This window comes from Dryocola boscaweniae, assembly GCF_025215095.1.
In the GTDB taxonomy this organism is placed as follows: Bacteria; Pseudomonadota; Gammaproteobacteria; order Enterobacterales; family Enterobacteriaceae; genus Dryocola; species Dryocola boscaweniae.
In genome coordinates this window covers 56,896-112,489 of sequence record NZ_JALHAP010000071.1, presented here as the reverse complement: position 1 = coordinate 112,489, position 55,594 = coordinate 56,896, and the positions used below count along the sequence as shown (strand labels likewise).

The following is a 55,594-nucleotide window of genomic DNA, read 5'->3' as shown; positions in this document are numbered from 1 at the left end:
CGGCAGAATTTCACTGACCGGAACCACACCGATGGTGAGAATGGCTAATGCTGGTTTCATTTTCTTTTCGCCTCTATCCGTATCAGCCCCGTTTGCTGCGCTGACACTATTCTCACTCGTTGATGCTGGCCGCAGGGTCGCTTAATAATTAATCATAAAGCCTGGCAGCTTATCGCAAGAGCAGCGCTGAATCTCTAACAAAACCTCAACGATACTGTCACACAACATTATCGTAATGATTTTTTAACTTAGGAGAGGATAAAAAATGTGATAACACGGTCAGCATGGGATATTTGAGAAAAGTCTTGGCGGGTTTTCGGCATCCTTGCCTGCCTGGATCAAGTTTTATCCGGGTCTTCATAACGCCGTTTTGCATCCAGCGCTTCGGACTCGGACTCATGTTCGCTGATAAGCGTATCCGGGTGGGGATGGTCAGCCCTGAGTTGATACCAGGTAACAGTTTGGGTTTGCGAACCTTTCTGGACTTCGACTATTCGTGCAACTCGCGGGTAAGGAGGTTTGGTCGCCATCACTCTTCCTTCAGTCGTGGATGAGCGTTAAGTATAGACAAAATTCAGCTCGCCCGAGCCATATGCAAAGCGGCAAGCACCGCGTCGACAACCGCATCCGGCGCGTGGGAAGCATCAATAACGTGATGGGCGGCCTGACGATACAAAGCTTCCCGGGCGGCCAGTACTTCAACGATTTCATCGGTGATGGGCTTGCCGGTTAAAGTTGGGCGCTGTCCCTCTTCCGGAAAAGCTTCCAGCCGGTCCGCCAGAATCTGGGCTGGCGCGCGCAGATAGATGACCACGCCCTGCTCACGCATAAACTGACGATTACCTTCTGCCAGCACCATGCCGCCGCCGGTAGCAACGACCACGTCCGGCGCGGTCACGCTTTTCAACGCTTGCGTTTCGCGAGCGCGAAAACCATCCCACCCTTCCTGCGCCACAATATCCGCTACGCTCATGTTGGTGCGGGTCAGCAGATAATTATCGGTATCGACAAAGCCGCGATCCAGAGCCTGCGCTAATGCTACGCCTACAGTGGTTTTACCGCAGCCGCGCGCGCCGACCAGAAATATGGGTTGAGTCATCAGGGGCTAATCCTCAGCAGTAAGCCTGGGTGGTAACAAACAAATACATCAAAAACGCGTCTATCATACCAGCTAGCTAGTACGCAGAACAGGCGTAAAGAAATCGTTACGTTAAAACATTTTCGCTACATGATAGTTACACCAAAGCGTGCAGTTACAGGCCTGCGCGATGTAAAGGAAATCTACCAGCGAATCTGAGCGCCACCTTACTTGAAAGCCTCAGTGAAAAACAACCCCAAAGAACCTGGGATTCAGTAACACAATTGCGCACAGCTTTACCCTCGCGCCATTTTACATGCTGCCATTCTGATCCAGACTGAATAGTGAGAACCCATGATGACAGAGGTATGAACCATGCAATCTGAAGAGCAACGTCTGATTGACGGGCTTTTTGGCCGCCTGAAAAAGGCTGAAGAAAACAGTACTCCACGCGATGCCGCCGCAGAGCAGCTTATTGAGCGACATCTGGCGCAGCTTCCGGGCGCAGCCTACTACATGGCGCAAACGATCCTGATTCAGGAAGCCGCCCTGAAACAGCTCAATAGCCGTATTCAGGGGCTGGAAGGCCAGGTGGCGCAGCTACAGCATGCTTCCCGCCAGCAACAAAGCAGCGGCGGATTTCTTGCTGGCCTGTTCGGTTCCGGTTCTTCACCTGCCGCAGGTACGCAACCTTATCAGAGCGTGGCGCCGGGCGGTTACAACGCGCCGCAAACGGCGCCGGGCTACACTACGCCGCGCGGCGGCAATGGCTTTATGGCCGGCGCGCTACAGACGGCTGCGGGCGTAGCCGGAGGCGTAATTATGGCGGATATGCTGACCAGCATGTTCCATCATACGCAGCCTGAAGAACTGGTGAACATCATCAACGAACCCGCACAGCCGACCGATAACGCCGCAATCAACGCGGTTGACGACTATAACCAGGCGGAAGACAGCCAGTTCCTGAATCAGGATGCGGGCCTGCCGCAGGACGACACAAATGACTATGGCGATATCGGCAATGACGATTTGGGTAACGACGATGACAATCTGATTTAAGCTTTTTTGGCCCGCGCCGCTACCAGCAGCCATTTTTCCAGCTCGTTGGCAAACTGCTGGCGGTCGCGCTGATTCAGGCTGTCCGGCCCGCCCGTCTGTACGCCGCTTGCACGCAGGGTATCCATAAAATCACGCATGGTTAATCGCTCGCGAATCGTTGCCGGCGTATAGCGTTCGCCGCGTGGATTTAACGCCACGGCGCCTTTCTCAATAACATCGGCGGCCAGCGGAATATCAGCGGTAATCACCAGATCGCCGCTTTCGCAACGGCGCACAATTTCGTTATCCGCAACGTCGAACCCTGTCGCAACCTGCAGGCTGCGAATAAAGCGCGAAGGGGGTATTTTCAGGCCCTGATTGGCAACCAATGTCACCATAATCTGCGCGCGCTCCGCGGCGCGAAACAACACTTCCTTGATAACTTTTGGACACGCGTCGGCATCCACCCAGATTTGCATTACGACTCCTGATCTTCTGCGGGAATGATGGCGATCTTGCCGTTCTTTTCCAGAATGGCAAACTTTATCTGATCCATACGTTCCAGCCCCTGGGTTATGCGCGCGGACGAAAGTATATCGTCGGCGCTAATCCCCGCCTTGCTCATCCGCTTTTCCAGAGGACGGCCATACTCCACGAGGATCAGCGGCGATCCGTCGATAAACAGCTCCACTTTTGGAAAGCGGCCTTTAATTTTGCTGAATATAATATCGAGCGCAATCAGCGTAATAATGGTAATCGCCGCGCCGGTAAATGAAAAATCATTGCCCAACAGCGCCTGTTGCGTCGCCTCACTGATGATAAGCAGCAGGATAAAATCGAACGAGGTCATTTCCAGCAGCGTGCGTCGCCCGGCGATTTTCAGCACGATCATCAGCAGAACGTACATCCCGGCCGCGCGCAGTACGTTATCCATAACTTCTCCTTAAGGTAATACCCACTGGCTTAAGGTCACCGGTTCAGCGCCTTTAAGCCTGATGGTAGAGGTAAAATGTCCGGCAGACTGCGGCTGAACCGTCAGCCAAAGCGCCTGTTCTTTTCCCGAATTTGCAGGCCAGGTCAGCACCATTTCATGCAGGCTTGTATGGGTAATGAACGGCTGAGGATGAAGGTTTTGAATCTCAAAGTTGTCCATAAAATCTTGTCCCAGCGTCAGCACGGTAGGCTGGCCCGTGTCGAGTTTAACGCGCAGGGTAAAATTCTCGTCGCTCATAGCGCGCATTATTCGCTGATGCTCCACGCTTAGCGTTCCATCCGGGTTAGCTGTCGTGGTCTGGCTAAGCCAGCCGTCCGAAAACGCCCCCATTAATGCAAGCGCCACCAGCGCCATCAGGCAGCGAGCGCCCCATTTCTCCAGACTCCACTCTTTGAGCTGCCAGCGCATATCCTCTTCCACCGGATAAGTGCGGCCAGCGTATTCGTCGGGTACACGTTTTGCCATCGGCTCCTCCCACTGTTTTGCTTAAGCGTAGCCGATTCGCCTGAAAGCGCGTTAAGCTATAGTCCATCAAACCTCACAGACAGCGGAGTGACACAATGGACAAGAAAATTGGTTTTGTTGGCTGCGGCAATATGGGTAAAGCGATCCTCGGAGGCTTAATCTCCAGCGGGCAGGTGCAGCCCGGCAATATCTGGGTTTACACGCCGTCACCGGACAAAGTGGAAGCGCTGCGTCAGGAATATGGCATCAATCCTGCGCAAAGCGCCCAGGAAGTCGCGCAGATTGCTGATATCGTTTTTGGGGCGGTAAAGCCTAATGTGATGTTAAAAGTACTGGGTGAAATCACTTCCAGCCTCAATAAAGAGACGGTGATTATCTCCATTGCCGCAGGCGTTACCCTCGACTCGCTGGCAACGGCGCTGGGCCACGACCGTAAAATCATCCGCGCCATGCCCAATACGCCAGCGCTGGTGAATGCCGGTATGACCTCCATCACGCCAAACGCGCTGGTCAGTCCGGAAGATATCGCCGACGCGGTAAATATTTTCCGCAGCTTTGGCCGGGCCGAAGTCGTCAGCGAAGCGATGATCCACCCCGTGGTGGGCGTCAGCGGTTCTTCCCCGGCCTATGTATTTATGTTTATCGAAGCGATGGCGGACGCCGCGGTGCTGGGCGGAATGCCGCGTAAACAGGCCTATCAGTTTGCAGCGCAGGCCGTGATGGGCTCCGCGAAGATGGTGCTGGAAACCGGTATGCACCCGGGCGAGCTGAAAGACATGGTTTGTTCGCCAGGCGGCACCACCATTGAAGCGGTAAAAGTGCTGGAAGAGAAAGGCTTCCGCGCAGCGGTGATGGAAGCGATGGTGAAGTGTATGGCTAAGTCTGAACAATTGGGTAAGTCATAATCTTTTCGAGGGCGGGTAAGCGCACTCGCCGTCAACGGTGGATAACGCTTGCGCTTATCCGCCCCACGTTGTTTCAGCGTCCTCCTTTACAAAGCAAACTCCGTCAGGCTGCGGCTTCGATGCGTCCGCGCCCGGCGTTTTTTGCTTTATAAAGCGCGACGTCTGCGGCTTTTAGCCATTCTCGATAGCTGGTCATCTGATGATCAAACTCAGCCACGCCTACGCTGACCTGCAGATTGACCTGCGGCGCGCACGGCAGCCGAAAAGTATCAAGGTGTTCGCAAACACGTATCATCGCCTGGATCGCGCTTTCCTGCGGCGTGCCGGACATGATCACGCCGAACTCATCTCCGCCGAACCGCCCCACCACGTCCGTAACACGCAAAGTAAGCTGTAAATGCTCGGTGATCGCAAGGATCGCTTCGTCGCCCACGTCGTGCCCAAAAGTATCGTTGATGGATTTAAAGTGATCGATATCGATAAGTAATAAAGTGGCATTGCGCTGATAACGCTGGCAGTTTTCATACTCCCCGTGCAGCAAATGCTCCCAGTGGCGACGGTTGTATACGCCCGTCATGCCATCCCGCGTGCTTAGCTGCATCAAACGCCGCTTGTGCTCGGCGAGTTTTATTGCCGTCCGGTAGCTGACCAGGCCGTAATAAATGGGATAGATAATCAGCAGCGGCATGCAAATCCAGACCTGCGAAGGCATGGTTTCCAGATTTAGCGGGATATGCATCAGGCCAAGCGTTACCACGCATGCGCCGCTCAGCACCGCCAGGCCGCATACAAACAGCTTTACGCCGCCGCAGCCGATATTATTCATGCCCATCATGGCCACAATCAGCGCTGAAGGCAGCGCATTGATGCCCATCGCCGCGATCCACACGCCGCCCATAAAAGAGTCCACCATCAGGTTGCGAATTTCAGCACGGACGGGATCGGATGACCGGTCAGCCACCTGCCAGGCAAAGTGGGGCCAGATAAAACCATTCGCCACCAGCAGTAGCCACCACCAGCCGGACAGAGGCTGCATGACAAGCACGGAGGCGACGCAGAAGAAACCTGTCGCAAGGCCGATAACTCTGGGTAAATAGACTCGTCGGGCAAATCGCCGCGCTGAGCGATGCCTGTCTTCATTGAGGTGTGTCGGGCAATCCTTAGACCTGCCGTAAAACCATCTGCTGAAACCGTGATCATCACTCATAATTATTAGGAACATTCTGAAACATTTGCGCTAATTATAGAGAGGGGTGAACGGAGGGAAGTATGATTTTTCGGGTGAGCCAACGGGCTGGCTCACCCATTGGAACTAACGCACCTGTCTTTTCAGGCAGTTACTCATGAATGTTTTTCTCGCCTCGCCGGTCAGCGTTTGCTTGCCCGCCTCAGCGTTACAGGCTTTCATTTTTTGCTGTTGCGGCGTGAGACTTTTTTCGCCAGGAGCGGACTGGCTGTTCTTCAGGCAGTTGCTCATATAGGCCTTACGCTCGTCCCCTTTCAGGGTCTGCGATGTGGCCTGTTGATTACACGAAGTCATGCGCTGTTGCTGGGGAGTCATGGCTCTGTCTGCCGCAGCAGCATGGCCCACAACGCCTGCCAGTAACACCATTATTAAGGCAATTTTCATAGCACCATCCTTCTTATTATGTGGCGCTTTAAGCCTGGCTCGCGCAGAGAAAAAAGGCTACAAATCGCGCTTAGAATTCACGATTTGTAGCCCTGAGCGCATTATTGCAGTTCCATCGCCGCTTTCATGGTGTAGAACAGATCGGTTTGATCCGTCAGCCCGACGACGTTCGCCGCATACGGCCCGTAAGCCGCGACACGCAGTTGCGTACCGGTATGCTCCTGCGACTCCCCTTCCGAGTTACCGTAGCTCATTACCATTACCGAACCGTCTTTGGTGTTCAGCGCCTGCGTCAGCCCTGGCGCTTTGGTGTCCGGAGCAACTATTTGGCTTGAGTGTGCGTGGTCAGCCGTCACAATCACCAGCGTATTACCGTCCTGACGGGCAAACTCCAGCGCTTTTTGTACCGCTTCGTCCAGATCGACCGTTTCGCCAATCTGCCCGCAGGGGTTGGCGGCGTGATCCTGTTTATCAATCGATGCGCCTTCTACCTGCAGGAAGAAACCTTTTTCGTTGCCTTTAAGCAGCTCGATGGCTTTATCCGTCATCTGGGCAAGGGAAGGCACGCTGGCGTCACGTTGCGGGTTTGGCGTACAGGTGACGGCCGGTTTGTCGATATTGCCATGATAGCTGGCCTTCGGCCCTTCCCAACGCACGGGCATGTTGCCCGGTGCGAACATGCCAATCAGGGGTTTTTGCTGATTGGCTTCGGTGATGGCCGCAAGGCTGCTGGCATCATCTGCCCATTGATAACCGCGAATGTCAGCCTGTTCGCGCAGCGTTTTACCGTTCCATTCACCCGCTTTTGCGGTTTCAGAGAAGGTTTTCGCCCCGCCGCCTAAAGTGACGTCGGCCCGCGCATTCAGAAGCTGCTCGGTAATAGAGCCTTTACCGCCGTTTTCCAGCGCGTTTGCAGCGCACTGTTCGCTGGTCGCCGTCGGACCATAGCATTTACGGGAAGTGACGTGCGAAATTAACGCAGCCGGCGTCGCATCCTGAATTTCTGCCGTGGAGACGTTGCCGGTGGCTTTACCTGCGGCTTTAGCCAGCTCCAGAATGGTGGTGTGAGCTTTCCCGTTTACATCCACGCCCAGCGCGCCATTGTAGGTTTTTACCCCCGTGCTCCAGGCCGTTGCCGAGGCGGCGGAATCCGTGACGTAATCGGGTTTATGAGATTTTTTATCAAGCGAATAATGCGTGTACTGGCCGGTAAGCGGCAGCGCATCAATCCCTTTAAAGTAGCCGCCCGCGCCTTCAGCATAGTTACGCGCGGCGGTGATTTCAGAATCGCCCATTCCGTCGCCAATCAACAAAATGACGTTTTTGGCAGGCTTATTGATTAACGAAGCGCGTAGCGCTTCCGTCCGGTCGTTATTAATACGACGAGCGCCGCCAGGCTGGGTGATATCTCCCTGTGCTGCGCGAGAATCTAAAGACGAAGGTATATTTTCCGCATAGACTGCCGGTCCGCTTAGTAACAAAGGGAATAAGGTTATAATAATTGTGCTCTGTTTCACTTTATTTTCTCCGTGTAAAAACTACAGGCTTAAATAAAAACAGAGCAACCATATAAATATTCCATGACAGTAAAATGACAGTTTAAAGGATTCAGCTACGCGGATGAGTTAGCAGTTTCTCTAAATATTGCTGTAACAATTGTGTGTCATGAGTAGACACTTCCCCCTTTGGGCGGGCGTCATGCAAAGCCGCCTCAATACTGGTATACAGCGCCTGTTGTTCGCTTTGTTCCATGCGGCGAAGCAAAGCGGTAACGACTATTTCCAGTGCTTCGATCTGTGCAACGAACTCTTTTGACTCTTCTTCCTTTTCGGCGAGTTTAAGCAGTAACTCAGCAATAAGATTTTTCATAACACATGTCCCTGAGGGTTTGAAACATGACGGTAGCATTACGTTTCATGCTTTCCTAGAGGGCAAAGGTACTATTTTTATATGACAACTTAATATTGTGTCTGAACGCAAAAAATACAGTCCTGATAGCCTTCCATAAACACCAAACCTGCTCGTGTTATTCCATTTTTCCTTTGACAGGAATAATAAAAGCGCCCTTTTTTTATTCCCTACAAAACAGCAGCATTAAAAACCGTATGAAATTAAATGCGCCACGGGGTTATTTAACTACGCAGGTTTCGTTGCTCATCTTTTTGGCGCTTGCGGCGCAGAGCAAGCCCCAGTTGCCAGACGTTAATCAGCACTACCAGCGCGGTGGCGATAAACACCCAGCGGAAACCCGCCATGGCTGACACGCCAGCGCCCATCAGGGGACCCACGACATTGCCCAGGTACATAAACGACTGGTTGTAACCAAATATCCGCCCGGTGACCTGATCGCTTGAATATTTCACCAGCAGCGTTTGCACAGCGGGCAGCATGGCGCCATCGGCAAAGCCCAGCAGGAAGCGCAGCACCGCAAGCTGCATTGGCGATGTGACCCAGGACATGGCAAAAAACAGCACCACGGAAAAGATAAGCGTCGCCATTAGCACCCGCGCGGTGCCGATTCTGTCGCCAAGCTTGCCCAGTTTAGGCGCTGAAAATAGCGCTGAAATGCCCGGCACGGCGGCGATAAAGCCGCTCATAAACGCGATATTTGAGCTGTCCGGAGAAAGATGTTTGATAAACAGCGCAAGAATAGGGCCAATCGAACCATTGCAAAGCTGGATAACAAGCGTTGTGACAAACAGGCTAAGCATCAGCCAGGGATAAGGCAACGTGGCGAAAACGGCTTTGCCAGACAGCCGCTCGGCCTTGCTGACACGAGGACGCCCGCCTTCTTTTATCAACAGCAAAGTCACCGTAAAGCTCACCATCAACAGGGCCGCGGTAACAAAAAATACCACCCGCAATCCGAGATGGTCAGCCATGTAGCCGCCCAGCAACGGACCGACGATAACCCCGCTGATTTGCGCGGTAGACAATGTGCTGAGCGCCCAGCCGCTGCGCTCTCGCGGCACCTGCGAGGCGACCAGAGCCATAGCGTTAGGAATATAACCGGAGGTCAGCCCCATAACGGCGCGCAGAATAAAGAGCTGCCAAATGTTGGTGGCGAAAGCCTGCAAAAGAATCGCCACCGCCATGCCCAGCGAGGCACGCAGCAGCATCAGTTTGCGCCCTTTGCGATCGGCAAGGCTGCCCCACATCGGTGAAACAATGGCTGAAACGAGGAAAGTCACGCTGAACGTCAGCCCGGACCACATCGACAGCGCCTCGTGCGAGGTCACGCCTAACTGCTCCACATAAAGCGGCAGGAAAGGAAGAATTTGGCTGATGGCAAGGCCGGTAAAGAAGCAACCGAACCAGACCGAGATAATATTGACCTTCCAGGATTCCATACGGTGCGCGCTTATTCTAAAGAGGTGAAAACAAAAAGAAGCGGAATGGCGCCGAGTTTATCATACAAATTTAGCTCATCGACACAGCCCGTAGCCGCGCATGCCCAGATGAAAATGGTTGGCGTGCGCGGCGTTGTAGTCAGGTCCCAGAGCGTTGCCAAAAAATGGACAGCCATTTTCAAAGACGGATCGCAGGTATTCCCCGCTCTGCCCGTCTGAATCCCAGCCTTTCAATACGGTGATTTGCTGCTTATTGGCAAAGCCAAAACCGCTGATATCCAACGCGTCGGCCGTTGCATGTTCGCTGAGGCGGGCATCCTGGCGATTATAAATATTGCGGCAGGCGTAGCTGCCCAGGTGATTAACACGGGTTAATTTGCTGCCAAAAGTGGCTAACGCCTGCGGCACCGCGCGTTGGTGAATAAACATCGTGCTGCTCAGCGCCAACGGACAACTGGCAAGAAAGCTGCTGCTGAGTTTTACATCACCAAAACTCTGCACTCTGACCACATCGTTCAAAGGACATTTCCCCCCGACATCCGCAACGCTTCGGAAGCTCAATTGCTCGCGCTTTTGCGCCTGGTTTAACAACGCCAGGCAAGCCTCAGGATGGTTTGCCATCTGGCGGAGTTTGTAACGCGTAACAAGCGTCGGCGGATCGTCAATGGACAAAGGCGCAAAGGGGTTGTACTGCGGGGGAAGGCGCTCATAAATCCAGAACGCCGCCACCGCCGTTACGGTTAAGACAATCACGGTCTTTACTCCTTTCGCCATTCCGCGGCCCTTATTTGTTTACGGAATAATCAGTATAGAAGTTGAGACGTTTTAAGGGCCACGAAGCACATGAATCCGCATTATGAGCGTGGTATGTTGTCCGCCTTCGTAATGATTAAGGATGGGTTCGGGCATGGCAAAACTGCGGGTTGGTATCGTGTTTGGTGGAAAATCGGCAGAACACGAAGTGTCGCTGCAGTCGGCAAAGAATATCGTCGACGCCATTGATAAGTCGAAGTTCGATGTAGTGCTGCTGGGCATTGATAAGCAGGGCCAGTGGCATATTAACGACGCCTCCAGCTATCTGCTGCACGCAGAAAACCCGGCGCTTATCGCCCTGAACCGTTCCGAGAAAAATGTCGCCCTGGTGCCGGGCCAGAATCAGCATCAGTTAATCGACTCAAACTCTGCACAACAGCTTTCCCAGGTAGACGTTATTTTCCCTATCGTTCACGGCACGCTTGGGGAAGACGGCTCGCTTCAGGGCATGCTGCGCGTGGCGAACCTGCCGTTTGTTGGCTCCGGCGTGCTTGGCTCAGCGGTAAGCATGGACAAAGACGTGGCCAAACGCCTGCTGCGCGATGCCGGGCTGAACGTCGCGCCGTTTATTACCCTCACCCGCGCCAGCCGCGACAAAATCAATTTTGCCGAAGTGGAAAAACAACTCGGCCTGCCGCTGTTTATCAAACCGGCAAATCAGGGCTCGTCCGTGGGCGTAAGCAAGGTGAATAACGATCGGCAGTACGAAACCGCCGTCGCGCTCGCCTTCGAGTTCGATAACAAAGTTGTGGTGGAAACGGGCATTAAAGGCCGCGAAATTGAATGCGCCGTGCTGGGCAATGACGACCCGCAGGCCAGCACCTGCGGTGAAGTGGTGGTGAACAGCGACTTCTACTCTTACGACACTAAATACATTGATGATAAAGGCGCGCAGATTGTCGTTCCGGCCAATATTTCCGCCGGGATCAACGATAAGATCCGCGAGATCGCCGTGCGCGCATACCAGGCGCTTGAGTGCAGCGGCATGGCGCGCGTAGATGTGTTCCTGACGGAAGATGACGAAGTGATTATCAATGAAATCAATACGCTGCCTGGATTTACCAATATCAGCATGTATCCAAAACTCTGGCAGGCGAGCGGCCTGGATTACCAGACGCTTATCACCCGCCTGATTGAACTGGCGCTGGAGCGCCATCAGCAAGACTGCGCCCTTAAGAGCTCAATTACCGCCTAAGCTATTCTTTTGCCGAGCCCGGTTCAACAGGTTCCGGGCGACGGCGAATCACAAGCCCCGCAAGCCAGAAACAGATAACCCAGGTCACCAGCCCTACCGCATAGCTTTGCCAGCCTTCCGTTTTAAAGCCCAGCAGGCCGATTACACCGTTGAGGATGAAAATCAGGCCAATCGCCACGGCATAGTAGTGCCAGTCGCGACGCATTTTTAAGCTCAGGGTTTTCGCAGTCATGATGCCGTCCGTCAGGAAAAAAAGTTGCCGCATTGTCGCACAGCCCGCGGCGAGAAACTGCACGTTAATAGACGTCAATCGGGATAATGTTACAAAAATTTCATTTAAGTTACAGAATTGTGATTTAACGCAAAAAATGCAAATCCAGGAGGATTCCTGCGCTGAAATTACCAACAATCTGATATTGACAAACCTTATGACCTGCCAAACTTGCTGCAATTATCGGGCGGAAACCTGATTGGCGTTTCGGTTTTATGGGAGGTCATAATGACTGATATCACTTTGTCGAAACATGTTGTCCCCGCAACGATTACCGTTTCCACCACCAAAACAGGTGGCGCGACGCTGAGCAATATCGCTTACGCGGTCTTTATTCTGTTTTGTTTTTGGGTCGGCAGCCAGATACTGAATTTACTGGTTCATGCCCCCGGCGTGCTGGAACATCTGGCGCAGGGCAACGACGCAACCCGCCCACGCATCGAAATGGGGCTTGCGGTCAGCACCGTATTCGGCCTGGTGCCGTTCCTGCTGGGCTGCATGTTCCTTGGCGTGATTGGCCTCGCGGTTAAATATCGTCACCGCCACTATTATTAAGCCCTCACGCGAGGGCTTTACTTTTAGCGCTTCATACAGGCCGCACGTCTTTCATCGACCCGTTTAGCAAACCACGCCGTTGTCAGATTACGCGTGATTTTTGGGCTTTCAAGCGTAATGCCCGGCAGCATTTCTCTCGGCAATTTCTTGCCCGCTTTCTTATCCGCTATCGCATAAACCTGCTCGTACAAATCGGTTTTCTCAAAGTCGATGCTGTCGCCTTTTTGCAGCGCGCGATGAATTTGGCTGTCGCTCATATCCAGTCTGCTCGCAAGCTTTCTTACCGCATGCTCCGTGCTGCCCGGCTTGTCGGTGTTATAGAGGATCAGATCGCCATCCAGCATTAGTTTTACGCCCGTCGCTTTACTTACCGCGTTCTGGAAAGCGGCGTTACGGCTGGCGTACCACCCGGCATTGAAGTCGGCAAAACGGTAAATCGGCCGGGTATAATTTGCCGGATAGTTCAGCAGGTGGTAAGTGCCGAACCACAGCCCGCCACGCCGCGTGAACACTTCCTGGCGCACCGTACCTTCCATCTTCCACGGATAGCCGCCGGTATGCTGCTCGGCAAAGGCAATGCTGACCTGCATCGGGCCGCCGGTGTGTACCGGGTTAAGGTTACCGAACAGCTTCTGCCCCATCGGCACCATATCGATAAAATCATCAAAAATGGCGCTTAGCTGGCCTTCGGTTTTGACGTTATCCAGCCGCTCGCTGTAGCTCTTGCCGTTGGGAGATTTAATCAGCAGCGCGGTGCGCACCAGAAACGGTGGGATATGGAGCTTTTCGGCACGACGGTCAATTTCTTGCCAGGCGATTTTGCTCAGGTTTGGCACCGCCGGATCGGCGACCAGATTGGATTCCTGCTGGGCGACCGCCAGCACTGAGCAGATATTTTCTTCGCTTGGCGCGATATCCTGGCTCTTAAAGGTTGTAGCCAGATCCTTCGCCCAGGCGTTGCGGTCTTTCACGCCTGCAGGGATCTTCTGCTTCGCAACCGTTTCGACATCGACCGGCTTTGCGGTTTCAGAAACCGGCGCGGTGGTTTTGGTGGTACAACCTGCGAGGGCCAGCAGTGCTCCCAGGCTAAGCGCGAAAAGTCCATGTTGTCGTTTTAGCATTGCAGTGGTCATAACGTTCCGTTGTGATTGTTTTGTAAGGCAAGTTGTATATAAGCGAACACGGCGCCCTGGGTTTCATCCCGGCGGCTCAACAATAGCAGTTCTGCGACAAAGCTTTTATCGGAGATTGGCTGATAAACCAGGTGAGGAATGGCGACGCGGGTAAACGAATCCGGCAGCAATACTACGCCGGGGCCGGAGGCGGCTATTGCGAGGGCGCCGAGCGTGCTGCTCGCATATTGCATTTCCGCGCCCTCGTTATCCCATTGCCGATGCATCCGCCTGAGCGCGTCGTCTCCGACGCCTTCAGCAAACACTACTAGCGGAAATTTTGCCAGCATCGCCAGCGTAACCGACTTTATGTCGGCCAGGGGATGGTCCTGCGAGATGGCAAACATCATCGGCCACTCGCCGATTTTAACGGCGTCGATCTGCGGCGGGAGTTCTCCTTCAGGCGGCGAATAGGCAATATCAATTTGCCCCAGACCAAGCGCCTCCAGCAGCGCCTTTGGAGACAGTTCCTGGAGCTGGATTTCCACATCCGGCGCCCGCAGACGAAACGCGCGCACATGCTCCATCAGCTTGCCGCTCAGCACGGCATTACCGGCAAAGCCGATTCTTACGCACCCCGTCTCGCCACGCAAAGCGCGCTGTACTATGTTTTTACTGTGTCCGGCCTGTTCAAGCGTGCGTTTTGCCTCCGGGAGCAATAGCCTGCCCGCCTCGGTAAGCTCAACTTTTCGACTTGTGCGGGTAAACAGCAGCCCGCCCAACTCCTCTTCCAGCGCACGAATCTGCATACTCAGCGCGGGCTGTACGATGTTGAGCAGCTTTGCCGCCTGGCCGAAATGACCGCACTCGGCAACAGCGACAAAATAGCGTAAATGCCGTAGTTCCATAGCCTTAACCATCAGTAATAGTGATTGATCTATCATATCAATATATTTGAAGCATGGCTGTTTCACGACCAGAATATGCGCACACCCACCGCTGGAGAAGAATATGAACACGCAATATCTTGAAGACCGCCTCGCCATTAGCGACCTGCTAAACGGCTGGATGCACCGGGATCTGTCCCACTGGGACGAGCTGGGCAAGCTGTTTCACCCGGAAGGCACCATCGAAGTGACCTGGTTTGAAGGCTTGGCCAGCGAGTTCATCAAAGGATCGATGCGTATGGGCGAATCTGACATCGGCACCAAACACGTGATGGGCAACCCGATGGTCACCTTTAACGCCGCGCAAAACAAAGCGATTGCAGAAACCAACGCGATGATTATCGGCCAGAACAGCAAGCTGGCGCTGGGCGCGACCTGCCATAATCGCTTTTACGACATGATGGAAAAACGCAACGGAGAGTGGAAAATTCTGCGTCGCCAGGTGGTTTACGATTTCGGCTCTTTTGATTTCCCGCTTGGCATGGTGGACATTGATGCGGAAGTCGTTAAGCGCTACCCAATAGCCTATGCGCCGCTCGCCTATATGCTGGAAAAATCAGGTTTTCCCGTGCAGCGCGTGTTTGCAACCAAAGGTTCTGAACTCGAAGCCGCAATGAAAAATGAAGCTGAAAGCTGGCTTGCCGCCTGACAAAAAGTGCGCTTTTCTTGACATAACGTTGACAGTTAGATGCCTGGTCAGTAATTTCATTTGTAATTACTGACCAGGCAAATACCATGACAAACAATCCGGGCATTATCGACAACAAATTTCATCTCGGTTTGCTAATCCATCTGGCAAATCAGTTTAAAGACCAGCTTATCAGCCAGTATTTTTCAGATACCGATATCACCGCAGCGCAATTCAAGGTGCTGATTCATATCTATAAAGGTGTAACCAGCCCGGTTGAAATCAGCAAAAACCTGGTGATGGATGCAGGCGCAATGAGCCGCATGGTCGATCGTATGGTCAAGCGCGCGCTTATCGTGCGAAACCCAAATCCTCAGGATAAACGCCAGGTGATTCTGGCGCTGACAGACAAAGGCCAGGACATTTGCGATCGCTTTCAGAACGAGGCGCTCGCCTCGATAATTGGCGATCTCACAGCAAAACTCACCCCCGATGAATCCCGTTTACTGGCAGAGCTAATGACAAAAATGCTGCCGGACGAGATCGTCGCTCCTCATCGCGAACGTCTTCATAAAGGTTATCAATAAGATGGAAACCACACCTGCAGAACAAATACAGCGCGGCAGCAAGCGCAAACGCAACTTTATAATTTTGCTGCTTATTCTGGTGCTTGCCGCAGCGGGATGCCTCGCCTGGTATCTGCTGTATGCGCGCTATTACGAAACCACTGACGATGCCTACGTCAACGGCAACCAGGTTATCCTCACGCCGCAAATCGGCGGCACGGTGACCCAGGTGAGCGTGGACGAAGGGGATTTCGTTCAGAAAGGGCAACCGCTGGTGCTGCTCGATCCGAGCGATACTGAAATTGCCCTGCAACAGGCAGAAGCCAATCTCGCTAACACGGTTCGCCAGGTGCGCGGCCTGTACAGCACGGCGGACAACTACCGGGCACAGGTCGCGGCTAAAAAAGTCGCCCTGCAAACGGCGCAAAATGATTATGCTCGCCGCCAAAAGATTTTCTCCACCGGCGCTATTGCCGCTGAAGATCTTTCCCATTACCGCGATGCGGTGACCAGCGCGCAGAGCGATTTGGCCGCGGCTCAAGAGGCATTACGCACCAATACCGCGATGGTGGACGACACGGTTATCGACAGCCATCCGGAAATCAAAAGCGCCGTCGCCACGCTGCGTAGCCGCTATCTGGAAAACTCCCGTAGCACCATAGTTGCCCCGGTTAGCGGCTACGTTGCGAAGCGCGCGGTGCAGCTCGGCATGCGCGTCGATTCAGGCACGACTTTGCTGGCTATCGTGCCGCTAAGCGAAGTGTGGGTGGACGCCAACTTCAAAGAGAGCCAGATGCAAACCATGCGCCTGGGGCAAAAAGTGACCCTCAGCGCGGATCTCTACGGCGACGATGTGGAATATCACGGCACCATTGAAAGCCTGGGCATCGGCACCGGCAGCGCTTTCTCTCTGCTGCCTGCGCAAAACGCCAGCGGCAACTGGATAAAAATCGTTCAGCGCCTGCCGGTACGTATCACGCTCGACCCGCATGACATGCAAAAGCATCCGCTGCGTATCGGTCTGTCGATGAACGCTCGCGTGGATATTCGCAATGTCGACGGTCATCTTCTGCCGCAGCAAACGGTTAGCGCCCCTCGTTTCACTACGGATGTGTATAAAAACCCGCTGGAAGAAGCGGACAAACTGGTGGCTAAAATCCTTCATGACAACAGCAAAACGGTAGCCGCAGGCGCCCGTTAAGAGAGACGTTATGCAAGATAAGGCCGCGTTTACGCCGCCCAATATGTGGCTGGCGGTGCTCGCGCTGTCGCTGGCGACTTTTATGCAGGTGCTGGACTCCACCATCGCAAACGTCGCCCTGCCGACGATCGCCGGTAATCTCGGGGTAAGTGCGGATCAGGGCACGTGGGTTATCACCTCATTTGCGGTGTGTAACGCCATCGCCCTGCCGCTTACCGGCTGGTTTACACGGCGTTTTGGGCAGCTAAAACTGTTTATCGGTTCGGTGGCGATGTTTACCCTCACCTCGTTTTTGTGCGGCTTTGCCCATAGCATGACGGAACTGATTATCTTCCGCGCCATGCAGGGCTTCTTTGCCGGACCGATGTTTCCTATGTGTCAGACGCTGCTGCTGGTTATTTTCCCCTCCAGCAAACGCAGTATGGCGCTCGCCCTGCTGTCGATGGTCACCGTGGTTGCCCCTATCGTCGGGCCGATTACCGGCGGCTGGATAACCGACAACTACTCCTGGCCGTGGATTTTCTATATCAACGTGCCAATCGGCATCTTCGCGGCGATCGTTGTCTGGACCCAGATGCGCGAACGTGAAGAGACAACCACCCATGCGCCAATCGACTATATCGGTATCGCCCTGCTGGTACTTGGCGTCGGACTGCTGCAGGTGGTGCTGGATAAAGGCAACGATCTCGACTGGTTCGCCTCGTCGCACATCATCATCATGTCGGTGATTTCAGCGATTTCGCTGGTGTCGTTTGTTATCTGGGAGCTCGGCGAACGCCACCCGATTGTGAATCTGCGCCTGTTCAAAGACCGCAACTTCGCTATCGGCACACTTTCGCTGACGCTGGGATACGCGGCCTTCTTCGCCATCAACATCATTCTGCCGCAGTGGCTGCAAACGCAAATGGGTTATACGGCCATTTGGGCCGGGCTTGCCGCAGCGCCAATGGGCATACTGCCGCTGATGATGACGCCGATTATCGGGCGTTACGCCAACAAGTTCGATCTGCGAATTCTGGCCTCGCTGTCGTTTCTTACTATGGGGGCGTCCTGCCTGATCCGTGCGCAGTTCAATACGGACGTGGATTTCCGCACCATTGCCGAAGTACAGCTTTTTATGGGGATTGGCGTAGCATTCTTCTTTATGCCGATCACCACGATCGTGCTGTCGAATCTGAACGGTGCGCAAGTAGCGGAAGGTTCGGGTCTGGCGACGTTTTTCCGCGTGCTGGGCGGTTCTTTCGCCTCATCGCTCACCACCTGGATTTGGTCGCGCCGCGAAGTGTTCCACCATGCAAATCTGACGGAGAGCGTATCTACTTACAACCCGGCGGCGGTGGATTATTTGCATAAAATAGGCGGAGCCACGCAGCAACATATGGCGGCAATAGACAGAACCATTGAGCAGCAGGCCTATATGATGTCGACCATCGACTACTTCTGGATTCTGGGCTGGGGGTTTATGGCGCTGATAGTGGTTATCTGGTTTGCCCGGCCGCCGTTTAGCCGCTCAGGGCCGCCGGGCGCGCCTGCCGCGGGGCATTAAATGAAAAAGCTGCCCCGCAGGGCAGCTTTTTTTACAGCGCTTCGCCAGCGGCTGGCACCGGAATATCCTGCAGCGTGCGCTCAAAACTACGCAGACGCTTATAGATAGACATCAGTTCAACCAGCGTGGTCCATGAGCTAATCAGGTACTGGAACGAACCACGAACCTGACCAAACGCATTGGTGATTTGCTGCATCAGACCAAGCGTAATCACCCCGGCTGCAATCGACGGGAAAAGCAGGAACAGGCCAAAGACGTTATCCACCTGCAGATAAAGAATGCGCACGATGTTGAAGTAGGTGTAATGGAAATACAGCCGGAAATAGTTATGGCGTACGTCGCCGAATAAGGCTTTAACCGTAGGCGGCGTGGCGCGCGTCGGATCGTCTTCGCCATACACCAGTTCCTTGCGGTAGGCTGCCTCCACTTTTTGATTATTAAACTGCAGGCCCGGCAGTTTAATTCCCACCGCCGCTAACAGCCCGGTTCCCATTAATGACCAGACAATCGCCGCAATCACCAGACCGTAAGGCACTTCGCCGACAATGGGCAGCTCCTTCACGTGAGGAGAAAGCGCGACCAGGATAGGCAGGAAAGCGATAAGAGTCATGATCGATTGCAGCAGGCTGACGCCCATATCCTCAAGCGTTGAGGCAAAACGCATGGTGTCTTCCTGCACACGCTGCGCGGCGCCCTCGATATGACGCAGCATCTGCCAGTGTTCCATGTAGTAGTCGTTCATTGCGGTACGCCAGCGGAACACATAGTGACTGATGAAGAAGCTGTTCAGCACCCCTACGGTCACGTAAATCAGCGCGATGCCAAGGAAAACCCCAGTCTCGCTATAGAATTTATTCAAAGGGACTTTATGAGGAGAGCCCAGCGCGGTTTGGATCAGATCAAAGAACGGCGCATACCAGGCGTTGATCGCCACGCCAAGCTCCACCATAAACCACGTCACAAACACGATCAGCGCTGAACCGAGAATCGACCAGTACTGCCAGCGATGTGGGCTGTACACAAACCAGAACAGCGCAAACAAACCAACGCATACCGCGTAATAAGCGTAAAAGACCAGCGCTTTTAACGTCCAGAATCGGGTCGCGTTAATCGGTATTTGATCGCCTGCGTCGACAAGTTGCTCCAGCCAGCGGCCCCCGCCGGCCTGCCAGAAAATCACCGCCAACATTGCCCAAATAAAAGCCGACAGGAAAAACGCTGCCGGGCGCGGGAAAAACGACTTAAACATTACAACGCTCCTGAACACAGATTCTTGTTGTTATGGGATTAGTTATACGATTACTCGAACCGGTAGTTATAACGATCCCGGCACAATAAGGCTTGCGGAATGTTGTATCAAGTGATGTTGCCGCCCGGAAAAAAACTTTACCAGGCGGCGAGAATGTCAGCCGTACTTTTTACCTGTAATGTATTGCCCGGAATCGTAAAATTCCGCCAGACGTCGTTGTAGTGGGCAATCAGAACGTCGGCGAGCGCCGCCGGACGGTTCGCCGTGGTGTGCGCGTCTTGCGCCACCGTCATCGCATAGCCCCGACTCGCGCCATTTTTTATCGTCGAATCCACGCAGTAATCGGTGGCGCAGCCGCAGACCACAAACTCTTTGATGTCGTTCTCACGCAATATTTCTTCCAGAACCGTGCGATAAAACGCATCGCAGGCGGTTTTGGTGACATACAGCGCGTCGGCAGGCTGAATCAGTTCTGGCAGCAGAGCAAACCCTTCACTACCCGGTTCAAGCCCCTCTTCAGCGTGCTGAATGAAAATGACTTTATCGGCGGCCTGAATAAGTTGATTGATGCGGGAGGTGCAGATTTCGCGGTTGATACGGGGATTTTCAAATACCCCGTTTTGCATATCAACAACCATCAAAACACGTGACGCGGGCATGGCTCATCTCCAGGTTAGAAAATCACCCGAAATGCTAGCATACCCGTGAAAGGATTAAGCGGTGTAAAGCTTATCCTGGCCGAAAGGACGCGTTTTGAAACGGCGATGGAGCCACAGATACTGCTCCGGCGCGCGCATGATCTCGTGTTCGATTTTACGGTTCATGTAAGCGGCGGCGGCCTGTTCATCGTCCACCGGGTAATCTGCCAGTTCTGGTTCGATAACCAACTGATAGCCTGAGCCGTCTGCCTTACGAATCAACACGGTAGTGAGAATAACGGGTTTTGCCAGACGGGCAATGGTGTAGGTGCCATTGGTGGTTGCGGCCTGTTGTACCGCAAAGAACGGCGCGAACGAGCTGCCTTTCGGGCCGTAATCCTGATCCGGGGCAAACCAGACGGCTTCTCCGGCCTTCAGCGCTTTCACCATTCCCTTCAGATTACGTCTGTCGATCATGGCTTTATTAGAGCGCGAACGGCCGATGGTCTGAACAAATTCCATTACTTTATTGTTGTGCGGACGATACATAGCCATCATTGGGCGGCAAAGGCCCATGACACGGCCGCCCAGCTCCAGCGACATAAAGTGCACGCCGATAACCATCACGCCGCGGCCTTTCTCGCAGGCGGCGTTAAGATTCTCCAGCCCTCGCACGTCAAACCATTTACGTACGCGTTCATCAGACCAGAACCACGCCATGCCGGTTTCAATCAGCCCCATGCCAAGCGAGGCGAAGTTTTGCTTCACGATTGAGTTAATGTGCGCATCGGAGTAATGAGGGAAGCAGAGTTTGAGGTTCTGACGCGCGATAGAAACACGGCGCTTTAAAAAGCGCATCGAAAATTCGCCGATCAGACGGCCCATTTTCAGGAGTACGGGATAAGGTAGCTGTACCCAAAGCCACAAAATGGCCAGGCCAAACCAGGTTAACCAATAACGAGGATGGAGCAGGGATTTGCAAAACAGCGGTTTAGTAGACATATATCAGCTTCTTGATGCGTGAATAGTGTGTATCGCATAAAGAACTGAATCATTAGCGGTACAGCAGAGCGCTGTTACTTAGACGCCGTCAGGCGCGGATAGTTGCAGCACAGTAAAAATTTACCAGTAAAAACTTACCGTGATGATACGCATTTTCCGATAAGTCTATGCATAAGACATGTCAGTTTTTTTACGTATTTCGCTTCATTGCGTCAACGGCGCTAGTTATACAGGGTTGAACGTTTAAAAAACAGACAATAAATTTCTGTTCCTGGATTTTTTGCACTCATACTTAGAGAGCTTTCCCTACACATAACAGGAGCTCTAAAAGATGAAAAAACTTACCCAGGCTTTGCTCTCAAGTACCCTTCTGTTGGCCAGCGCAGGCGCTCTGGCACAGAATCCGGCCAACAGCACTTCGACGCTGCAGGCTGAGAAGGAGCAACTTAATAACCCGGGTCATATTATCGATGACTGTCGTGCCCCTGGAAATGAGGACAAAAAAGGCTGCGAATCAGGCCATGAAATGCGCAAAGAGCATAAAGGCAATGAAAAAATGATTGAAAAAGGCGGCACCACGGACGATGTGATGCAAAAAGACGTCCAGAAAAGTAACTAGATTTAAACGCACCGTAGCCGCCGGTTGCGGTGCGTTTTCGCCCGAAAAGCACGCTGAAATGCCGCGTTACGCTTTTTCTTCTCACAATTTTCATTTTCCGCGTTTGCGCAGCGCCCGGGCGTAGTATAAATACGGTGAATATCGCCCCACTTCGTTAAATGGATTACTCGCGTTGAAAATTCGTCTCCCGCGCATCGCCGCGCTAGCCATTGCTGCGCTCCCTGTTTTAGGTTTTGCACAAACCTCGCCCGATCCTGTTTTCGCCTCTGAAATAGCCGAACGCTACGCCAATCATATTTACTATGGCAGCGGCGCAACCGGCATGGCTATGGTGGTGATTGACGGCAATCAACGCGTTTTCCACAGCTTCGGTGAAACCCGGCCGGGGAATAATGTTCGTCCCCAACTGGACTCGGTTATTCGTATTGCCTCGCTGACCAAGCTTATGACCAGCGAAATGCTGGTGAAAATGCTGGATCAGGGCAAAGTTAAATTGAACGATCCCCTGAGCAAATATGCCCCAGCGGGCGCTCGCGTTCCCACGTTTAACGGGCAACCTATAACTCTCGTCAATCTGGCAACGCATACCAGCGCCCTGCCGCGCGAGCAGCCTGGCGGCGCGGCGCATCGTACCGTGTTTACCTGGCCTACGCGCGAACAACGCTGGAGCTGGTTAGCCAACGCGACGCTGAAATATGCGCCCGGCGCCAACGCATCCTATTCGAATCTGGCTTTTGATCTGCTGGCGGACGCGCTGGGCCGCGCGGCAGGAAAGCCCTATGCCACATTGTTCGATGAGCAAATCGCTCGTCCTTTGGGCATGAAGGACACAACCTTCACCCCCTCTCCCGATCAGTGCAAGCGCCTGATGGTTGCAGAAAAAGGCGCCAGTCCCTGTGACAATACCCTTGCGGCGGTTGGCAGCGGCGGTATTTATTCCACGCCGGATGACATGATGCGCTGGATGCAGCAGTTCCTGAGCTCTGATTTCCACCAGCGCAACAGCCAGGCCGATCGGATGCAAACGCTGATTTATCAACGTAAACAACTGCACAAAGTGATCGGCATGGACGTGCCCGGCAAAGCCGATGCGTTAGGGTTAGGCTGGGTCTACTTAGCGCCGAAAAACGGCCGACCGGGCATCGTGCAAAAAACGGGCGGCGGCGGCGGATTTATTACCTATATGGCGATGGTGCCGCAAACTAACGTCGGCGTTTTTGTCGTGATAACCCGTTCGCCGTTAACGCGCTTTGTTAACATGAGCGATGGCGTAAACGATCTGGTTTCCGAGCTGAGCGGATTCGCGCCACGGGTAACGCCCGCTTCGTAATATCAATAAGCAGGTCGAGCAGCGGCCTGCTTACTGATTGAACGCGCTGACAGTGAACCAGCTTCTGACCGGCAGCGCCAAATTATTCATTATTTCCTGCTGCGAATATCCGGAATGATCAGATCGCCGCGCAGCACATACGACCCCAGCACGCTTTTAGTTTTCTCATTTAGCCACGAGACAATTCTTGCCGCCATCGCATCCATTGAATATTCAATGGCCGGAATAGTCGTCACGCCGGGTAAATGGAGCGACCCCGCAAGGCTGAACACCATAATGTCTTCCGGCACCGATTTATTAAACGCCTGGAGCTGCGTAATCACACGCTGCGCCTCTTGCTCATCGGCCACCAGCAGCGCGTTAAAATTAAGCGTTGTGCTGTTATTAAGCAGCACCTGAAGCGCTACGGAAGAAGAGGTGGAATCCATAAAAATCAGGTTGCGGTTAAACGGCAGGAAATTATTTTCCAGCGCGCGTTTATACCCCAGCAGCACCCGATCCACCGCCCCGCTGGTATCCGGCACGATTAAAGCAATCTGCCTTCTGCCCTGTTTTATCAGATAATTACAAGCCGTTTCCGCCGCAAAAGCATGATCGAACTGAATACAGTTAGTGGTATCGGCATCCATGCAATCGACAAGAACGACATTTTCATGCGTGAGATTCAGCGGAAAGCGGGCGCCAATGATCAGCACGTCATCACACAGGCCGCAGGTTAACTCTTCAAGGGCATGCATGACTTCCGCCTTGTTATTGGCAAAGCGAAGCAGCAGATGTTTTTGATGCTGGCTAAGGTGTTTTTCAAGCGCAAACAGATAACCGGTGGTCTGGTTAATATTCTCCTGGGCGCAGATAACGCCAATGCAGCCGGTGGACTGGCTCAATAAAGATTGTGCAATCACATTTGGACGGTAATTTAACTCTTCCACCGCCTTAAGTACGGCAACACGGCTGGCTTCCTTCACGCCGCGCGAACCGCTCAACACCCGAGAGACCGTGGCTTTTGAAACCCCGGCCAAACGCGATACATCGTTGATTGTAGACATCTTTCCTCTCCTGCAGGCATCAACCCTTGCCTGTTAATCCTTAGTACGACCGCGGCTTATAATATCGCCTCCGGCAGTATAGTCTTTTCCCTTTTTCATGGAAACCGGTTTTCCATTTGCACGCCAAACCCTCTTTCATCCATAGAATTTTGTGATATTCATCCAGGAAGGAAACCCTGCATGACTTTGTTAGCAGACCCGTATCACACTTCCGTTCCCTGCCGATGGAAAACGGTTTCCATAAAGTATCAAATCGCATCCGCAATAACTTTTTACACTTTGAGGAAAATTGTCGATGTTCAAGATTATGTTGTGCTGCTCCGCCGGAATGTCCACCAGCATGCTGGTACGCAAAATGCTGGCAGTGGCAGAAGAACGAGGCACGCCGGTTGAAATTGAAGCTTACGGCGTATCCGAATTTGATATTCAGTTTCCGCGCTATCAGGTAGTGCTGCTCGGGCCGCAGGTGAAGTACATGCTCAATACGCTGTCAGAAAAAGCGGCCGCCAAAGGCATTCCCGTCAAAGCCATCGACACGATGGATTACGGCATGCAGCGCGGCGATAAGGTGCTGGATTACGCTCTGTCGCTCATCGAAGCGGCTCACTAAAAGGGGATGCATATGAGTTCGCTATATCAGTCGATGGTTGCCGTCATTGAAGAAACCATCACTCCGCTTGCCGGGCGGCTTGGGCAGCAGAAATACGTCATCGCCATTCGTGACGGCTTTACCGCCGCTCTGCCTTTTATGATCATCGGCTCGTTTATGCTGGTGTTTATCTTCCCGCCTTTTTCCGCCGATACTACGCTTGGTTTTGCGCGTGCCTGGCTTGATTTCTCAGAGACTTACCGTGAACAGCTTATGCTGCCGTTCAACCTCAGCATGGGCGTGATGACGTTCTTTATTTCCGTGGGCATTGGCGCGAGTCTCGGGCGGCAGTTTAATCTCGATCCGGTGATGTCCGGCCTGCTGGCGTTTATGGCGTTTCTGCTGGTCGCCGCACCCTATGCCGACGGAAAAATCTCCACCCAGTATCTGTCCGGGCAAGGGATCTTCACGGCGTTGATAACGTCCATGTATTCCACCCGCATGTACGCGTGGCTCAAGCAAAACAACATTACTATTCGTCTGCCGAAAGAGGTGCCGACCGGCGTTGCGCGCTCGTTTGAAATCCTTATTCCGGTGCTGGTGGTAATTGGCACGCTGCATCCGCTGAACCTGTTTATCGAAGCGCAAACCGGCATGATCCTGCCGCAGGCGATTATGCATCTGCTGGAACCGCTGGTTTCCGCGTCGGATTCCCTGCCCGCAATCCTGCTTTCCGTATTGCTGTGCCAAATCTTCTGGTTTGCAGGCATTCACGGCTCGCTGATTGTGACCGGCATAATGAACCCGTTCTGGATGGCCAACCTGTCGGCAAACCAGGCCGCACTGGCCGCGGGCGCCGCACTGCCTCACGTCTATCTGCAGGGATTCTGGGATCACTATTTGCTGATTGGCGGCGTGGGCTCCACCTTACCGCTGGCCTTCCTGCTGCTGCGCAGCCGTGCCGCGCACCTGCGCACCATCGGCAAAATGGGCATAGTGCCGAGCTTCTTTAACATCAACGAGCCGATTCTGTTCGGCGCGCCAATTATCATGAACCCGATGCTGTTTATTCCGTTCGTCTTTGTGCCGTTGATTAACGCCTGTCTTGCTTATAGCGCCACAAAACTTGGCTGGCTTGCGCAGGTTGTTTCCCTCACGCCGTGGACCACGCCTGCGCCAATCGGCGCCTCGTGGGCGGCTAACTGGGCGCTAAGCCCGGTAGTGATGTGCGTAATCTGTATGGTGATGTCGGCCCTGATGTATCTGCCGTTCCTGCGCGCTTACGAACGTTCTTTGCTGAAAACCGAAGAAGAAAAAATGCAAAACCTGACGGCTTCACCGCAGGCCGCCAACGGATAACAGCGAAAGCCTTTTTTGATTAACGCTGGAAAGCATGATGCTTGAGCAGGATGCCGGAGAAGCCAGACAGCCGATGACGTTAATTATGGTCCACGCCCAGGATCATTTAATGACATCCATGCTGGTTCGCGAATTATCAGAAGAAATCATCCATCTTTATCAGCGTTAATTCACGGTAATTCTATTTTTGAAAGGGAGAATTTATTACGTAGATATTTTTAATTAAGCAGCCTCCGATTACAGCATAAAAATAAACCTGTTTGGCCCCAGCGTATAAATACGTCCAGCCTGAACGGGATAGTCATTGTCTGAAAATATAACTAACTAAAGTTGAGATGATTATGAAAATATTTAAGCAACTGCCATTAACCCTGGCGGTTATCGCTACCCTTTGCCCAATTTCTGCCTTTGCTCAGGAATTTACTCAGGAACAAATCGATCAAATCGTGGCAAAAGCGGTGGATAAAGCGCTGGCGGATCGCGAAGCAAAAATGGATGCCGCACGACAGGCGAAAAACGATCCGCTCGTGACGCCACAGGCTCCCGCTCCGGATACGCCGGATCTGGCTATTCCCTACGGCGTGAAATTTACCGGCTACGCCCGTTACGGCGCGCATTTTCAGGCGGGCGACCAAAAATATATCGGCGTTGACGGCTCCTATAACGGTTCATCAGCCATCGGCCGTCTGGGCAACGAAGGCAACGGCGGCGAATTCCAGTTGACCAAAGCCTTTAAAAGCGAGTCCGGCGCTATCTGGGATGTGGGCGTGATGTTCGACCACTGGGGCGATGAAGTTAACCTCAAGAAGGCCTATGCCGGGGTAACAAATCTTTTTGAATCGCAGCCAAACGCTTATTTCTGGGCCGGCCGCGACTTCCACCAGCGTCCGCAGCAGGGCATCAACGACTACTTCTTTATGAACCACGACGGCCAGGGCGCCGGGGTGAAAAACTTCGATCTTGGCTTTGCACAGGTAGACCTGGCCGCTGTCGCCTCGGTGGAGTCCTGTAATCCGGAACTGGTTGAAGACGGTGATAACCCGTCGCGCATCTCCTGTACCGGCAGCTCAGGCACGGGCGACAAAGGCAACTACGCGGCAACTTCAAAGCTCCACGGCATTAAAATGGGGCCGATTGATTTTGAGCTGTACGCCAACTACGGCTTTGATTCCAAAGCTATCGATAGCGATGAAAGATCCAAAGCCTGGCAGGCCGCGGTGGTGTTCAGTCACACGGGCGTTAACAGCCTGAATAAAATCATCGCCCGCTATTCTGACCATTCGGACAACAGCGTTTATAACAAAACCAACGGGCTGCATACGGTTTATGCCAGCTTCGAAGGCAGCTATAAATTTACGCCGCAGGCTCAGGTTGAATACCTGCTGGCCTTCCACGATTACGATAATGATGAACAAACCCAGGACAGCCGCCGCAACTACGGCGCGATCGTTCGTCCGATGTACTTCTGGAACGACGTGCATTCAACCTGGCTTGAAGCGGGCTATCAGCGCGTGGATTATGATTCTGACGGCGATAATAAAGGCTGGAAGCTGACGCTTTCCCAGAACATCTCCATCGCAATGGGGCCGGCATTCCGTCCGATGCTGCGCTTCTATGTTACCGGCGGCCAGGTTGAAAATAATCATACCGCGCGTGTTGCGGGCGAAGAGAGTACGCAACTCGATTCCTTTAACATAGGCGGAATGTGGGAAGCCTGGTTCTGATAATTTAAATGCTGTATTCAGGGATGGGTAAAAGCTTATTTCCCATCCCTGACGGATAATCTGTATTAACGTTCCTGAGACCTGAAGTCGCGTACGGATATTAACCTTATTTTATTAGCGACGCGGATTTGCCAATTGCCGGGCAGTTATACCCTCACCTCTTTTCAGGCAAATCCGTTTTCTTCGGGCGCATAATTGTCGGGCGCTTAGTGCATAACCGTAAAAATTAATGCTACCGGTTCCGTCTGGGCGGTTCTATGCTTAGGCGATGGATAAAATAACTGAATTAAAACGAACCAAGCGCCTCGCGCTTTCTTTGCTGCTGATTGCTGCGGCAATTTTTGTCACCACCCTTTTTTTACCGCCGAACTTCTGGGTGAGCGGGCTGAAAGCCATTGCCGAAGCGGCGATGGTCGGCGCGCTTGCCGACTGGTTCGCCGTGGTGGCGCTATTCCGTCGCGTACCTATTCCATTTATCGCGCCTCATACCGCCATCATTCCCCGCAATAAAGATCGTATCGGTGAGAATCTCGGCTATTTTGTGCAGGAGAAATTCCTTGATACCCAGTCGCTTATCACGTTAATCCAGCGCCACGAACCGGCGAAGATGATCGGCGTCTGGTTCAGCAAGCCGGATAACGCCCAGCGGGTCGGGCAGCATCTTATGCAGGTGATGGGCGGTTTTCTGGATATGACGGACGATTCGCGCATTCAGGGATTACTGCGCCGGGCGGTGCATAAAGCGATTGATAAGGTCGATCTCAGCTACTCCAGCGGCCTGCTGCTGGAGAGCATGACGAAGAATAATCGTCACCAGATTTTGCTGGATTCGATGATTGCCCAGCTTTTAACGCTACTCAACCGGGAAAGCACGCGCGAATTTATCGCCCGCCAGATAGTGCACTGGCTGGAAACGGAACATCCGCGTAAATCCAGAGTGCTGCCGACGGAATGGCTGGGCGAGCACAGCGCCGACCTGGTCGCCAGCGCGGTGAATTCCATGCTTGATGATATCAGCGAAGATCGGGGCCACCAGTTGCGCCTGGCGTTTGACCGCGCCACCTTCAAACTCATCGATAAGCTAAAAAGCGACCCGGAGATGGCGGAAAAAGCGGAAAACATCAAAAGCTATCTGAAAGAAGATGAGGCCTTTAACCGCTATCTGGGCGAGCTGTGGAGCGATTTACGCCGCTGGCTAAAAGAGGACATGAACAGCGAAGATTCGCGCATCAGGCAGCGCGTTGCCGAAGCCGGTCAGTGGTTTGGGGAAACGCTGGTGGGAGATAGCGCGCTGCGCGCCTCGCTGAATGAACACCTTGAGCAAGCAGCCAGAAAGGTTGCGCCAGAATTTGCGGCGTTTCTTACCCGACACATCAGCGATACGGTGAAAAGCTGGGACGCGCGGGATATGTCGCAGCAGATAGAGCTGAACATCGGCAAAGATTTACAGTTTATCCGCATTAACGGCACGCTGGTGGGCGGCTCGATTGGGCTGGCGCTCTATTTACTGACCCAAATTCCCGCGCTACTGAATTTATAGGGCGAATGAGCAAATCTCTCACACGCCCTGATTTAATTACAGTTGAGACAACTGCGCTAAAGGCACGCGCACGATACTGTCCGGGCCTTTGGTTGAATGGTCTTTGTTAAAGCCCTGCTTCACCGTGAGATACAGCGTTTGCCCGTCCGCAGACAGCAGCAGGCTATTCGGATGCGGTGGCAGGCTCAGCTCTTTTTTCACCGCGTAGGTATTCGAATCAAGGATTAACAGCTTGCCGGATTCACGCTGGGTAAGGTAAATCTCGTGACGTTTAGCGTTAAACTTCACCGCTAGCGTATCGCCCGTTTCCAGGTTCTTCAGCACTTTGCCGGTGTTGATATCCAGTACCAGCGTGGTTTTCGCTTTGGAGTTGTCGGTCACGAACAGGCGGCCCGTTGCCGGGTCTTCAGCAAGATTAAGCAGCAGAGCTTCTTTCTCGCCAAGCGGTTTCCAGCGTTTTTCGATGCGGTTTGTTTTCGGGTTGATCACCAGAATTTCACCGCCGCCGTTGGCCGCATAAATGCGCTGCGTCTGCTCAGAATAGAGCAGGCCGGTTACCCATTTACCCGCGTTATTGATTCGTTTTTTCAGCTTCAGCGTTTTCGCATCAACCACCCAGATCACCGCCGGATCGGCCACGCCGCCGATATACAGCAGGCCGTCATGCAGAATGATTTCACGCGCGCCGTAAGGGAAGCCTTTCTCGTTACGTTCGCTGAACATCAGACGGTTAAGAACTTTGCCGTCTTCAACATTCATTGCGCTGATGCCGCCGTCGAGCGAGTTGGTGACATACAAGGTTTTACCTTGCGGGTCCATCACCGCGCCAAAGTTCTTCAGGTCGGTATGCGCCTGGCCGATGGTTTTCAGTGAAACCGGGTCCAGCTTGTAAACCACGCCGCCCTGCACGTCTTTAAAGCCCTGCGCGGTGGCAACATAAAGCGCGCCGTTCTGCTGGCTGAGCGCCATTTCATACACGCCTTCAGACAACTCGCGCTGCTCAACCGGGCTCTTCTGCTCGGCCGCCGCAACCGGCGTTGGTTTCGCCGTGGTGGCCTGATGAGCGCTACAGCCCGTCAGCGCCAGCGCGATTAGCGCAGCCAGCGCCGTTGTTCTTTTAGTCATTTTTTGATCCTTTCCCGTCTGAATGAAGAAGTTGCGCATCGCGGTAGGCCGGACAGGGCTCCGCAAGAAAACACCCTCAAATGCAAATGAGAAACATAATCATTTATTATCGGAATGTAAAATGCTATCGCTGACTAATCTGACTCTATCGTTACTCCGCCTCTGTCCACCCGGGCAACCAGCCCAATCTCGCCATTAAAGGCAGCCAGCGTCCAGCCATGTGCGGAACAAATCTCCTGACAGATAGCCAAACCCAGCCCGGCGCCAACGTCCCGACGATGCGCGCCGCGCCAGAACCGTTCAAACAGGTGCGGTATATGTTCCTCTGCGACGCCAGCGCCTCGATCGTGCACGCTCAGGCTGCCGGAGCGGATATCAACGCTGACCGTGGCGCCCGCCGGAGAATGCTGGACGGCATTCTCAATCAGGTTTTTTAGCAGAGTGAAGAACGCGCCGCGATCTGCCCGCCATTTGCTTATTTCTTCCGCTGCGTTGATTGTGAGCTTAACGCTGGCGTCATCCGCTATTTTTTGCAGATAGTTCACCGTATCACAGGTAATCTGATAGACGTCCACATCGGTGAACTGATAGCTGAGCGGCTCGCTCGCTTCCGCCAGCAGCAGCAGTTGCTGCACCTGACGCGAAAGATGGGCAACCTGTGCTAACAACGTTTCACGAGCTTCGGTATTGTCCTCCATCAACTCTACTTCCGTGCGCAACAGCGTCAGCGGCGTTTTTAACTCATGCGCGGCTCTGGCAAGAAAATCCTGCTGGGTGCGAAAGCCGTTCTCCAGCCGATCGAGCGCCTGGTTGAAGCTTGTAATAAGCGGGATAAGTTCAGCGGGAACCTGTTCTGTGCGCAGACGTTCGCTAAGCGCCTGCGGGGAGATTTGCATGGCGGCCTGCGAAACGTTGCGCAGCGGTCGTAACGAATATTTCAGGCTGACGCAGGCGCAAACGGTAAAAATCAGCAGCAGCAACAGGCTAAAAGTGACAATGCCGAGCTGGATAAAAGGCAGCGCAAATCCCTGATGCAAAAAATCGACGATTCGCGAGCTGACGACTAACTGCAAAAACCACGTTCGCCCATTATTTTCAACGGTTCCGGTCGCTCCCTCGTAGAGCACGCCTTCCCGGTTGAACGTAAAACGTCGGAAGGGCAATTCTGTAATATCTTTACGGGCCGGCCAGAATTTTTTATCCGCCGAGACAAGCACGACATTACCCTTCTCATCCAGCAGCCTCCATGCGGTTTCCTGGCGCAGGCTGTTATAAATCCACAGAGGATGCTCTTTGCTGTCGATTAATCCTGTCGGCTTGCCCTTCGTATCGAATTTCAGATGCCCGACCAGCGCCTGCGCACGGTCGGGAAGCTCCATGCCCGGCAGCCGATCCTGGACTATCGCGCCAAAAAGCACCAGCAGGCCGATACTCAGCAGCGTGCCCGCCACATAAGCCACCAGGATCCTTATCGACAGGCTATTCATCCACGTTGGCTTTTTGCAGCGCATAGCCCTGCCCCCTCAGATTGACGATGTGCAGCCCGGAACCAACAGCCGCAAGCTTGCGGCGTAAACGATGCAGGGCCACATCAAGGGCGTTCGGCGTAACCGTTTCGCTCAGCCCCCAGCCGGCTGCTTCCATCGCGCTGCGGCGAACTATCCCGCCCTGTTTGTGCAGCAGCGTCATCATAATCTGCATTTCCGCCGGGGCGAGCACGCTATGCTTATCGCCGCAGCATACGATCCCGGCATCGGACAGCAGCGTAACATCGCCATAGGCAAGCTCCGGCTCCTGGCTCAGGGCCGGGCGGCGCAGCAAAGCCCGCACGCGCGCTACCAGTTCCGCCATAGCAAAAGGTTTTGCAAGATAGTCATCCGCGCCCGCCTCCAGCCCCTCGATCCGGTCATGCAAAGCGTCGCGCGCGGTGAGGATCAGGCAGGGTAAAGTAAGATTACGCAGCTTTAGTTGCCGCAGCAGAAGCAGGCCATCCCCGTCAGGCAAACCGCGGTCAAGCACCAGCGCCTGGTAAGAAACCAGCTTAAGCGCGCTTAACGCAGCTTCCCTGCTGCCGACAATATCGGCAGAGATCCCCGCTTTAGCCAGCCCCTTGCAAATAAGCCCGGCCAGATGATCATGATCTTCAATTAAAAGTATTCTGCCCATCAGAAGCGATACAGATATCCCAGGAAAATTCGGTCTTCGGTTGAACGGTCAACTAACGGACTATCCTTCACTTCGGAGGAAAGCCGTGTAGCCTCGAGATCCAGCATTAAAGAGTGATGAGAGCTAAACTGGTAGACGCTTCGTAAGCCGAATTCCGCGCCAAAAGAAGACGATCCCTGCCAGGCCTGCCGCCAGTCGCGGACTTCATCCGCCCGCACGCCGTAATAGTAATCGACATATTTTTTATCATGCCACGTTGCGACGACCCGCGGAGTTAAGGCGAAATCGCCCAGCAGCCAGGTCCGCTTCGCGCCAATATTGACCCGTTGTCCTTTGCTGTTGCCTGAAAGATCGTGCGTCCAGTCGGCGCTGATATTGACCCAGCTACTCTGCCACTCCGCCTTCGCCCCACCCCAAAAGCCGCTTTTGCGCTTCGCCATGCCATCAAGAACACTGGCATCGTCAGCATCATAGCCAGAACCCTCGTATCTACCGATAAGACCGAAATTTACGCGCTGGGTTTCACCAAACCTCAAAGCGGGGAGTTTTATTTCCCCCTCGGTGCCGAAAAAATGCAGATAATCGTTCTCAAAATAGAGAAGCGGAACAGGCGTCGTATCACGCGACATATCTTTATAAGGCTTTTGCGTGCTTGCCGCGCCCACGCCGACTCCCCATTCTGCGCCAAAAGTGGAGGATGGAATCATCAACGAGGCGCTGGTTATTGCAACGGTTAAGCCCCACCTGACCGGAAAGTGATAGTGTCGGCATCCCATGCTTGTACTCCACAGATAAATATGAGAGTGCGATTATCGGTGGGGTACTCTTACTGCTTACTTACTGACGTGGCCGGTGCTCACATATTTTTAGAGAACATTTCTTATCCGCGTTGCTTAAGTTTTATCCTCAGAATCACGAGCCCGTAAGCGCCTTTAAATAATGATGAGCCGCACGGCTCACCGTTTAGTTACGCATCTTTATCCACGCTTAACGCCACCGCTTTCGTGTCCTCAAGCACCTGCAACCTTGTTGCCAGCGCCTCATGTATGGCGTGGTACGCCTTGCTGCCCAGCGCCAGGCGGATAGCGGGTTTGTCGGCATCCGCCGCGGCAATAATGGCGTCCACGGTTTTTCCTGCATCGCCGTTAATGGCGATACTGCCATCCGCCAGGCCACGACGCACCTCACCAGCGGGCGTGTCGTCATAGCAATTCATCGGTTCAGCGCTATCAATCCCGGCGGCAAAATTCGTGGCGGTCGGACCCGGCTCGGCTATCAGAAAGTCAATGCCAAACGGCGCCACTTCCTGCGCAACGGATTCGATAAATCCTTCAATACCCCATTTAGTGGCGTGATACAGGCTGAAATTCGGCCAGGCGATTTGTCCCCCTTCCGACGAGACCTGAACAACACGTCCGCCTCCTTGCTGACGCAGATACGGCAACACCGCCCGAATCAACTGAACCGGGCCGGTGAGATTGGTGGCAATTTGACGTGTAATCTGTGCATCGCTCACCTCTTCCGCCGCGCCGAACAGCCCGTATCCCGCATTGCTGACCAACACATCGATACGTCCGGCATACTCAAACGCCTGCTTTACGACGCCGCGAATCGCTTCGGTATCCGTGACGTCCAGCAGCAGAACGTGCAGTTGCTGACCATAAGCGGCTTGCTGATCGTCCAGCGCGCCGGGCTTACGCAGGGTGGCAATAACCCTGTCACCCCGCGCCAACAGTCGCTCTGTCATCAGGCGCCCCAGGCCGGTGGAGGTGCCGGTAATAAACCAGGTTTTGTTGCTCATCGTGTTCTCCGTAAAAGGCATTAACGTACGGATAAAGGTTATGGCACTATGACTGGCATGATAAGACTCAACAAATAGCATGAAGAGGTGAAATGAAATCACCAATAAAGACCCCCACCTTATCTGATCTGAAAGCCTTTATCGCCGTGGCGGAGCAGCGCAGCTTTCGTCGAGCGGCGGACCTGTCCGGCGTCACTCGCTCCACGTTAAGCCACGCCATTCGCGGGCTGGAAGAGCGTCTCGGTATCCGCCTGCTGCACCGCACAACGCGCAGCGTGGCGCTGACCGAAGCCGGAGAACAGTTGCTGCGACGTATTTCACCGCACCTGAGCGGGCTGGAGCAGGCGCTGGAAGAGGTGGCGGATACGCAAGGGCAAGTGTTGGGCACCCTGCGCATCAACGGCGGCGAAGAAGCGATTTATCTGTTGCTGCACACGGTAATACAGGAGTATCAGACGCGTTATCCCGGCGTAGAGCTGGATCTGGTGGTGGACGGCAGGCTGGCGGATATCGTCGCTGAGGGTTTTGATGCCGGTATTCGGCTGGCAGAGGATGTGCCCGCCGATATGGTAGCCGTACGTTTTAGTGATGATGTCCGTTTTCTGGCAGTGGCCGCGCCGACCTATCTGGCGCAGCACCCTGCTCCTGAAGTGCCGGACGAACTGGTGCAGCACCGCTGTATTCGTCAGCGTTTACCCGGCGGCAGACGTTATCGCTGGGAGTTCTCCCGCCACGGGCAGAGCATCGCCCTGGACGTGCCCGGCACGCTGACGCTGAATAGTTCAGCATTGATGGTGGATGCCGCCGTAAAAGGGCTGGGAATTGCCTATGTCCCGGAACTCCACGCCCGGACGGCGCTGGATAAGGGCCTGCTGGTAGCGGTTCTGGAGTCCTGGTGCCCGCCGATCCCCGGCCTGTGTATTTATTTTCCGGCTAACCGCCATATGCCCGCCAGCCTGCGAGCGCTGGTAGATATCATTAAAAATAACTATCCGGCATCATCCGGCAAACGGGCAATGGCTTTGATTTCAAAACGGAATCCATAAAGCCAGGCCCCCCCACCACATTCGTCAGCCAGACAAAGCTTAAATCCACCGCTTGCCCCCTTTTCTTTTCGTTATCAACTATCTTCAGTTTACCCATCAGTAATAAAGGCCCGGCGAATCAGGTCGATAATAACTTGATCGGCAGTCAGTCTTACAAACGGATATTCTGGGTAAACAGGCATGAAAAATTATTCACTTGAAAATGATGTTACGAGCCCGGACGCTGACTATCGCACCACCGCCGCCTTTATAAAACGCGCGCTCCTGCTGATGGTGTCGCTGCTGGCTTTGCTGTTCGTGGTGGCGATATTCTCACTGCTTTCCATAGCCAACAGCATTAACCGGGATGCCGACGAGCAAAGCGGCAAGCTGCTGCAAAAGGCTCTGCATAATCGTGTGGATACGCTTTCAACCCACATCAAAGATTACGCCTGGTGGGGCGAAGCTTATGCGCATCTGCACGTCACCGTCGATCCTGAATGGGCCTACGCCCGGCAAAATATGGGCAGCTCGCTTTATCGCGATTATCAATATGAAGGAATTTTCGTTCTGGATGGCGCAGAGCAGACCCGTTACAGCGTCATTAAGGGCCAGCTTTCATCCCGAAGCCTGACAGAATGGCTCGGCGAAAATCCTCTGCCCACGCTGTTGCAGTCGATGAACAGGCCCGACGCTTTGCCGCTTACCTACACGATGGTGCTGCATGAGGGCCACCCCGCGCTGGTGGCAATGGCAAAGATAACTAACGGCGATGATGAACACGTCCATCTTGTTTCCGGTTCGTCTTCCACGCTGGTGTTTGTCGATGTGCTGGATGACAAAAAGCTTGCGCAAATGGGCGAAGAGTACGGCATTGATGAAACCCGCGTTCAGAAAAAAGACGCGCCTCGCCCGGAAGGCAGACGCGGCACGCTGACGCTGCCCGTAAACGGCCAGTCGCTTACCCTTGAATGGAAAAGCGAGGAGCCGGGCCGCCAGCTAATTCACTATATTCTGCCTCTGCTGATATTGCTGGCGTTCGGCTGTGGCGCGCTCGCCTGGGGCCAGAGCCGTAACCTGCTGAAAAAAGCCCGCATGTTTGACGAAAACAGTTACCTGCTCGCCCAGAGCCGACAGGCGTTAGCCGCCAGCGAGCGTCGCTTCCGGGACGTTGCCGAAGCCACAACGGACTGGATATGGGAAACGGATAACGAGTTACGCTTCACCTGGCTGTCAGACAGGTTCCCCGGCATTACCGGGCACAGCATCTCAGCCTGGCTTGGCCAACCCGTTACCGCCTTAATGGAGGCCGATAATCTTTCGCTGGCTGAGTGGATAACCCAGCCGGGCCAGACAGGCCACCGTCGCCTGCTCCACTGCAGGTATCGCTCGGCAATGGACCACCAGCGCTACTGCCACATAGCCATCAAACCGGTTATCACACCGGAAGGCGTGACGGGTTATCGCGGTACCGCGACGGATGTCACCCTTGAAGTTGAAGCGCAGCAGCGCGTGCAGTATCTCTCAAGACATGATGAGCTGACCGGCCTGCCAAACCGGATGCGAATGCGTGAATTTCTGGAGGGCAAACTGCAGGCGCTGCCTACCCTTGAGCAGCCGCTGGCGATGATAAGCCTCGACCTGGATAAATTTAAGCCGGTCAACGACTTGTTTGGCCACGCCGCCGGGGACAAAGTGCTGCATGAAGTATCCGCAAGGCTGCGCCGCTGCATTCGGGATAACGATCTGGTAGCGCGCCAGGGAGGCGACGAATTTATCCTCATAATCCCGGATATTGACGATCATCATTACCTTGAAACCCTGTGTAAGAAAATTATCACCGAGCTGCTGCGCCCGTTCATGATTAACGGGCATGAGATATTTATTGGCGCCAGCCTGGGCATCGCCCTCGCCCCGCACGACGCCGTGGATGCGGGAGACCTGCTGCGCTATTCCGATATCGCGCTTTATAAGGCGAAAAACTCCGGGCGTAACAAATGGCTGTTCTACACGCCAGAGATGGCCCAGCAGATGGTGCAGCGCCGCGAAATGGAAGACAGCCTGCGCGAGGCAATCAAACTGCAGCAGTTCTGCCTGGTCTATCAGCCGCGTTACGACCTTAATTCTTCGCAGATTGTTGCGGCGGAAGCGCTGATCCGCTGGCAGCATCCGCAGCTTGGATTATTAATGCCGGACCAGTTTATTACCCTTGCGGAAGAAACCGGGCTTATCGCCTCCATCAGCGAATGGGTACTGAAAACCGCCTGCCGCGATGCTCAACAGTCGCTTGAGGGGCTGGCGGTTTCGGTCAATATTTCTGCGGTCGAGTTTCAGTCCTGGGGAATTGTGGATCGCATAAGCGATGCGCTGCGTGAATCGCAGCTTGACCCCGGTCGTCTGGAAATTGAAGTGACCGAAAACGCCACGCTGTGGGACCCGGAAAATAGCCTGGAGCTGATGCAGGCGCTGAAAAATATTGGCGTGCGCCTGCTGATGGATGACTTTGGCACCGGCTACTCGTCGCTAAGCTACCTGCGCAATTTCCCGTTTGACGGCATCAAGCTTGATAAATCCTTTATCTCCGGCATGCCTGAAAGCGAAAGCGCCAATACCATTGTGGAGAATATCATCGGGCTGGGGAAAGCGTTCTCGCTGAGTATTACCGCCGAAGGCGTGGAAACGCAGGGGCAGCTACAGAAATTAAAAATGCTTGAGTGCGATGAAACCCAGGGCTATTTAATCAGCAAGCCGATGAGCCTTGAAACATTGAAGGAAAAAAGAGCGGCAATTGATGCCGCAGCGCAGCAGCGGCTGGAAGAGAAAACGTAAATCAAAAAAGCGGCGCAAGGGTGATTATTGCTCTGTGATGATGAAATCAGCGAAAAGAGCCTACGAAGTTGTCCTGATTTTGCGCGCCGCTATGGTTAAGACCAGCATCCCGAAAGATGCTGGCAGTAGTAATTAGCGCAGCTCAGGCCAGTAATCCCTGTTGGCCTCAATCAACTCATCCAGAATTGCTTTTGCAACCGAGGCGCTGGGCACGGTTTTTGACAGCGTTAATGCCTGCCAGAGCTTCTGGTAGCTTCCTTCCATCCAGGCTTCGACCACCAGTTTTTCTACCGCAACCTGCTGTTCCATAAGCCCCTTCTGGAATGACGGAATGCGCCCCATCGCCAGCGGTTCCGGTCCGTTGGCACCAACCAGGCAGGGAACCTCCACCATTGCCGTTTCGTCAAAATTGGCAATCGCACCGTTGTTTTCCACAATCAACAGCATCCTTTCCTGGGTGTTAAAAGCGATCGCACAGGCAAGGTCAACGATAAAGGTAGCGTGGGCTCCCGCATGGAAATGGGCTTCGCGAGCGCTTTTCCGCTCCACAATATGCCGGGCCATATCGAACACCTCTTTTTCCCTGCCGATGACGATTTCATTGGCACGTGTAAAATTCGGATCCGAGTGCTCTACCTCATAATCCGGATAAAAATAGTACTTCAGGTAGGTGTTGGGCAGCGTTTGCGGATCGAGCGCGAAGAGATCTTTCGCTTTCTTAAAGGTTGCAATCCAGCTAGGCGCCTTATGCTGAAAATCCTCGGTCTGGCTACAGTAACCGTGCTCAGCCACATGCTTTTTAAGCGCAGGCATTAAATCATTGCCAGCTTTATCGGTAATGCTCGTCCACCAGCCAAAATGGTTCAGGCCGTAATAGCGAACGTTCATGTCTTTACGCGACGCCAGGCCAAGAATATCCGCGAAGATCCCTTCAATGGCGACAGGCATATCGCAAATATTGATGATTTTCGAGGTTGGTCGCAGTTGCCGGGTTGCCTCGGCCACAATGGCCGCCGGGTTGGAATAGTTGAGCATCCAGGCGTTCGGCGAGTATTGCTCCATATAATCCACCAGTTCCAGCACCCCCGCGATGGAGCGCATGCCATAAGCGATGCCGCCTGGCCCACAGGTTTCCTGGCCCACTACGCCATATTTCAGCGGGATCTTTTCATCCTTTTCACGCATTTCGTAGAGGCCAACGCGAATATGAGCCATCACGAAATCGACATCGGTAAACGCAGCCTGCGGATCGGTCGTGTAACTGAAGGCAACTCCGGGATGGCTTTCACTGACCATGATCCGGCAGGCTTCTCCCAGCAAGCCTTGTCGCTCGGCATTATTGTCATAAAGCCGAATCTCTTTTATCGGGAAACGATCCATGTTTTCCAGCAGCATTAAAACGATACCAGGCGTATATGTGCTGCCGCCGCCTGCAATTGTCACTACAAATTTATCTTTCACCATCCACCTCGTTAGTCATGTACACCTAAAGCCGTATTCACATTATTTCTGACCCTGTTTACACTTAGGCCATAAATAATCTGAACATGATTACCTTTAATTAATACCGCTGTGCCGCCGGTACGTTTCAATAATTCTGTATCAATTAGATCGGCATTGTGGACGTCAACGCGCAGGCGGGTGAAACAATTATCCACCAGGACAATATTCTCTTTCCCGCCAAGTCCACGAATGACATTCTTGCCTAATTCATTTTCAACAGAGCTTTCCGTATTCTCTTTTTCTGCTGCAGGCTCATTCTCTGCACGCCGTCCTGGCGTTGCCATATTAAAACGCGTGATAACAAACTTGCCGACGACATACATTGTCAGGGTTTCGATAAGCCCCAGGATGACAAAGACAGGCCAGTGTGTTCTTCCTGCGCCTGCCGGGATGTTATAGACAATAAAATCAATAATCCCGTTTGTTGCGCAGACCCGAACATCCAGCATCCATGCCAGCATCTGAAAGAAGCCATCGAGTAAGGAATAAATCAGCCACAGCAACGGCGCGGTAAAAATAAACAGAAATTCAAACGGCTCGGTAATACCTACCAAAAATGAAGTCACAATAAGCGGGATCAGCGTCACCTTTAGTTTGGCCTTATATTCGGGCCGTGCTGTTTTATAAAACGCCAGCGCCATCCCTGCCGTACCGAAAATCTTCACCATGCCATAGGTCAGGAATCGCGCTGAGTCGCTCAGCGCGCCGCCGGAGTTGTTCGCAATCTCCGCCAGGAATATGGGCTTGGCGCCGATCACCGTCTGCCCGTCAATCAGCAGTTGTCCGCCAATTGAGGTAAATACAAACGGCGACCACACCAGATGATGCAAACCCGTCGGAATTAAAAATCGATTAAGGAAACCGTATAAGAACACGCCAACAGAGCCGAACGTTTTCATAAAGGTAGTCAGAGCCGAAATACCTTGCGCCACCACCGGCCAGATATAGACGGTAGCAATAGCAAATAAGGCCACCAGCGGGATCATAATAATCAGCACCAGCTTACTGTTGCCGTAAATGGAGAATGCGCCGCGAAACTCTTTATTGACAAATCGGTTATGGATAAAAGCAACCAGCGCGCCAAGAATAATCCCCAGAAAGACGCCGATATCAATAACCTTGAAGCCAAAGATAAATATTTGACCGCTGCCATAGAGGTCTGCGTTAGTGGCTCCTTCCGCAAGCCGCTGTGTTAGCGTGAGCCAGGCGTTATTCCCTGCCAGATACATAAAATATGCCATTGCGGCAACAAATGAGGCTTCGGATTTTCTGGTTTTGGCGAGGCCGCTGGCGAGACCAAGACAAAAGAAAAAGCCAAGGTTATTCATTATTGCCCACAGCAGACTGGAGGCGTATTTACCAATGAGATAAACCGCGCTGCCCTCTGGCACCCATAGCTTGTTGGTAGCAACGCTGAACAAAGCGATTAACAGACCGATTACCGGTAAATACAGAACCGGGCCAATCATTGCTTTAGAGAAGTCCTGTAGATTTTTTAATACGGCCATCTGGCACACCCTCACTTCTTGCAGATTGCTTGCACAAAACCTGAACGTTGAAATTATCCTAAGCGGTGAAAGTAGCCAGACAGAGCCAAAAAGAGGGCATTTGTGAGATGAGTCATACAATCAAAACGAAAAGAGATATATAAGTTTGATTAGTTTTATATATGAGTTATATAAAAATATGCTCAACATATTAAAAAACACATAAAATACAATAAATTAAATTGTTCTTGATTCTTCAGGCTAAAAAATAGAGATCCAGAAGTGATATACAAAAAAATTGCTGACGAGATAAAATTTCGCATCAATAGCGAGGAGTATGAAATTGGCGACATCCTCCCGAGCGAAAAAGCGCTGGCGCAGGAGCTGCAGGTTTCCGTTATGACGGTGAGAAAGGCTCTGGCCCAGTTGGCAGATGAAAAACTCATCGTTAAACGCCACGGAAGCGGTTCGTTTGTGGCACGTAAAATCAATTACCACGGCGGCGAACTGGATGGTTTTAACTACCAGATGAACATCGTGGGCGTAACAAACTATGTGAACAAAGTGATTGAGTTTTCCATGCTCGACGCGCCTCCGGCCATTGCCCAGCAGTTGAAAATCGAAACCGGTGAAAAAGTCTATTACATCCGCAGGATTCGCATTATTGATGACATACCGATCCTGGTTGAGAACAGCTATATTCCCGTTGCACTTTTTCCCTGGCTTAGCATCGGCAATATGGAGCAGTCAAAATTCAACTACTTTCGCAAGGAGTGCAATATTACCATTCTCGAAAGTCACCGCAGCTACACCCCGGTGCAGGCCACGAAAGAGCAGGCTGAATTGTTGCAGGTCCCGCCGAATTCACTGCTGCTGCGGGTGCAGTCGGTGAGCTATTCTCAGGATAACAAGGTGGTTGATTTATCAGATATTTATCAAAACACGAATAAATACATCGTGAAGCACATTATTCGCCGTTAGGGTACAGGATACGCTTCTGGATATGGGGCATGGTTATACGCTCCAGGAATCGTATTCTTATCCACCACCTGGAATTTTCAATTATTTTTTGCAGGGATGCTGAAAGCGTTTCTGGCGCTGATATACCATAAGGCCGATCTTGAGATCGGCCTTATGATTGCTCATTTATACTGAGTTGAGATTATTTGTCACAGATACTCAGGCGCTGGTCACCGGCTTTTGCTCCGTTTTCGCTTGGGCATTTTCCAGCATACGACGCACCGGAACGATAAGGACTATCAGCACTGCGGCACAGATCAGCAGCGCAATGGAGCAGCGTGCGAAGAGGTCCGGCAGCATATCTAACCGATCGGCTTTCACGTGACCGCCAATCAGGCCTGCCGCGAGGTTACCCAGCGCGCTTGCGCAGAACCACAGCCCCATCATCTGGCCGCGCATTCTTTCCGGAGCCAGCAGCGTCATGGTCGCAAGACCAATCGGGCTCAGGCAGAGTTCGCCAAGCGTCAGCATCAGGATGCTGCCCACCAGCCAGAATGGAGACACGCCAGCCCCACCGCTGTTCAGCACGTTCTGGGCCGCCAGCATCATCAGCCCAAAGCCCGCGGCGGCGCACAAAATGCCGATAACAAACTTAGTGATGCTGCTCGGGCGCACGCCTTTGCGCGCCATCATCGGCCATGCCCAACTGAAAACCGGCGCCAGCAGAATAATGAACAACGCGTTGATTGACTGGAACCACACGGCAGGAATTTCAAAATCACCGATCGTTCGGTTGGTGTAGTCGTTCGCGAACAGGTTAAACGAGGTTGGCTTCTGCTCAAATGCGGACCAGAAGAAAGCGGCGGACACCAGCAGGATAAAGCAGACCAGCAGCCTGGCGCGCTCTTTGCGGTTCAGGCCGGCAAACACAAACAGATAGATAAAGTACAGAGCCACCGAGGCGGCAATCACGTAGACCAGCACGCTGGCGACGGCGACGGGGTTAATGATAATCACGCCCTGCGCAATCAGCGTAACGACGATAGCCACGCCAGCCGCCAGCACCAGCAGCCATGCGCCAACGCCGTTTTTCTTCGCCACCGGGCTGTTCCAGGTTGAATCCAGGCCGACTTCGCTGTCGTAGCGTTTCATCGCCGGGACCGCGAACAGGCGGAAGATAACCAGTGCGACCAGCATCCCGATACCGCCGATGCCAAAGCCCCAGTGCCAGCCGTGGGTTTTTATCAGCCAGCCGGAGATCAGTGGCGCGATAAACGAGCCCATGTTAATCCCCATATAAAACAGCGAGAAGCCGCCGTCGCGACGCGCATCGCCTTTTTTATACAGCGTGCCCACCATGACCGAAATACAGGTTTTGAACAGGCCGGAGCCAAGGACGATAAACAGCAGGCCGATAAAGAACAGGTTGTCGCCCATCAACGCGGAGAGCGCGATAGACAGATGGCCGAGCGCGATAAGAATCGAACCGTACCAGACGGCCCGCTGCTGGCCGAGCCAGTTATCCGCCAGCCACCCGCCCGGCAGCGCGGCCAGGTACATGCTGCCGGCAAAGATCCCAACGATAGCCGAGGCGTTTTCACGCGCAAGCCCCATGCCGCCGTCGTAAACGGTCGCCGCCATAAACAGGATCAGTAAGGGGCGAATGCCGTAAAACGAGAAACGCTCCCACATTTCAGTGAAGAACAGCGAGCCAAGCGGATAAGGATGGCCGAAGAAAGTCCGGCTTTCGTTTTTATTAACAGAGGAATGCATAAATTCTCCATGGAGGTGTGTCGAAGTGCCTGCAAGCACCGAAATGCATGGCGGCTGAGGTGTCTGGCTGCCGCTCTTTAACATTCAGCAATTGTTATTTAACCATTTGATAACCGGTTACTGGTTTTGTCTAGTGCCAACTGCGGGACTTTAAGATGAAAAGTCGACGATTGTCTAGTTTTACAGATTTTTTATCGGGTAACAGGGGATAGCAATTGACATTATGAGGATGACAAGCACCAGCATAATTATTTTTATTAAACAAAGAGTTAATTAGAGTAAGCGGTGTTTTTGAGAGCCTTTAAGCTATTTTTGAGCAAGCGGCTGGAATATACCTGGTTGGCGCGGGAAATACTGACAATTTGCGAAGGGTTTATTTGAAATGGTGCCGCTATGGAGCAGCGTTCGGAAGAAAAGAATGTCATCCATAAGAGCGAATTGCGAGACGCCTCGCAGCGTTGGATCAAGGTTTTAAAACCTTAGATAAACTGATTGTTAGCGGCCAAACATCGTGGTTATTCTATCGATGCGCCAGCAAATTCTGGTGCCGGGAGTGGAAAACCGGACAACATAACGGCGGCAATTGACGTTCAAAGCGTCTTTTTTATTGTCGAGGCACCAACACACCTTTATTCTGAACAATGGTGTCGCTGGTGAGGCAACCTTCGGGTTGGCCGGTTTCCGTTGTGTCCGGTATTTCCACCCTCATTAGCGTCACCACCCGAAGCGTGGAAACTTCCGTGGTGACGATTATTCTCACACACGGAGATTTTCATGATGACAAACACCACATCAGCTATAACCCCTGCCGATTCTTCCCCGACCTATATGACGCTTGATTTATTCGAACTGCTGGACGCCTGTGAAACGCTGTCTGACGAACTAATAGAAAGCAATAATCAAGCCTGGCAACAAACCTTATATCACCGCCTGGCCAACTGCCTGGAGACGATGCAAACAGAACTGGAAAAAACCTTACCGCCCTATCTGATCCAACGTTTAACGGTAGAAAAATTAGTTGATACCCAACCCCAGCATCTTGCCGAAGATTCAGAACTGCTGCGCCAGTACTGCTATGCATTAACGCAGGTGTTAATCAGCCAAAAACAAACGACAGAAGTAAATAAAACGCTAAACGAGCTGCTCTTTGAGCTGGTGAATATGCTGATTGAGGATTTGCTGCTGCCTCGTTTTGAGAAGGGTGTTAGTGGTTGAGATAATACAAAAATTAAGGGAGCGAATGCTCCCTTTATACAGCTATGCAGTTATGATTCGAACGCTGCACACCTTTATTCTTTGCATTGGTGGCCACGGTCAGCGAATCGTATTTATTCTGCCCGGCTTACACTCCATTGCCAGGCACGCTATTGCTGCAAATCAGCATCATCACATAAGCTGTTTCAATCATAAGTTATAGATGATTGATACTAATAACGTTTTAGGATGTTCCAGGAAGCTTACAGTCACGATTTCTTGAGGATCAGTACCGAGCCAGCATACAGCTTCAATATGACACTCCTTCTGTTTTTTGTACCCCAGTGAGCTCAGATAGGCGTTAACTTTCCTTGAGTCATGGGTATCATAATATTTGACCGCATAGACATGGGAGGCAGGGCCAGTAATGTTCGCAAAATCAAAATCGTATCGGGGGGAAATACGTGGCATTTTTTTCAGTATAACAGGCGTATAAAACTCATATTCCCGCCTGTCCTGCTCGGTATAATGCGCGCTGCCAGCAAATTCCATTTTTATGTAAGGCCATGCCCAGGCAAGCGCAACTGTAATCAGAACAACGGCCGCTGCGAGTAATTTAAATAAGTTACGCATAAGGCAATATTCCACCTTTTGCTTTATCTATATATGAACCATCAGCGCTTGCAATACTGACAATTCCTGAACGGAAGTCACTCCACGGACTAACAGTCTTCATAAAATTCGGCAATTCACCTTTACGAGGCCTGGCATTGGGGAACATTTCCGGATCCGGGAACAACAATGGCCGGAAATTCTCATTTTTCCACGAGCCAATTTTTCCATAGTAGTCCCAGCGTTTAAGGGCTTCTTCTTTGCTGACCGGATGCAGCATGCCGAAGAGGTTCTGGGCAGAGACAACACGGTAAAACCCGAGCAAATTTGATACCAGGTCTTCCCCGCTGAATCCACTGTCTGTCGTCAGGCTGATAGGGAATGAAGACTGTAGCCCTTCGAACTTGCGAGCTAGCGACATCATCATGGCCAGTGCAATGCTTCGCAACAGATTTCTGATATCAGTACCCTGTGCATGGCCTAAATCAATCCAGCCCAGTACTTCTGTATAAACCAGTCCATATGGAGCCCTTGCAGCGGCTGACCCATCAATTATATCGCTTCGTTTACTCATCCTTACTCTCCTTGTTTAACTAACAAATTTTAAAACAGAGCGCCGTGCTGCAGATGGTGGAAGCGGGTTACCGTGCAGGTGCAAAAACGTGTACAGGCACCGCCATTTTTACAGCTTCATTTTTGCGATTAGTCGTACAACCCTTTTCCGGCTTTTGCTGATTCGATCAGCATGCCGAGAGTGAAATCCGGCACATCAATTTTTTTTCTTGAATAGATTCCACCACAAAGGCACATGCGGATAATAAGTTTGAAGTCACCCCGTGCAACATTGAATTTTTCAAAGAAATTATGCATCAGATCTTCAACTTCAAGCTTATCAATATCCAAATCGATATTAAGATCAGTTTCAGGCGTTAATTTCACCTTCTTAATGTTGAACAGGTAAGAGCCAGCATAAGTCCGCACAAGCTCATAAACTTTCAGCTTGATGCTATCCACCATATCCATTTCATAATCCCTTATAAAAGCTGAGTGAAATGCAATCATAACGGTTACTAAAGCGCAATCCAGCGGTCAACTATCTGATTTTATGCGCCAGCAAACTCTGATGCCAGGAGTGGAAATCAAGAAAATATACTGGCTGCGGGCACGATTTTTATTCGTGCTGAAGGATATTAATAAGTCTGCCAAACGGGTCCCGAACATAAAATCGACGAACTCTCCACGGCTCGCTTACGGGGCCATATTCCACGGTAAGCTTGTCTTTTTGAACACGGCGGAGCACCTCGTCAAGATCATCCACCTCAATGGAAAGATCGGGCACCGGCGTGCTCGATCCCCCTTCATTTGCAAAGCTCACTTGTGCAGTCATGCTCTCAGAACTGGTATAGGTGCGAATCCAGCCATGATCCATTGCAAGCTCAAGCCCAAGAATATTTTGATAAAAATCATTCACTAAGGATGGTTCAGGTGTCATAAAATTGGCGACAATTCGTTTAACCTTCATATATCTGCCTCCCGGGCGATGGCTGAAGTTGAGATTTTAAGATGTCACAAACGTAGCCCTGTAACTGTGGCGCAGGGCTCACAAGTGTCCAGATTATCCGTAGCGATTCAGCTCCCTCAGCGCAAAATTCTCCCTGCGTGCATGCCACGATTTATGTCTCCGGTTCCAGATTTCTTCCTGTGTAGCAGTTGATTTCATGCACGACATTTAAAGAATCGGTCATTTACACATAAACAGGCATTAACGGTCATGTTAATTTCACTGTAAAACTATTTTGTGAAATCTGCTGCTATCGCATTTTTCTTTAATTTGGCGTTTATTTGTGATGAAAACCTCATTTTAATGCAACCAATTAATGATTTTCATTTATTTACTCAGCGAATATCACTTTTTGAACTGTGGTAAATTCGCTGGCTCACACTTTTAACTGACGCACATTTTGCGCCGGTTGAATCTTCTAATTTATTGTCATCGGAGGTCATCATGTTACCGATTGAACGTCACCGTCAGATCATGGAAGAATTAAATTTACATGGCCGGGTATTAGTTTCTGAACTGGTTAAACTTTGTCAGGTTTCGCAGGAAACCATTCGCAGAGATTTATCGCTGCTGGAGAGAAAAGGATTATTACAACGTAGCCATGGCGGTGCGGTCGTAGCGCAGAAATATCAGGGAAACTTAGCTGAAAAAAGTAATAGCCCGAATGAACACGAATCAACTTTCCGCCTGAGGATGAATGAAAACCCCCAGGCAAAAACGTTGATTGCCAAAAAGGCGCTCGATTTTATTACGCCGGGTGATTGTATTTTACTGGACAGCAGCACCACCTGTTGGTTCCTGGCAAGACAGCTACCGGATATAGAACTAACGGTGCTGACGAACTCCCTGCACACTGTGCAAACGCTGGCTACCAGGAGCCATATTCGCACCATTTGCCTTGGAGGAGAATATTTCGCTCATAATGGAGATTTTAACGGTGTTGTTGCCGAGCAGCCGCTGAAAGATTTTTTAATTAACAAAATATTTTTCTCCTGTAGCAGCCTTGGCAACGACGGTTATTTACGTTCCGCAAACGAAAATAATGCGCATTTAAAACAACAAATGTTGATGGCGTCAGAAAGAAAATATCTTCTTATTGATTCAGTGAAGTTTCTTCGCCCCTCTTTTGCACGAATTTGTCATTACCGGGAAGTTGATTTTTTAATTACTGATAGTCTGAAGGATAAAGAATTGCAACAAGAGTTAGCCTGGAATGGCGTCAATATTATTGACTGTTCGCAACGCCATAATGTTATGCAATTAATGAACTCTCAGGATATTTAATTATATGAAAAAGACAATTATCGCCTGTTCTCTGCTGATATTATTTTCCGCCGCCGCCGCTCATGCCGCTGACAAATTACGTATGGGCATCGTGGTTAAAGTGGGCGGCATTCCCTGGTTTAACGCGATGGAAGCGGGCATAAAAAGCGAAGCCGCGAAAGAAGGAGTCGATGCCTGGATGGTCGGCCCTACTTCAGCTGACCCGGCGCTACAGGTCAGGGCAATTGAAGACCTGATTGCACAGAAAGTCGACATCATCGGCGTCGTGCCTAATGATCCGAAAGTGCTGGAACCTGTGCTGAAGCGCGCGCGCGACGCCGGCATCCGCGTGCTGGTGCATGAGTCTCCTGACCAGAAATACGCCAACTGGGATTTCGAACTGGTGGATGCCAAAACCCACGGCGAGAATCACATGAAAGCGCTGGCTGAATGTATGCACGGCGAAGGCAAATATGTCGCCTATATGGGCGGTCTGACGGTGCCGTTGCATAATGCCTGGGTGGACTCCGCCGTCGCGTATCAGAAAGCACACTACCCGAAAATGCAGATGGTCGGCGACAAGTTTGGCGTCGGCGAATCTCTGGATGACTCCATCCGCACCACTAATGAAGTGATGTCCAAATACCCGGATTTGAAAGGCATTATCGCCTTCGGTTCCCAGGGCCCAGTCGGCGCCGGCCGCGCGGTTATGGCGCGCAACAAAATCGACCAGGTGTGCGTCATCGGCGCCTTCAGCCCGGGTCAGGGCCAGATGCTTGTGAATCGGGGCGCCATCAAAGGAGGCTACATCTGGAACCCGATGACAGCGGGTGAAGTCTTCGTGCGCCTGGCGGGCATGATGCAGAAAAACCAACCGATTACCGACGGCACGACCATTGAAGGTCTGGGTAAGGTGAGGGTCGATGAGCAGACTCACACCATTCTTGGCAACAATACCGAAAGCCTGGACAAAGCCAACCTGCCTAAATTGGTCAAACTGGGGCTGTAATATGCAACTCATCGAACCACAGACGCTGATTACCCTCGAGAGCCTGTCGAAAACCTTCGGTGGCAACCGGGCATTAAGTGATATCTCACTGTCGTTGATGACAGGCGAAGTGCATTGCCTTGCTGGTACTAATGGCTGTGGTAAGAGCACGCTGATTAAAGTGATCTCCGGGGTACATGCTCCGGATGCGGGTAGCAAAATAACGCTCGGGGATAGCGGCGAACACTTCCCGCGTCTGACGCCGAAGCAGGCACGCGATTTTGGCGTGCAGGTGATTTATCAGGATCTGTCGTTGTTTCCCAATCTCAGCGTGGCCGAGAACATCGCCTTTGAGCATAACCTCGGCAATCTGCTCGGCTGGTACAGCAAGAAAAGGCTGATCGCCAGCGCTGAGAAGGTTATCAATGAACTCAAGTTTGATCTGAACCTCAATGCCAGAGTTTCAGAACTGTCGATTGCACAACGCCAGCAGGTGGCGATTTGCCGCGCGCTGGTCGCTGACGCCCGGCTGGTCATTATGGATGAGCCGACGGCGTCGCTCACCCGTACCGAGGTGAATCAGTTGCTGCGCACCGTGCGCTACCTGAAAGAGAGGAATATCTGCGTGGTTTTCGTCAGCCACCGTCTGGATGAAGTGCTGGAGATTTCAGATCGCGTCACCGTGATCCGCGATGGTCGCAAAATGGGCACCTGGCCTGCCAGCGAAATGGACGGTCATCGTCTGACTGAACTGATGACCGGGCTGAAACTTGATTATCACCTGAAAGCGCCAACCCTTAATCCGCACCGCAAGCTGCTGGAAGTGGAAAATCTCAGTCGTAAAGATCAGTACCACAACGTCAGTTTTTCGCTGTATGAGGGAGAAGTGCTGGGGCTGTGCGGTCTGCTCGGCTCCGGTCGTACCGAACTGGCGCTGTCGCTGTTTGGTATGACCAAACCAGACAGCGGCAAAATCTGGCTCGACAGCAAACCGGTGCGCTTTCGCAGTCATGAAGATGCGATCAAATCCGGCATGGGCTATGTCTCTGAAGATCGCCTGACGCTCGGCCTGGTGCAGCAGCAGTCCGTGGCTGACAACATGGTGCTGTCGATTCTTGACCAGTTGCGCAACCGCTTCCACCTCATCGATGAATACCGCAAGAACAAGCTGATTCATGACTGGATACAGCAACTGGGCGTGCGCGTCGCCGATCCGGAACACGCCATCTCCACGCTTTCGGGTGGCAACCAGCAAAAAATCGTGCTGGCGAAGTGGGTATTGACCCAACCCAAAATCCTGATCCTCGATTCACCCACCGTGGGCGTCGATGTCGGTGCTAAAGCCAGCATCTACAGCCTGATCCACCAACTGGCGAAAGAGGGATTGGCGATCATCCTGATCTCCGATGAGGTGCCGGAGGTTTATTACAACTGCGATCGGATTTTGCATTTCCGTGACGGCACCGTACATGCTGAATACCAGCCTCAACAAGTAGCGCAGCAGCAACTGGCGGAGGTGATCAATGCCTGATTTATCGTTCTTTAAGCCCCAGTCGAGTCAGGGCTGGCTGGCCTGGGTACTGGTGTTCTTCTTCGTGGCGTTCTCGTTCACAAGCGATCAGTTCCTGACGTTGCAGAACCTGCTCGATCTGACGGAAACCTATGCGGTTACCGGCATCTTTGCCCTTGGGCTGTTTGTGGTGCTGGTGACTGGCGGTATCGATATTTCCTTCGCGGCCGTAGCGTCGGTGGTGCAGTACGCTATCGCTTCGCTGTTTGTGCATTTTGGTTTTGATAACGCGCCGCTCAGCATTCTGCTGGCCATCGCCTGCGGCACGCTATTTGGCGTGATCAATGCGGTGTTGATCTACTGGCTGCGCATTGTCTCGATCATTATCACCATCAGCATGCAGGCGCTCCTGTTCGGCATGCTGATGTGGATTACCGAAGGGCGTAGCCTCTACAACCTGCCGGAGTGGTGGGTAACGCTGCATAACATCCTGCCATTTAACGTGCACGGGCAGACTTACCAGATTGGTTTGCCGCTCACCATCATGCTGGTGATTGCCGCCATCACCTGGCTGCTGCTGAACAAAACCCATTTGGGCCGCCAGCTCTATGCTACCGGCGGCGATCAGGAATCGGCGCGTCGCATCGGCATCCGCGTCGGGCTCATCCATATCCTTGCCTACGGCTGGCTGGGGGCGCTGGCGGCAGTCGGCGGTCTGGTGCAGGTCTACCGCGTGGGCGAAGTGGTGCCGAATGCGTTGGTAGGCGGTGAGCTGGACGTGCTGGCCGCTACCGTACTCGGCGGGGCTAGTCTGATGGGCGGCAAAGGCACCGTCACCGGGACGCTGATGGGGGTATTCCTGATCGCCATCCTGAAGAACGGCCTCAATCTGGTCGGCGTTTCCAGTTACTTCATGAACATTGTGATTGGCGTGGTGATTATGGTCGCCATTACCGTCACCCATTACAAAAAGCGCAGAGAAACCGACGTCAGCTTCGTCTGATCGGGGAGAGTGTGATGAAACATCTGAATTTTCTGAGCAGTGAAAAAGCGCATCCCGGCCTGCTGCTGTTGATTGCGCTCGGCGTCGCGGTATTCAGCATTATGCTGCCTGGCCGCTTCCTGACCAACTCCACGTTTATGAGCATGGCCTTCCAGTTGCCAGAGCTGGGTCTGCTGACGCTGGCGATGTTTATCGCCATCCTGAGCGGCGGCCTTAACCTGTGCATCATCGCCACCGCCAACCTGACGGCGTTGTTTATCGCCTGGGTGCTGCTGAATTTTATGCCAGCCGGCGCGGGCACCGGGCTGCAACTGCTGTGGCTGCTGATGGCGCTGGCCGGCGCGGCGTTAATCGCCACGCTGATCGGGGTGATTACCGGGCTGATGGTGAGCCGCGTCGGGGCGCACCCGATTCTGGTGACGCTTGCAACCATGATGACGGTCAACGGTATTGGCATCTGGCTGACGCGCGGCGCCGCCGTGAGCGGCATGCCGGACGTGGTGCGCGCGCTGGGCGCGGACACTTTTCTCAACGTTCCGCTGCCGCTGTGGTTGTTCTTAATGACTGCGGGGCTGATGGCGCTGTTCCTCGGCAAAACCCGCGCCGGTAAATGCATCTATATGGGCGGCAGCAACATCAACGCCACCTGGTTTAGCGGCGTCAACACCCATCGTCTGCTGATTCTGGTTTACGTCATCTCCAGCCTGCTGTGCGTATTGGCCGGACTGGTAATGATGGCGCGCTTTAACTCGGCGCGCATGGGCTACGGCGACTCGTATCTGCTGATTACCGTGCTGGCGATCATCCTCGGCGGCACCGATCCCAACGGCGGCTTCGGCCGCGTAACCGGGGTGGTGCTGTCGCTGATTGCGCTGCAGATCCTCTCCACCGGTTTCAACCTGTTAAACATAAGCCAGCATTTCAGCCTGGCGATGTGGGGTGCGGTACTGATTGTGGTTCTGGGCCTGAAATTCTTTAAAACCAAATTCAATCATTCCCGTGCGGTGCGTCGCAGTACTTTACTTGCACGCCAGACCGGCCTGACTAAAAAAAAGGAACTCTGATGCGTACCCAAATTTCTCCTTCTCTGATGTGCATGAACCTGATGGAAATAAAACAGCAACTGGCGGTTCTCGATACCCGGGCCGATTTCCTGCACATCGACATCATGGACGGCCACTACGTCAAAAACATCACGCTGTCGCCGTTCTTTATTGAGCAGATCCGCCCGCACACTAAGGTGGCGCTCGACGTGCATCTGATGGTGGAAGAACCGACCGACTTTATCGAGGCGATTGCCAAAGCAGGCGCGGATTATATCTGCCCGCATGCGGAAACCATCAACCGTGATGCCTTTCGCGTGATCAACCAGATTCGCTCCCTCGGCAAAAAAGTGGGCGTGGTGCTGAACCCGGCAACACCGGTGTCGTTTATCCATCACTACATCCATCTGCTGGATAAGATAACCGTGATGACCGTGGATCCTGGCTACGCAGGTCAGCCGTTTATCAGCGAGATGGTGAAGAAAATTGAAGAGTTACGCGACCTGAAAGCGCGCCACGGCTACAGCTATCTGATTGAAATCGATGGTTCCTGTAACCAGCGTACCTACCGCACGTTGCTGGAAGCAGGCGCGGAAGTGCTGATTGTGGGCACCTCCGGGCTGTTCAATCTGCATGAGAATCTCGAAAGCGCCTGGGACCAGATGATGGGCAACATCGGACAGGCAAAAGATGAGTTACGGGAGTCAGCATGAGTCGAACCTGGCTGGGTATAGATATTGGTGGTACCAGCACGCGGCTGCTAACCCTGAGCGGGGAGAATCAGTGGGCGGGATTTCGCAAATTGCCGACCGCTAGCTGGGCGCAATCCGGCGACGCGCTCCGTGCGCTGGCCGGACTGATTAACGAAATGCAGGCAGAACAGCAGATTGACGGTGTAATGCTCGGCCTGCCGGGTATTCTCAGCCGCGATCGCCGACACGTGGTTTCGCTACCGTTTATCCAGGCGCTGGATGACATGCCGGTGGCCGCGCATCTCAGTGAAATCACCGGCGTCCCTGTGGCGATGGATAAAGATGTTAACCATCTGATGCTATGGGACTTAATGCAGCTTGATACCCTGCCGGATAACGCTGTGGGTTTGTATCTGGGCACCGGGATGGGTAACAGCCTGTGGCTAAACGGCCAGTTCTATCATGGCGAACATGGCGGCGCGGGTGAGATTGGACATATCCCACTTGTAGATAACGATTTGCCATGTCCCTGTGGTAACCACGGCTGTGCTGAAACTCTGACCTCAGGCCACTGGCTGAGTCAGTGGGCGCGGCAGCATTGCGCGCATACCGATCTGGGGCAGCTATTTACCCTGCACGGCGATCGTCCTGAGCTGCAACAGTTTGTCAGCCGCCTGGCGAAAATTATCGCCAGCGAGATGAACATTATCGACCCGCAGTATCTGATCCTCGGTGGCGGCGTGCTGGCGATGAATGATTTTCCGCTGGAATCGCTACGCCGCCAGATAGTCCAGCATCTGCGCCCGCCGGTAACACGCGATGGTCTGAAAATGGTGTTTAGTCATGCCACCGATCAGACCGGTTGTCGCGGTGCATGTCTTGCGGCGGCGCGTCAGTTTGGGAGGGAAGAATGAAAGGCAAAGTCTGCGTGTTTGGCTCGTTCAATCTCGACATTGTCACCAAAATGTCGCGCTTTCCGCAGCCCGGCGAATCGCTCGTGGCGCACAGCAGCATGATGGGGCCAGGCGGCAAAGGCTCCAATCAGGCCACCGCTGCGCTGCGTGCCGGCGCCAGAGTACATTACATCGGCAAAGTGGGTAATGACGACTTCGGTCAGTTCGCCCGTCGCCATCTGGAGAAGACCGGTTTTGACGCCATCACGCTATTTACCTGCAAGGAAAAACCGACCGGGAACGCGATGATCTATGTCGCCGGTGACAATGCCGAAAATATGATCTCGGTTTACCCCGGAGCCAACCTGACGGTCACGGCCGCCGAGGTGAACCGCTGTCAGCCGACGGTGGCGGCCGCTGACATTTTGCTGGTGCAACTCGAAAACAACCTCAGCGCCATTCAGCGCATGGTGGATAACGCCCGCCAGGCGAAGACCTATGTCATTGTCAACCCGGCCCCCTGGCAAAAGGTGAGCGACGCGTTTTTGCGTAATGTTGACCTGCTAACCCCTAACAGCACCGAAGCCGGACAACTGACCAACACCCAAGTCACCGACTTTGCCTCGGCGCAGGTGGCGGCGCAGATCCTGCACGGCAAAGGCGTGCGCCAGTTGATTATCACCCTCGGTATTCAGGGCGCGCTGCTCTCAACCGGCGAGCGCATGCTGCTGGTGCCCGTCTATCCGGCACAGCCCATCGACAGCACCGGCGCGGGA

General features: G+C 53.0%; 58 protein-coding genes and 1 pseudogene (2 of these 59 running past the window's edge). 28 read left to right on the top strand and 31 right to left on the bottom strand.

Annotated elements, in window-relative coordinates; all coding sequences use genetic code 11:
- From MUA00_RS04630 to aroL, 3 genes are all read right to left on the bottom strand, one after another.
- Nucleotides 1-60: the beginning of an AroM family protein gene (locus MUA00_RS04630; protein WP_271121821.1), read on the bottom strand. 618 nt of this gene lie to the left of the window's left edge; the window shows 60 of its 678 coding nt (coding positions 1-60); its start codon is at nucleotides 58-60; its stop codon lies beyond the left edge, outside the window.
- 278 nt (nucleotides 61-338) lie between these two features.
- On the bottom strand, nucleotides 339-530 hold the full coding sequence (locus MUA00_RS04625) for a YaiA family protein (protein WP_271121820.1): 192 nt from the start codon (nucleotides 528-530) through the stop codon (nucleotides 339-341).
- A 44-nt stretch (nucleotides 531-574) separates the two neighbouring features.
- Nucleotides 575-1,099: a shikimate kinase AroL gene (gene aroL / locus MUA00_RS04620; protein ID WP_271121819.1), complete on the bottom strand. Its 525-nt coding sequence runs from the start codon at nucleotides 1,097-1,099 to the stop codon at nucleotides 575-577.
- 354 nt (nucleotides 1,100-1,453) lie between these two features.
- Between aroL and MUA00_RS04615 the strand changes: the two genes are divergently transcribed.
- Nucleotides 1,454-2,137: a DUF2076 domain-containing protein gene (locus MUA00_RS04615; protein ID WP_271121818.1), complete on the top strand. Its 684-nt coding sequence runs from the start codon at nucleotides 1,454-1,456 to the stop codon at nucleotides 2,135-2,137.
- On the opposite strand, the gene MUA00_RS04610 is transcribed toward MUA00_RS04615, so the two are convergent.
- Genes MUA00_RS04610 through MUA00_RS04600 form a run of 3 tightly spaced genes read right to left on the bottom strand, consistent with a single transcriptional unit; the run spans nucleotide 2,134 to nucleotide 3,575 of the window.
- Nucleotides 2,134-2,595 carry a YaiI/YqxD family protein gene (locus MUA00_RS04610; protein ID WP_271121817.1) on the bottom strand — a complete coding sequence of 154 codons (462 nt, stop codon included), beginning with the start codon at nucleotides 2,593-2,595 and terminating at the stop codon, nucleotides 2,134-2,136. The genes MUA00_RS04615 and MUA00_RS04610 overlap by 4 nt on opposite strands.
- Nucleotides 2,595-3,050, bottom strand: coding sequence for a DUF421 domain-containing protein (locus tag MUA00_RS04605; RefSeq protein ID WP_271121816.1), 456 nt, complete (start codon nucleotides 3,048-3,050; stop codon nucleotides 2,595-2,597). The genes MUA00_RS04610 and MUA00_RS04605 overlap by 1 nt, the downstream gene beginning before the upstream one ends.
- 9 nt (nucleotides 3,051-3,059) lie before the next feature.
- A complete protein-coding gene (locus MUA00_RS04600) occupies nucleotides 3,060-3,575 on the bottom strand; it encodes a hypothetical protein (protein WP_271121815.1) in 516 nt (171 codons plus the stop codon).
- A 95-nt stretch (nucleotides 3,576-3,670) separates the two neighbouring features.
- Here MUA00_RS04600 and proC point away from each other — a divergent pair, with 95 nt between their 5' ends.
- Nucleotides 3,671-4,480 (top strand): pyrroline-5-carboxylate reductase, encoded by an 810-nt coding sequence (gene proC, locus MUA00_RS04595; protein WP_271121814.1) that lies wholly within the window; start codon nucleotides 3,671-3,673, stop codon nucleotides 4,478-4,480.
- A 103-nt stretch (nucleotides 4,481-4,583) separates the two neighbouring features.
- Here the strand turns inward: proC and adrA are convergent, their stop codons facing one another.
- From adrA to MUA00_RS04565, 6 genes are all read right to left on the bottom strand, one after another.
- A complete protein-coding gene (adrA, locus tag MUA00_RS04590; protein ID WP_271121813.1) occupies nucleotides 4,584-5,702 on the bottom strand; it encodes a diguanylate cyclase AdrA in 1,119 nt (372 codons plus the stop codon).
- A gap of 90 nt (nucleotides 5,703-5,792) precedes the next feature.
- On the bottom strand, nucleotides 5,793-6,110 hold the full coding sequence (locus MUA00_RS04585) for a PsiF family protein (protein ID WP_271121812.1): 318 nt from the start codon (nucleotides 6,108-6,110) through the stop codon (nucleotides 5,793-5,795).
- A gap of 101 nt (nucleotides 6,111-6,211) precedes the next feature.
- Nucleotides 6,212-7,627: an alkaline phosphatase gene (gene phoA / locus MUA00_RS04580; RefSeq protein ID WP_271121811.1), complete on the bottom strand. Its 1,416-nt coding sequence runs from the start codon at nucleotides 7,625-7,627 to the stop codon at nucleotides 6,212-6,214.
- A gap of 91 nt (nucleotides 7,628-7,718) precedes the next feature.
- Nucleotides 7,719-7,979, bottom strand: coding sequence for an anti-adapter protein IraP (iraP, locus tag MUA00_RS04575; RefSeq protein ID WP_271121810.1), 261 nt, complete (start codon nucleotides 7,977-7,979; stop codon nucleotides 7,719-7,721).
- A gap of 263 nt (nucleotides 7,980-8,242) precedes the next feature.
- Nucleotides 8,243-9,460, bottom strand: coding sequence for a multidrug efflux MFS transporter (locus MUA00_RS04570; RefSeq protein ID WP_271121809.1), 1,218 nt, complete (start codon nucleotides 9,458-9,460; stop codon nucleotides 8,243-8,245).
- A gap of 75 nt (nucleotides 9,461-9,535) precedes the next feature.
- Nucleotides 9,536-10,234, bottom strand: a complete 699-nt coding sequence (locus tag MUA00_RS04565; RefSeq protein WP_271121808.1) for an extensin-like domain-containing protein — start codon at nucleotides 10,232-10,234, stop codon at nucleotides 9,536-9,538.
- A gap of 133 nt (nucleotides 10,235-10,367) precedes the next feature.
- Between MUA00_RS04565 and ddlA the strand changes: the two genes are divergently transcribed.
- Nucleotides 10,368-11,468 carry a D-alanine--D-alanine ligase gene (ddlA, locus tag MUA00_RS04560; protein ID WP_271121807.1) on the top strand — a complete coding sequence of 367 codons (1,101 nt, stop codon included), beginning with the start codon at nucleotides 10,368-10,370 and terminating at the stop codon, nucleotides 11,466-11,468.
- 1 nt (nucleotide 11,469) lies between these two features.
- Here the strand turns inward: ddlA and MUA00_RS04555 are convergent, their stop codons facing one another.
- Nucleotides 11,470-11,700, bottom strand: a complete 231-nt coding sequence (locus MUA00_RS04555) for a DUF2754 family protein (RefSeq protein WP_271121806.1) — start codon at nucleotides 11,698-11,700, stop codon at nucleotides 11,470-11,472.
- Nucleotides 11,701-11,967: 267 nt separating this feature from the next.
- Here MUA00_RS04555 and MUA00_RS04550 point away from each other — a divergent pair, with 267 nt between their 5' ends.
- Nucleotides 11,968-12,294 (top strand): DUF2755 family protein, encoded by a 327-nt coding sequence (locus MUA00_RS04550; protein ID WP_271121805.1) that lies wholly within the window; start codon nucleotides 11,968-11,970, stop codon nucleotides 12,292-12,294.
- Between the two features lie 23 nt (nucleotides 12,295-12,317).
- Here MUA00_RS04550 and MUA00_RS04545 read toward each other — a convergent pair whose 3' ends face one another.
- Both MUA00_RS04545 and MUA00_RS04540 read right to left on the bottom strand, forming a co-directional pair.
- Nucleotides 12,318-13,415: a DUF1615 domain-containing protein gene (locus tag MUA00_RS04545; RefSeq protein ID WP_271121836.1), complete on the bottom strand. Its 1,098-nt coding sequence runs from the start codon at nucleotides 13,413-13,415 to the stop codon at nucleotides 12,318-12,320.
- 8 nt (nucleotides 13,416-13,423) lie between these two features.
- A complete protein-coding gene (locus tag MUA00_RS04540) occupies nucleotides 13,424-14,314 on the bottom strand; it encodes a LysR family transcriptional regulator (protein WP_271121804.1) in 891 nt (296 codons plus the stop codon).
- Nucleotides 14,315-14,417: 103 nt separating this feature from the next.
- Here MUA00_RS04540 and MUA00_RS04535 point away from each other — a divergent pair, with 103 nt between their 5' ends.
- From MUA00_RS04535 to MUA00_RS04520, 4 genes are all read left to right on the top strand, one after another.
- On the top strand, nucleotides 14,418-15,002 hold the full coding sequence (locus MUA00_RS04535; RefSeq protein WP_271121803.1) for a nuclear transport factor 2 family protein: 585 nt from the start codon (nucleotides 14,418-14,420) through the stop codon (nucleotides 15,000-15,002).
- A gap of 86 nt (nucleotides 15,003-15,088) precedes the next feature.
- On the top strand, nucleotides 15,089-15,568 hold the full coding sequence (locus tag MUA00_RS04530) for a MarR family transcriptional regulator (RefSeq protein WP_271121802.1): 480 nt from the start codon (nucleotides 15,089-15,091) through the stop codon (nucleotides 15,566-15,568).
- A 1-nt stretch (nucleotide 15,569) separates the two neighbouring features.
- On the top strand, nucleotides 15,570-16,748 hold the full coding sequence (locus MUA00_RS04525) for an efflux RND transporter periplasmic adaptor subunit (RefSeq protein WP_271121801.1): 1,179 nt from the start codon (nucleotides 15,570-15,572) through the stop codon (nucleotides 16,746-16,748).
- A gap of 10 nt (nucleotides 16,749-16,758) precedes the next feature.
- Nucleotides 16,759-18,294, top strand: coding sequence for a DHA2 family efflux MFS transporter permease subunit (locus MUA00_RS04520; RefSeq protein WP_271121800.1), 1,536 nt, complete (start codon nucleotides 16,759-16,761; stop codon nucleotides 18,292-18,294).
- A 31-nt stretch (nucleotides 18,295-18,325) separates the two neighbouring features.
- Here MUA00_RS04520 and sbmA read toward each other — a convergent pair whose 3' ends face one another.
- The 3 genes from sbmA to lpxP all read right to left on the bottom strand — a co-directional run bounded on the left by sbmA (nucleotide 18,326) and on the right by lpxP (nucleotide 21,183).
- Nucleotides 18,326-19,543, bottom strand: a complete 1,218-nt coding sequence (gene sbmA / locus MUA00_RS04515) for a peptide antibiotic transporter SbmA (protein ID WP_271121799.1) — start codon at nucleotides 19,541-19,543, stop codon at nucleotides 18,326-18,328.
- A gap of 137 nt (nucleotides 19,544-19,680) precedes the next feature.
- A complete protein-coding gene (locus tag MUA00_RS04510) occupies nucleotides 19,681-20,202 on the bottom strand; it encodes an isochorismatase family protein (RefSeq protein ID WP_271121798.1) in 522 nt (173 codons plus the stop codon).
- 54 nt (nucleotides 20,203-20,256) lie between these two features.
- Nucleotides 20,257-21,183, bottom strand: coding sequence for a kdo(2)-lipid IV(A) palmitoleoyltransferase (gene lpxP / locus MUA00_RS04505; protein ID WP_271121797.1), 927 nt, complete (start codon nucleotides 21,181-21,183; stop codon nucleotides 20,257-20,259).
- A gap of 331 nt (nucleotides 21,184-21,514) precedes the next feature.
- Here lpxP and MUA00_RS04500 point away from each other — a divergent pair, with 331 nt between their 5' ends.
- On the top strand, nucleotides 21,515-21,802 hold the full coding sequence (locus tag MUA00_RS04500) for a hypothetical protein (protein ID WP_271121796.1): 288 nt from the start codon (nucleotides 21,515-21,517) through the stop codon (nucleotides 21,800-21,802).
- Between the two features lie 172 nt (nucleotides 21,803-21,974).
- Nucleotides 21,975-23,132, top strand: coding sequence for a D-alanyl-D-alanine-carboxypeptidase/endopeptidase AmpH (gene ampH, locus MUA00_RS04495; RefSeq protein ID WP_408639685.1), 1,158 nt, complete (start codon nucleotides 21,975-21,977; stop codon nucleotides 23,130-23,132).
- An 89-nt stretch (nucleotides 23,133-23,221) separates the two neighbouring features.
- On the opposite strand, the gene MUA00_RS04490 is transcribed toward ampH, so the two are convergent.
- Entirely contained in the window at nucleotides 23,222-24,178 is a 957-nt protein-coding gene (locus MUA00_RS04490) for a LacI family DNA-binding transcriptional regulator (RefSeq protein ID WP_271121795.1), read from the bottom strand.
- A 295-nt stretch (nucleotides 24,179-24,473) separates the two neighbouring features.
- Here MUA00_RS04490 and MUA00_RS04485 point away from each other — a divergent pair, with 295 nt between their 5' ends.
- The 5 genes and pseudogenes from MUA00_RS04485 (at nucleotide 24,474) to MUA00_RS04465 (ending at nucleotide 29,390) form a co-directional block, all read left to right on the top strand.
- Complete coding sequence (locus MUA00_RS04485; protein WP_271121794.1) at nucleotides 24,474-24,788, top strand: PTS sugar transporter subunit IIB; 315 nt, start codon at nucleotides 24,474-24,476, stop codon at nucleotides 24,786-24,788.
- Between the two features lie 12 nt (nucleotides 24,789-24,800).
- Entirely contained in the window at nucleotides 24,801-26,126 is a 1,326-nt protein-coding gene (locus MUA00_RS04480; RefSeq protein ID WP_271121793.1) for a PTS sugar transporter subunit IIC, read from the top strand.
- Nucleotides 26,127-26,166: 40 nt separating this feature from the next.
- Nucleotides 26,167-26,295: pseudogene (locus tag MUA00_RS04475) on the top strand (PTS lactose/cellobiose transporter subunit IIA); the annotation flags it as partial.
- A 172-nt stretch (nucleotides 26,296-26,467) separates the two neighbouring features.
- A complete protein-coding gene (locus tag MUA00_RS04470; protein ID WP_271121792.1) occupies nucleotides 26,468-27,850 on the top strand; it encodes a carbohydrate porin in 1,383 nt (460 codons plus the stop codon).
- Nucleotides 27,851-28,118: 268 nt separating this feature from the next.
- Nucleotides 28,119-29,390: a DUF445 domain-containing protein gene (locus MUA00_RS04465; RefSeq protein ID WP_271121791.1), complete on the top strand. Its 1,272-nt coding sequence runs from the start codon at nucleotides 28,119-28,121 to the stop codon at nucleotides 29,388-29,390.
- 36 nt (nucleotides 29,391-29,426) lie between these two features.
- On the opposite strand, the gene MUA00_RS04460 is transcribed toward MUA00_RS04465, so the two are convergent.
- From MUA00_RS04460 to MUA00_RS04440, 5 genes are all read right to left on the bottom strand, one after another.
- On the bottom strand, nucleotides 29,427-30,515 hold the full coding sequence (locus MUA00_RS04460; protein ID WP_271121790.1) for a YncE family protein: 1,089 nt from the start codon (nucleotides 30,513-30,515) through the stop codon (nucleotides 29,427-29,429).
- Between the two features lie 134 nt (nucleotides 30,516-30,649).
- Complete coding sequence (locus MUA00_RS04455) at nucleotides 30,650-32,026, bottom strand: ATP-binding protein (RefSeq protein ID WP_271121789.1); 1,377 nt, start codon at nucleotides 32,024-32,026, stop codon at nucleotides 30,650-30,652.
- Nucleotides 31,995-32,681 carry a response regulator transcription factor gene (locus MUA00_RS04450; protein ID WP_271121788.1) on the bottom strand — a complete coding sequence of 229 codons (687 nt, stop codon included), beginning with the start codon at nucleotides 32,679-32,681 and terminating at the stop codon, nucleotides 31,995-31,997. The genes MUA00_RS04455 and MUA00_RS04450 overlap by 32 nt, the downstream gene beginning before the upstream one ends.
- A complete protein-coding gene (locus tag MUA00_RS04445) occupies nucleotides 32,681-33,457 on the bottom strand; it encodes a MipA/OmpV family protein (protein WP_271121787.1) in 777 nt (258 codons plus the stop codon). The genes MUA00_RS04450 and MUA00_RS04445 overlap by 1 nt, the downstream gene beginning before the upstream one ends.
- Nucleotides 33,458-33,648: 191 nt before the next feature.
- The gene (locus tag MUA00_RS04440; RefSeq protein ID WP_271121786.1) at nucleotides 33,649-34,482 is read right to left on the bottom strand and encodes an SDR family oxidoreductase; all 834 of its coding nucleotides are present in this window, start codon (nucleotides 34,480-34,482) and stop codon (nucleotides 33,649-33,651) included.
- 92 nt (nucleotides 34,483-34,574) lie between these two features.
- Here MUA00_RS04440 and MUA00_RS04435 point away from each other — a divergent pair, with 92 nt between their 5' ends.
- A complete protein-coding gene (locus MUA00_RS04435; RefSeq protein ID WP_271121785.1) occupies nucleotides 34,575-35,528 on the top strand; it encodes a LysR family transcriptional regulator in 954 nt (317 codons plus the stop codon).
- Nucleotides 35,529-35,708: 180 nt separating this feature from the next.
- Nucleotides 35,709-38,336: a bifunctional diguanylate cyclase/phosphodiesterase gene (locus MUA00_RS04430; protein WP_333780860.1), complete on the top strand. Its 2,628-nt coding sequence runs from the start codon at nucleotides 35,709-35,711 to the stop codon at nucleotides 38,334-38,336.
- Between the two features lie 132 nt (nucleotides 38,337-38,468).
- Here MUA00_RS04430 and MUA00_RS04425 read toward each other — a convergent pair whose 3' ends face one another.
- Nucleotides 38,469-39,797, bottom strand: coding sequence for a 6-phospho-alpha-glucosidase (locus tag MUA00_RS04425; protein WP_271121833.1), 1,329 nt, complete (start codon nucleotides 39,795-39,797; stop codon nucleotides 38,469-38,471).
- 11 nt (nucleotides 39,798-39,808) lie between these two features.
- Nucleotides 39,809-41,347, bottom strand: coding sequence for a PTS transporter subunit EIIC (locus MUA00_RS04420; protein ID WP_271121784.1), 1,539 nt, complete (start codon nucleotides 41,345-41,347; stop codon nucleotides 39,809-39,811).
- 261 nt (nucleotides 41,348-41,608) lie between these two features.
- Between MUA00_RS04420 and MUA00_RS04415 the strand changes: the two genes are divergently transcribed.
- A complete protein-coding gene (locus MUA00_RS04415; RefSeq protein ID WP_271121783.1) occupies nucleotides 41,609-42,307 on the top strand; it encodes a GntR family transcriptional regulator in 699 nt (232 codons plus the stop codon).
- 198 nt (nucleotides 42,308-42,505) lie between these two features.
- Here MUA00_RS04415 and MUA00_RS04410 read toward each other — a convergent pair whose 3' ends face one another.
- Complete coding sequence (locus MUA00_RS04410) at nucleotides 42,506-44,059, bottom strand: peptide MFS transporter (protein ID WP_271121782.1); 1,554 nt, start codon at nucleotides 44,057-44,059, stop codon at nucleotides 42,506-42,508.
- Nucleotides 44,060-44,551: 492 nt separating this feature from the next.
- Here MUA00_RS04410 and MUA00_RS21280 point away from each other — a divergent pair, with 492 nt between their 5' ends.
- Nucleotides 44,552-44,716, top strand: a complete 165-nt coding sequence (locus tag MUA00_RS21280) for an ash family protein (RefSeq protein WP_408639684.1) — start codon at nucleotides 44,552-44,554, stop codon at nucleotides 44,714-44,716.
- Nucleotides 44,717-44,833: 117 nt separating this feature from the next.
- On the top strand, nucleotides 44,834-45,274 hold the full coding sequence (locus MUA00_RS04405; RefSeq protein ID WP_271121781.1) for a hypothetical protein: 441 nt from the start codon (nucleotides 44,834-44,836) through the stop codon (nucleotides 45,272-45,274).
- Nucleotides 45,275-45,463: 189 nt separating this feature from the next.
- On the opposite strand, the gene MUA00_RS04400 is transcribed toward MUA00_RS04405, so the two are convergent.
- The 4 genes from MUA00_RS04400 to MUA00_RS04385 form a co-directional block, all read right to left on the bottom strand.
- Nucleotides 45,464-45,886 carry a hypothetical protein gene (locus tag MUA00_RS04400; protein WP_271121780.1) on the bottom strand — a complete coding sequence of 141 codons (423 nt, stop codon included), beginning with the start codon at nucleotides 45,884-45,886 and terminating at the stop codon, nucleotides 45,464-45,466.
- A complete protein-coding gene (locus MUA00_RS04395; RefSeq protein ID WP_271121779.1) occupies nucleotides 45,879-46,439 on the bottom strand; it encodes a hypothetical protein in 561 nt (186 codons plus the stop codon). The genes MUA00_RS04400 and MUA00_RS04395 overlap by 8 nt, the downstream gene beginning before the upstream one ends.
- A gap of 128 nt (nucleotides 46,440-46,567) precedes the next feature.
- On the bottom strand, nucleotides 46,568-46,888 hold the full coding sequence (locus tag MUA00_RS04390; protein ID WP_271121778.1) for a DUF1493 family protein: 321 nt from the start codon (nucleotides 46,886-46,888) through the stop codon (nucleotides 46,568-46,570).
- Nucleotides 46,889-47,036: 148 nt separating this feature from the next.
- A complete protein-coding gene (locus MUA00_RS04385) occupies nucleotides 47,037-47,387 on the bottom strand; it encodes a VOC family protein (RefSeq protein WP_271121777.1) in 351 nt (116 codons plus the stop codon).
- A 483-nt stretch (nucleotides 47,388-47,870) separates the two neighbouring features.
- Between MUA00_RS04385 and MUA00_RS04380 the strand changes: the two genes are divergently transcribed.
- The 8 genes in view from MUA00_RS04380 to MUA00_RS04345 are tightly spaced (at most 14 nt apart) and all read left to right on the top strand, a layout consistent with a single transcriptional unit that may run on beyond the window.
- A complete protein-coding gene (locus tag MUA00_RS04380) occupies nucleotides 47,871-48,710 on the top strand; it encodes a DeoR/GlpR family DNA-binding transcription regulator (RefSeq protein WP_271121776.1) in 840 nt (279 codons plus the stop codon).
- A 4-nt stretch (nucleotides 48,711-48,714) separates the two neighbouring features.
- Complete coding sequence (locus MUA00_RS04375; protein ID WP_271121775.1) at nucleotides 48,715-49,698, top strand: substrate-binding domain-containing protein; 984 nt, start codon at nucleotides 48,715-48,717, stop codon at nucleotides 49,696-49,698.
- 1 nt (nucleotide 49,699) lies between these two features.
- Nucleotides 49,700-51,208: a sugar ABC transporter ATP-binding protein gene (locus MUA00_RS04370; RefSeq protein ID WP_271121774.1), complete on the top strand. Its 1,509-nt coding sequence runs from the start codon at nucleotides 49,700-49,702 to the stop codon at nucleotides 51,206-51,208.
- Nucleotides 51,201-52,190, top strand: coding sequence for an ABC transporter permease (locus MUA00_RS04365; RefSeq protein ID WP_271121773.1), 990 nt, complete (start codon nucleotides 51,201-51,203; stop codon nucleotides 52,188-52,190). The genes MUA00_RS04370 and MUA00_RS04365 overlap by 8 nt, the downstream gene beginning before the upstream one ends.
- Before the next feature lie 14 nt (nucleotides 52,191-52,204).
- The gene (locus MUA00_RS04360) at nucleotides 52,205-53,254 is read left to right on the top strand and encodes an ABC transporter permease (RefSeq protein ID WP_271121772.1); all 1,050 of its coding nucleotides are present in this window, start codon (nucleotides 52,205-52,207) and stop codon (nucleotides 53,252-53,254) included.
- On the top strand, nucleotides 53,254-53,946 hold the full coding sequence (gene alsE, locus MUA00_RS04355; RefSeq protein ID WP_271121771.1) for a D-allulose 6-phosphate 3-epimerase: 693 nt from the start codon (nucleotides 53,254-53,256) through the stop codon (nucleotides 53,944-53,946). The genes MUA00_RS04360 and alsE overlap by 1 nt, the downstream gene beginning before the upstream one ends.
- Nucleotides 53,943-54,839 (top strand): allose kinase, encoded by an 897-nt coding sequence (alsK, locus tag MUA00_RS04350; protein ID WP_271121770.1) that lies wholly within the window; start codon nucleotides 53,943-53,945, stop codon nucleotides 54,837-54,839. The genes alsE and alsK overlap by 4 nt, the downstream gene beginning before the upstream one ends.
- Nucleotides 54,836-55,594, top strand: the 5' portion of a protein-coding gene (locus MUA00_RS04345) for a ribokinase (protein ID WP_271121769.1). Its footprint extends 213 nt past the window's final position; the window shows 759 of its 972 coding nt (coding positions 1-759); its start codon is at nucleotides 54,836-54,838; the stop codon falls past the right edge of the window. The genes alsK and MUA00_RS04345 overlap by 4 nt, the downstream gene beginning before the upstream one ends.

Excerpts from the sequence above, each read along its gene's own strand:
- MUA00_RS04625 (WP_271121820.1), bottom strand. The coding sequence starts at position 530 with ATGGCGACCAAACCTCCTTACCCGCGAGTTGCACGAATAGTCGAAGTC.
- aroL (WP_271121819.1), bottom strand. The coding sequence starts at position 1,099 with ATGACTCAACCCATATTTCTGGTCGGCGCGCGCGGCTGCGGTAAAACC.
- MUA00_RS04615 (WP_271121818.1), top strand. The coding sequence starts at position 1,454 with ATGCAATCTGAAGAGCAACGTCTGATTGACGGGCTTTTTGGCCGCCTG.
- MUA00_RS04610 (WP_271121817.1), bottom strand. The coding sequence starts at position 2,595 with ATGCAAATCTGGGTGGATGCCGACGCGTGTCCAAAAGTTATCAAGGAA.
- MUA00_RS04605 (WP_271121816.1), bottom strand. The coding sequence starts at position 3,050 with ATGGATAACGTACTGCGCGCGGCCGGGATGTACGTTCTGCTGATGATC.
- MUA00_RS04600 (WP_271121815.1), bottom strand. The coding sequence starts at position 3,575 with ATGGCAAAACGTGTACCCGACGAATACGCTGGCCGCACTTATCCGGTG.
- proC (WP_271121814.1), top strand. The coding sequence starts at position 3,671 with ATGGACAAGAAAATTGGTTTTGTTGGCTGCGGCAATATGGGTAAAGCG.
- adrA (WP_271121813.1), bottom strand. The coding sequence starts at position 5,702 with ATGTTCCTAATAATTATGAGTGATGATCACGGTTTCAGCAGATGGTTT.
- MUA00_RS04585 (WP_271121812.1), bottom strand. The coding sequence starts at position 6,110 with ATGAAAATTGCCTTAATAATGGTGTTACTGGCAGGCGTTGTGGGCCAT.
- iraP (WP_271121810.1), bottom strand. The coding sequence starts at position 7,979 with ATGAAAAATCTTATTGCTGAGTTACTGCTTAAACTCGCCGAAAAGGAA.
- MUA00_RS04570 (WP_271121809.1), bottom strand. The coding sequence starts at position 9,460 with ATGGAATCCTGGAAGGTCAATATTATCTCGGTCTGGTTCGGTTGCTTC.
- MUA00_RS04565 (WP_271121808.1), bottom strand. The coding sequence starts at position 10,234 with ATGGCGAAAGGAGTAAAGACCGTGATTGTCTTAACCGTAACGGCGGTG.
- ddlA (WP_271121807.1), top strand. The coding sequence starts at position 10,368 with ATGGCAAAACTGCGGGTTGGTATCGTGTTTGGTGGAAAATCGGCAGAA.
- MUA00_RS04555 (WP_271121806.1), bottom strand. The coding sequence starts at position 11,700 with ATGACTGCGAAAACCCTGAGCTTAAAAATGCGTCGCGACTGGCACTAC.
- MUA00_RS04550 (WP_271121805.1), top strand. The coding sequence starts at position 11,968 with ATGACTGATATCACTTTGTCGAAACATGTTGTCCCCGCAACGATTACC.
- MUA00_RS04545 (WP_271121836.1), bottom strand. The coding sequence starts at position 13,415 with ATGCTAAAACGACAACATGGACTTTTCGCGCTTAGCCTGGGAGCACTG.
- MUA00_RS04540 (WP_271121804.1), bottom strand. The coding sequence starts at position 14,314 with ATGGAACTACGGCATTTACGCTATTTTGTCGCTGTTGCCGAGTGCGGT.
- MUA00_RS04535 (WP_271121803.1), top strand. The coding sequence starts at position 14,418 with ATGAACACGCAATATCTTGAAGACCGCCTCGCCATTAGCGACCTGCTA.
- MUA00_RS04530 (WP_271121802.1), top strand. The coding sequence starts at position 15,089 with ATGACAAACAATCCGGGCATTATCGACAACAAATTTCATCTCGGTTTG.
- MUA00_RS04525 (WP_271121801.1), top strand. The coding sequence starts at position 15,570 with ATGGAAACCACACCTGCAGAACAAATACAGCGCGGCAGCAAGCGCAAA.
- MUA00_RS04520 (WP_271121800.1), top strand. The coding sequence starts at position 16,759 with ATGCAAGATAAGGCCGCGTTTACGCCGCCCAATATGTGGCTGGCGGTG.
- sbmA (WP_271121799.1), bottom strand. The coding sequence starts at position 19,543 with ATGTTTAAGTCGTTTTTCCCGCGCCCGGCAGCGTTTTTCCTGTCGGCT.
- MUA00_RS04510 (WP_271121798.1), bottom strand. The coding sequence starts at position 20,202 with ATGCCCGCGTCACGTGTTTTGATGGTTGTTGATATGCAAAACGGGGTA.
- lpxP (WP_271121797.1), bottom strand. The coding sequence starts at position 21,183 with ATGTCTACTAAACCGCTGTTTTGCAAATCCCTGCTCCATCCTCGTTAT.
- MUA00_RS04500 (WP_271121796.1), top strand. The coding sequence starts at position 21,515 with ATGAAAAAACTTACCCAGGCTTTGCTCTCAAGTACCCTTCTGTTGGCC.
- MUA00_RS04490 (WP_271121795.1), bottom strand. The coding sequence starts at position 24,178 with ATGTCTACAATCAACGATGTATCGCGTTTGGCCGGGGTTTCAAAAGCC.
- MUA00_RS04485 (WP_271121794.1), top strand. The coding sequence starts at position 24,474 with ATGTTCAAGATTATGTTGTGCTGCTCCGCCGGAATGTCCACCAGCATG.
- MUA00_RS04480 (WP_271121793.1), top strand. The coding sequence starts at position 24,801 with ATGAGTTCGCTATATCAGTCGATGGTTGCCGTCATTGAAGAAACCATC.
- MUA00_RS04470 (WP_271121792.1), top strand. The coding sequence starts at position 26,468 with ATGAAAATATTTAAGCAACTGCCATTAACCCTGGCGGTTATCGCTACC.
- MUA00_RS04465 (WP_271121791.1), top strand. The coding sequence starts at position 28,119 with ATGGATAAAATAACTGAATTAAAACGAACCAAGCGCCTCGCGCTTTCT.
- MUA00_RS04460 (WP_271121790.1), bottom strand. The coding sequence starts at position 30,515 with ATGACTAAAAGAACAACGGCGCTGGCTGCGCTAATCGCGCTGGCGCTG.
- MUA00_RS04455 (WP_271121789.1), bottom strand. The coding sequence starts at position 32,026 with ATGCGCTGCAAAAAGCCAACGTGGATGAATAGCCTGTCGATAAGGATC.
- MUA00_RS04450 (WP_271121788.1), bottom strand. The coding sequence starts at position 32,681 with ATGGGCAGAATACTTTTAATTGAAGATCATGATCATCTGGCCGGGCTT.
- MUA00_RS04445 (WP_271121787.1), bottom strand. The coding sequence starts at position 33,457 with ATGGGATGCCGACACTATCACTTTCCGGTCAGGTGGGGCTTAACCGTT.
- MUA00_RS04440 (WP_271121786.1), bottom strand. The coding sequence starts at position 34,482 with ATGAGCAACAAAACCTGGTTTATTACCGGCACCTCCACCGGCCTGGGG.
- MUA00_RS04435 (WP_271121785.1), top strand. The coding sequence starts at position 34,575 with ATGAAATCACCAATAAAGACCCCCACCTTATCTGATCTGAAAGCCTTT.
- MUA00_RS04430 (WP_333780860.1), top strand. The coding sequence starts at position 35,709 with ATGAAAAATTATTCACTTGAAAATGATGTTACGAGCCCGGACGCTGAC.
- MUA00_RS04420 (WP_271121784.1), bottom strand. The coding sequence starts at position 41,347 with ATGGCCGTATTAAAAAATCTACAGGACTTCTCTAAAGCAATGATTGGC.
- MUA00_RS04410 (WP_271121782.1), bottom strand. The coding sequence starts at position 44,059 with ATGCATTCCTCTGTTAATAAAAACGAAAGCCGGACTTTCTTCGGCCAT.
- MUA00_RS04405 (WP_271121781.1), top strand. The coding sequence starts at position 44,834 with ATGATGACAAACACCACATCAGCTATAACCCCTGCCGATTCTTCCCCG.
- MUA00_RS04400 (WP_271121780.1), bottom strand. The coding sequence starts at position 45,886 with ATGCGTAACTTATTTAAATTACTCGCAGCGGCCGTTGTTCTGATTACA.
- MUA00_RS04395 (WP_271121779.1), bottom strand. The coding sequence starts at position 46,439 with ATGAGTAAACGAAGCGATATAATTGATGGGTCAGCCGCTGCAAGGGCT.
- MUA00_RS04390 (WP_271121778.1), bottom strand. The coding sequence starts at position 46,888 with ATGGATATGGTGGATAGCATCAAGCTGAAAGTTTATGAGCTTGTGCGG.
- MUA00_RS04385 (WP_271121777.1), bottom strand. The coding sequence starts at position 47,387 with ATGAAGGTTAAACGAATTGTCGCCAATTTTATGACACCTGAACCATCC.
- MUA00_RS04380 (WP_271121776.1), top strand. The coding sequence starts at position 47,871 with ATGTTACCGATTGAACGTCACCGTCAGATCATGGAAGAATTAAATTTA.
- MUA00_RS04375 (WP_271121775.1), top strand. The coding sequence starts at position 48,715 with ATGAAAAAGACAATTATCGCCTGTTCTCTGCTGATATTATTTTCCGCC.
- MUA00_RS04370 (WP_271121774.1), top strand. The coding sequence starts at position 49,700 with ATGCAACTCATCGAACCACAGACGCTGATTACCCTCGAGAGCCTGTCG.
- MUA00_RS04365 (WP_271121773.1), top strand. The coding sequence starts at position 51,201 with ATGCCTGATTTATCGTTCTTTAAGCCCCAGTCGAGTCAGGGCTGGCTG.
- MUA00_RS04360 (WP_271121772.1), top strand. The coding sequence starts at position 52,205 with ATGAAACATCTGAATTTTCTGAGCAGTGAAAAAGCGCATCCCGGCCTG.
- alsE (WP_271121771.1), top strand. The coding sequence starts at position 53,254 with ATGCGTACCCAAATTTCTCCTTCTCTGATGTGCATGAACCTGATGGAA.
- alsK (WP_271121770.1), top strand. The coding sequence starts at position 53,943 with ATGAGTCGAACCTGGCTGGGTATAGATATTGGTGGTACCAGCACGCGG.